The following is a 56,449-nucleotide window of genomic DNA, read 5'->3' on the forward strand; positions in this document are numbered from 1 at the left end:
CCGTTTTGTTATGGCTTCATATTGTATTTTTATGTGTTTCTAGCTAGTTGAGATCTGACTGAGAAAAGGGATAAAAGAGTAAAATGCTAAGGGCTTATTTCATTAAGTTTTATGGTATACATATAAGCAAACTTTGCAAATTTGGATGCAAACTTCAACATAATGAAAGCAATCTAGCTCTTTTTATGGAGATCAAACATGCCTTTTTATTGTGTTAAAAGATTCAAGCTTACGCAAAAAGTAGGCCTACTTTGCCTGTGGATAAAAATGTTAACGAAATTTTTTGTTAGTGCAAAAAATATACATATATGAGTTTTGTTTTAATCGGTGGGTAAAATATTGAAAGTAAGATTTCTAGCATAAAAGCTTAACGGTAAGTACTCACTTATAAGTGTTACTTGAGGGCTATAAAGAAACATTATAATTTTTAACGCTTAAGTTAGTGAGAATGAAAGCAAGTTCGTTTTCATTCTCACTAATTTAACTCTAGGATTGAAAAACAAAGAGTTAGGCTCTAATTAAGTCGGTAATGATAGGAAATAAAGTAGCGGCTAAGGTGTTATTTCCCTCAGTATCTAGATGAACACCGTCTTGAACACTAGGCTGTAGCAGGCCAGCCGCATTCACAAAAACACAGTCATTCTGCAATGCAACCTTCTGATAGGCTTGGTGGAAGCCACGAGACTTTTCTACTCCGCCTTTAAAGATATCAGCAGCTTCGCCTATTGGGGATAAAATGTTCGGCGGGGCAATTACTATGATATGTGGATTAGGAAATTGATGGTTATTTGGTTCTCTTACTTTCTTGATAATCTGCTCTACCCCTTTCGCCGCCTCATAGGCACTGGCATTGAAATAACGTTTTAGGTCATTCGTTCCTAACATTATGATGAGTAGATCAACAGGGCCAAAAATCTCCATAGCTGATTGTACAAAGCGAGCACCATTTCGACCTTCATTAAAGGGGTCATCCCAAATGGTTGTTCGACCAGGTAAACCAAAGTTAATAACTTTATGCTGAGAGCCTAATAATTCATTAAGCATCTCTGGCCAGCGGCAGTGAGTTGGAAAGCGTCCGCCATTAGGTGATGCTCCCCAAGTTAAAGAGTCGCCATAACACAGGATAGTTGCCATAGTTAACCTCCGAGAATCAATTTATCTAATTGTTCTATAGAGTGTAGCTAGCATTTTTATGAATAGAGAAGTTATAGCTGTTATTCCTGATAAGGAATATTTATATGAAATGTTGCAGCATACCTAATGGACCATTAGGTATGACATGCGACTTGGTTACGGCCAAGTAATTTAGCTTGATAGAGTGCCTTGTCTGATTGACGAATTAAGTGCTCTATCCCATTGGCGTTTACCTGATGATGAGCAACGCCAAAGCTTAAAGAAATACGGAAGCTATCTTGGTTAATTTCATACTCATTATTATGAATGTTTTCCCTTAATGTATCCGCTAAGGCACGAGCTTGATTAATCGAGCAATCAAATAAGGCGATAACAAACTCTTCCCCACCCCATCTTGCAACCAAGCTCTCTTTCGTGAAGTTAAGCTTGGTATGCTCTTTCAGCTCATGTGCTATTTGTTCCAGTATTTGATCACCATAACTATGGCCATGGTTGTCGTTAATGGTTTTGAAATAATCGATGTCGCAGGAAATAATCGCCACTTCTTGGTAACGACAAGACTTAGCTTGATAGAGCTCGAAAAAACCTCGTCGGTTTAAGAGACCAGTTAGTGAATCTTTCTTACTTAAGCTTCTCACCGCTTTATAGTGGTTAAAGCTAAACGCTGTCATTATGCCAATGTTATTAAGAATTAAGGATATGGTATGAGCTACCACCACTATGCCAAGGATCAGCATGGGTTCTATCGATTCAAGGAGCAAATAGCAACGCAATATTTCAATTAACAAGATAATGAAGTGGGCGCTCAAGGTAATGAAATGCCCAATGTTCTTTTCTTTTTTGAATTGTTTGTAATAGATAAACGCAAAGTAACTGTGAATGCAGCCCGAGACTAATGCTTGGCCATAACTGCGTAAGCTTATGTCATCACTGGCACCTGGTGACCAATAAATAATGCAGTAAGCTAAAAGTGTCGCGGCAATCAAATAATAATTGATTGCGTGTCTGAGAAAGCGGCTCGTTGCAATATAGTAGATAATAATAGCGGCGTAATAAAAGGCTGCGGCGAGAGAGATAGGGACATAAAAAAAGTCGAAGATTCGGCTGATATATAAAACCCAAGCAACGCCAAAAATCATAAAGGAGATGCAGAAAACTTTTAAGCTATCCTGTTCTTCACGATAGTAAGCCACTAGGTTCATTAGAATAATGTTGGCCAAAATAATAATGCCTGTGCCTAGGGTCATACCAATAGATATGAGATCTGAAAGCGACATTTAAGCTCCCGTTAGTATCCATAGCAAAGGACAATAATGCTCTATCGAATTGAAATACTTACCTATTTCAAGGAATCTAATAGGATTCACTCGGTTTTATTGCGCTATAACTTATTTGGATAATTTATTGTTGTATTATCCGTATAGGTTATGTGCTTTTTTGTATCTAAACAAGTAAAAATTCTATTAATTTTTACTTAAATTCACCAACTTTCAACGTTCAAAAAACTTTCATAATGTGGTGCTTTTTGAGCGTAAAAAAGCCGGACGAATCCGGCTTTTAAAACTCAATGTCTAGCCTGTTAGTGAGCTTGATCCCAAGTGTCACCAATACCTGCTTCGACTAATAGGGGTACATCGATACTGCTGGTGTTTTCCATTATGTCTAAGATCTTTTCTTGCGCGGCACTTAAGTCACTTTCTTTGACTTCAAAAATCAATTCATCGTGTACTTGAAGAATCATTTTGATATCAAGTTCTGTGTCTTTTAACCAAGCATGCATCTCAATCATAGCGCGCTTAATAATGTCAGCTGCTGTACCTTGCATAGGAGCATTAATCGCTGTTCTTTCAGCTGCTTGGCGCATCATGGCATTGCTGGCTTTAATATCTGGTAAATATAGACGACGACCAAATAAGGTTTCAACATAGCCTTTTTCACGTGCCATTTCACGTGTGTTTTCCATATAGGTTCTTACCCCTGGGTAACGCTCAAAGTATCTCTGTATGTACTTTTGAGCCTCAGGTCTACCTATACCTAATTGTTTAGCAAGACCAAAAGCAGACATGCCATAGATCAAACCAAAGTTGATGGCTTTGGCTCTACGTCTTTGTTCACCTGTTACCTCATCTAGAGCGACCTCAAAGACTTCAGCTGCTGTGGCTTTATGTACATCTTTGTTATTTGCAAAGGCTTCTAACAAACCAGGGTCTTGCGACAGGTGTGACATAATACGCAGCTCGATTTGAGAGTAATCGGCAGCGATTAGTTTATAGCCTTTTGGTGCAATAAAGGCTTGGCGAATACGACGCCCTTCAGCAGTACGAATAGGGATGTTCTGCAAGTTTGGATCCGTAGAGGATAAACGACCTGTAGCTGTTACCGCTTGATGATAGGAAGTATGGATACGGCCTGTTTTTTGGATCATTTCGGGCAGCTTGTCAGTATAAGTCGATTTCAGTTTAGACAGACTTCTGTGCTCCATGATCAAACGTGGTAGCTCATAGTCCAACGCCAACTCTTGTAAAATAGGTTCAGCGGTAGAAGGCTGCCCCTTAGGCGTTTTCTTTAGTACCGGCAGCTCTAACTTCACAAATAAAATTTCTTGTAACTGCTTTGGTGAGCTTAGATTAAATGCTTGTCCAGCTACTTCATGGGCTTTAATTTCTAACTCTTCAAGACGAGTGGCGATTTCACTGCTTTGCTCATGTAGCAGATCTGGGTCAATCAGTGCGCCAGTTTGCTCCATCTTAGCCAAAACGGGTACCAGTGGTAGCTCTATCTCTTTAAATACAGAAACTAGTTCTGGTGTTTTTTCTAACTTTGTCCAAATTGCCTGATGTAATCTAAAAGTAATATCGGCATCTTCAGCAGCGTAAAAAGCCGCCTCTTCTAGATCTATCTGGTTAAAGGTTTTTTGCTTGGCACCTTTACCTGCAATTTCTTCAAAGCTGACAGACTTATGGGAAAGGAACTTCTTCGCTAAGCTGTCCATATCATGACGATTTGCAGTTGAGTTAAAAATATAAGACTCAAGCATGGTATCGAACTCAATACCTTTAAGTTCAATGTCATAGTTAGCTAAAACATTGGCGTCATATTTGAGGTGCTGGCCCACTTTTAATTGAGACGCATCTTCTAAAAGCGGCTTAATTTGTGCCAATACCCAATCTCTATCAAGCTGCTCTGGCGCACCTTCATAATCATGGGCAACAGGAATATAGGCTGCCTTGCCTGCTTCAACGCTGACAGATAAGCCAACGAGTTCTGCAGCCATATAGTTAAGGCTGGTGGTTTCGGTATCTAAGGCGAAAAGAGGTGCTTGTTGGATTTTATCAAGCCAAATAGCGAAGTGTTCTTTATCTAGCACAGTCTCATAACTAATCTCGACCGCTTCAACTTTGGCCTCTTCTGCTTCGGCGCCGCCTTCTTCATCTGCTGTTGGTTTATCTAGCTCTTTTAACCAAGTTTTAAACTCAAGCTTGCTAAACCATTCTTTTAACTCTTCTTTATTTCGTGGAGAGTTACTTAAAGTGGTAGAATCAAAATCTAATTCAACATCACATTTAATGGTTGCCAGTTGATAAGACAAGAACGCCATATCCTTGTTATCTTCCATCTTCTTAGACAGTGTTTTTGCGCCGCGAAAGCTTAACCCTGCAATTTCATCAAGGCGAGAGTAGATGCTTTCTAGGCTACCTAGACCTTGCAGCAGGCCCAGTGCTGTTTTTTCGCCGACACCAGGCACACCAGGAATGTTATCTACCTTGTCTCCCATAAGTGCAAGGAAGTCGATAATGAGCTCTGGACCAATACCAAACTTATTTTTAACACCTTCAATATCCATCACTGTATCTGTCATGGTATTTACTAAGGTTACTTTATCTGTAACCAATTGAGCCATGTCTTTATCGCCAGTAGAAACGATTACTTCTCGACCTGTTTCACCAACAATTTTAGCAATGGTACCAATCACATCATCTGCTTCTACGCCGCCGATACTGATTAAAGGCAATCCCATTGCTTTTATGATGCTATGAATAGGCTCTATTTGTAGACGTAAATCATCAGGCATGGAAGGACGCTGAGCCTTATATTCAGGATACATGTCGTCTCGGAAGGTTTTACCTTTAGCATCAAAAATCACGACTATGGGCGAGTCCGCATAGGTCTTAATCAAGCTTTTAATCATGCTAGTCACACCACGAATGGCATTGGTTGGCTGGCCATCACTGGTACTTAAAGGTGGTATGGCATGAAATGCACGATATAAATAAGACGACCCATCCACAAGGATCATAGGGGCTGTTGCAGGTTTTGAGGCTTTGTCTTCGGCCGACATGGAAACTGTCTCCATCAGGGTGCTAGTCAAAAAGAAAATAATTTAAAAATACTGGGGCTTAGGTTAACACAGGATAGATGTATTAAATATCTAGCAAAAAATTAAATAAAAATGTTTATAACTATATAAAAACCTTTAAAAACAATATCTAAATCCATTTAACCTGTTCTTAATTGTTAATAAGTTTTGAAAGTTGTTAATAACTTGTTGATAATTTATCCTGTGTATAATTTTATTGGTATCAACGATAAGGATATTTTTTATGAAATACAGAATGGTTTATTTATTGTTAACTTTAATGCCTTTTTTGCATTTTCAACCTGTTATTCAGGTTAATTCACCAATTATTTCAGTAGAGGAAAATAATTTTTATTGAAGTATTGTGTCTCTAATTGACCTTTTAGTGTTAATTGTGGAGCATAGGCGACTTCTGGGCTTTCGTTCATTTTTTAGGGCGATAAATGCTTTTAACTTCGACACTAGAATAGGTAACAAATTGGCTGTTTACACTTCCCTCACGCAAGATGACATGTTGGCCTTAATGGCAGATTATGATTTAGGTGACCTAGTGTCATTTAAGGGCATTTCGGGAGGAGTCGAAAACACCAATTACTTTGTGAACACCTCGCAAGGTAAATATGTTTTAACGATTTTTGAAGAGTTTGAAGCAGAAGAAGTACCTTATTTTTTAGATGTGGTCGCACACTTTAAGCAAGGTGGATTTAATGTACCTGCTGCTATTTTCGATAAACAGGGTGAGCGCCTTAAAACACTTAAAAATAAGCCAGCAATTCTAGTGGATTGTTTTAATGGTGATGAACTTGCGAAAACCTCTACCGATGCGTGTCGTCAAATGGGTAAGCAACTGGGTTTGCTTCACCTTGCAGGTCAGTCTTTCCCAGACCAAAGACCGTCTCACCGTGGGGTTGAATGGTGGCAATCGACTAGCCAATCTTTAAGTGCTCAGTTGCCTGAAGATGAAGCTAAGCTGTTATCTGAACAAGTGGCCAGATTCGATGCCTTCCTGGAGAAAGCGAATAGCTTACCAATGGGTACTATTCATGGGGACCTGTTCTTTAATAACACCTTGTTTGAAGGCGAATCCTTATCTGCCATTATCGATTTCTACAATGCTTGCCACAGTTGGTTAATGTACGATCTTGCCATAGTGGTTAATGACTGGTGTACTGATAGAGCGACTGGTGAACTAGATATGGACAAGTATCAGGCGCTAATTACGGCTTATCGTGCTGAGCGTGAGCTATCTCAAGATGAAATTGATGCGTGGGACCATATGCTAAAAGTGGCAGCTATGCGCTTTTGGTTATCTCGTTTGGAAGCTTGGTATGGTGCGATCAATGACCCTGAGCGTCTTGCACAGCAACATGACCCAAAAGAGTTTAAGCGTATTTTACAAGCCAGATGTGACTTTTCACCTGCACTCTAATTTATTTTATTTTTGCTTTAGGTGCAGTTTTAGTTAAAAATAAATAAAGGATACAAATCTATGTTCCGATATTTTTTAACCACTGCACTCTTGCTCTCTTTTTCACTTATTCAGGCCCAACCCCTGATTACTTTGGGTACTGGACTCGATATCAGTGTGAATAAAGCGCAAATTAAGGCATTTGAAATAAGTTGGTACTTTAATAAGAGTGCGAGCACTAGCCTATTGATTGCCTACGACACTAACTCAGATGGCAGATTTAGCGGCAAAGAAAAAGTGGAATTAATTGCTATGTTGAAGCAATTTGAGCCCCAAGATTACTTTCTTCATCTCAAAGCCGAGACGTTAAAGATTAAGCCTGAATCCATTACAGCAATTCGGGTGAATGTATTCGATTCTCTCGTTTCTATGCAATTTGGTGTGTCCCTATCTGAGCCTGTTAATTTACAAACAACTGGGCTAAGCCTGGCATTTATTCCAAGTGAAAGAGTCGCAATTGATCAGTCCTCAATGAAGTTTCAAATTAATGGCATGCTGGCAAAGAATTGCAGTGTAAAAATACTCGAAAATCCGCCTTTAGACAGTCATAATTGGCAGCAGGTTTTTTGTAGTCGATAAGCGCAGTGATTTACTGCAAGTTTAAAGAGAAATGCTTATGTTAGAACAATTCCAATGGTTACCTTTTTTAGCGGCAATCACCCTACTGACCATGAGTCCTGGTGTCGATACGATTATCGTTATGCGTAACTCTGCTGTTGCGGGTTATAAAAAAGGATTATTAACCAGCTTAGGGATTTGTTTGGGTTTATTTGGCCATGCTGCAGTTTCTGCTTTAGGATTGTCGGTTATTTTATTGGGTTCAGCTAGCATGTTTACTGCATTGAAACTTGCTGGTGCGGCGTATCTCATTTATTTGGGTTATCAAAGCTTAAAAAGTGCGGCACGACCGACAGGCTTAATTGTGTCTCAAGAAGGTACGTCTGCTTTGAGCCATTTCGCAGCCTTTAGACAAGGTTTGCTGTCTAACGTATTGAACCCTAAGCCAATTATTTTTTATATGGCATTTTTACCTCAGTTTATTAACCCTGAATATTCTGCCTTACAACAGTCTTTGTTTATGGCGTTTATGCACTTCTCTATTGCTATGATTTGGCAGGGTGTGTTGGCGCTATTGGTCCATAGAGCGAAAACTTGGTTAGCAAAACCTCAAGTCTCTCGTGTAATTGATGGTTTGAGCGGTACCTTGTTATTAGGCTTTGGTACACGTTTAGCGTTACAAGAGTCTTAAGAGTTTAATTCTTAGTGGTTATCACTACTAAGAATTATATGACAGGCTCTATTATCCATAGAGTCTGATTTCATGGATGAAATAGTGTCAGATATTTAGCCATAAGCTAGGTATGTATTTTATGAAATTCGATATGAGTTGTACTAATGAGTTTGCTATTCGCTACTTGGATTAAGTTCTTTTTCCTGTTTGCTCCCTTTTTTGTGTTATCCATGTTCTTAGCCTTAACCCGAGGCGAAACCACTAAATCAAGAAGACAAGTTGCTAATAAGGCGATTATTGCTGCAGCGGCAATTTCAGTTGTCTTAATCTTTTTTGGCGGCAGCTTATTCGCTGTGTTAGGCATTACCTTGGATTCCTTCCGTATTGGCTCTGGTATATTGCTCTTTATGTCTGCTCTAAGCCTCGTAAAAGATGGTACTCGTAACCACGCTACTGGCATGCCTAACGAGCAAAGAGAAGATATCTCTGTCGTGCCTCTGGCAGTTCCGACAATTATTGGGCCTGCCACCATAGGTACTATCTTGGTTTATGGTGCAGACTTTCAAGGCTGGGATTTACTCATAGGTTTGATGGGATTATTTTTAGCCCTTTTATCTCTCGGTATTATCCTCTACTCCGGCTCTTTGATAGAAAAACTATTAGGGCCAACAGGATTAAATATCTTGAGTAAAATTACCGGCTTAATCCTATCTGCCATGGCGGCACAAATTTTTATGAGCGGGGTAATGGGTTTTTTAACGCCTTTGGTTCAAGGCTAGAGAACCTGCGATTAAACCGCTTTATCGCGTTTGATTAAAGCCAGTGAGATAAGGCATCTCACTGGCTTTTTCTTGTGGCACTATTTGTTATCTTATAACATAGAAGTAATATATTTTTACCGCCTGCCCGCAAAGAGCGATGGGCTTGGAGATGCTTAATGACAGAAACCCATAGCCATGATCATAACCATGGTGACTGTATTGAATCGGCGCTAGTAACGGCTGAATCCATTTGCAAAAGTCAGGGGCAAAAGCTGACTAAAGTGAGACGTCGATCACTAGAGTTAATTTGGCAAAGTCATAGACCTTTAGGTGCTTATCAATTATTAGCAAAGTTAGCCGAAGAAGGTTTTAACTCTGCGCCGCCGACTGTCTACAGAGCGCTCGACTTCTTATTGTCAGCAGGCTTGATTCATAAAGTTGAATCTATGAATGCTTATCTGGGTTGTGCCCATGCGGATAAAGCCCATAAAGGCTACTTTCTGATTTGTGACGCTTGTCATAATGTGATGGAGTTAGAGTATCAAGACATTCATAACGCATTGTTAGCAAAAGCAAAACAGCATGGTTTTGAAATTAGAGCCAATACCATAGAGCTAACAGGCTTATGCGGATCTTGTTTAAGCCAAGAGTCAACCCCAGAGAAGCTTGATAAGGCAGGACACTAATGTCAGAAGGTGCAAATAATGCCTTGGTTAGCTTTGATAATATCGGCATAGCGTTTGATGGTCGTACTTTATTGAGTGATATCAATATGACCATACATAAGGGTGAGATAGTTACCCTTATCGGCCCTAATGGCAGTGGTAAAAGTACGCTTATTAGAACCTTGCTTGGGTTACAACAAGCCACCTCTGGGCGTATTCAGCGCCACGCTCAATTACGTATTGGCTACATGCCTCAAAAACTGCACATAGATCCAACTTTGCCATTAAGTGTGAACCACTTTTTAGGTTTGGTTAAAGGCGTTAAGAAGCAGGATATTCCTGCTGTACTGACACGTTTAGGGATAAATAAGCTGGCAAATAAACAGGTACACTTCTTATCTGGTGGTGAAACTCAAAGGGTGCTGTTAGCGAGAGCGCTGCTTAATCGTCCTAGCTTGTTAGTGCTGGACGAACCAGTACAAGGGGTGGATGTGAATGGCCAGATTGAGCTATATAACCTTATTGCCTCTATTCGAGATGAGCTAGGTTGTGGGGTGCTTATGATTTCTCACGATTTGCATCTAGTTATGGCGAAAACAGATACAGTGGTATGTATTAACCAACATGTATGCTGCTCAGGTTCTCCTCAACATGTTAAAGAGCACCCAGAATACCAAGCTTTGTTCGGTGTACCTGGTGCTGAAGACTCTATCGCCATCTATTCACACCATCATGATCACACTCATGATGAGCATGGCAAGGTGATGCCGAATGACTCGCACTCTCACTGCAATCACTAAGTAACCGACTTATATTTGGAATAACTTGTTATGTTTGATCTATTGTTCAGAGCCTTAATAGGCGGTTTAGGGGTGGCTGCAGTAGCTGGCCCTTTAGGTGCTTTTGTGGTGTGGCGACGTATGGCCTATTTTGGTGACACCTTGGCTCATTCGGCATTATTAGGTGTGGCTCTGGGCCTTCTGCTTGATATCAACCTCAACCTTGCTGTTATCGTACTTTGCGTGGGTTTAGCCTTGGTATTAGTGACGTTGCAAAAGAAACATATTATCGCTACGGATACCTTGTTAGGTATTCTTGCCCATTCTTCCTTGTCCTTAGGTTTAGTGGCTGTCAGCTTTTTAGATAATATCCGTATTGATTTAATGGCCTATTTGTTTGGTGATTTACTTGCCATTAGTCAGCAGGATTTGTTTTGGATTTATGGTGGTGGTTTTCTTGTATTAGCCTTATTAGTTGCTTTCTGGAAGCCTTTGTTAGCAGTAACAGTGAATGAAGAGTTGGCTAAAGTTGAGGGTTACCCTGTCGAAGCTATCCGCCTTTTGCTAATGCTCTTGGTGGCGCTTGTTATTGCTGTAGCGATGAAAATAGTGGGCGTCTTACTGATTACCTCTTTGATGATTATTCCCGCTGCTACCGCACGTAAGCTGTCGCGTTCACCGATACAAATGGCTTCAGTTGCCAGCCTTATTGGTTGTTTAGCGGTTTCGAGTGGCTTGTATGTGTCTTATCAGTGGGATACGCCAGCAGGACCAAGTGTGGTTGTGTGTGCAGCTGTTTTATTTTTACTTGCTTACAGCCTGCCTCTTGGAGGCAAGCGCAGAAATTAATCCTGTAAACTTTAAAAAACCTATTGATTCAAGCGCTTATCGAGAGCTTGCCAATGTTTTAAGTCATAAGGGGCAACTATGCTTCCGGCAAATTGCCCTGACTTATTGACCATCAAGATACGATCAAAGTGGTTAGCATAACCTTCGGATCTAATTAAAGACCAGTAATCACTGTATCCTTTCATATCTTTCGTAATAATCTGTATTGCTAGGCCTGCTTGAGTTTGCTCTTTTGCTTCTTCAGAACTGCTTGCCTCTAATTTGATTTGCTCTAGTTGCGCTAAAGTACGTACGCATAAAGTATCGCACTGACTTGGCTGAACATAAAAGCTAGCCCACTTTTCTGCCACTAAACCTTCAATAGGCATCATATTACGCGGAAACTCTAACAAGGAGATGCCAAGTTCGGCTTGTTCTTCAACACTGATGTTGATGCTATTAAAGTGCTTTTGGTAAGCCTTATTAATGACCCAAGCCCCAAGTACCACTAATGCAACAAAAAAGAATAAAAAACGGCCCCGTGAGACGATTTTGTAAGTATCTATCATGACTTGTCTGCTGCTTGCTCTGCTAGGTATTCGTCTTTCAACTTCACATAATTAAGGCCAGCATATTGGAAATAGGTAATTTCAGATTCTTTTAATGCTCTTACCTTTTTAACGGGTGACCCAAGATACATAAAACCAGATTCGAGACGCTTCCCTGGAGGCACTAATGAGCCTGCACCTATGATGACTTCGTCTTCAACGACTGCACCGTCAAGAATTGTTGTGCCCATACCAACAAGGACTTTATTACCAATTTTACAACCGTGCAGCATAGCCATATGACCTACGGTTACGTCATCGCCTATTTCTAGCGGATGGCCGTCTGGCTTATAACTGCTGGCATGTGTGATGTGCAGGCAAGAGTTATCTTGAATACTAGTGCGTTCGCCAATACGAATACGGTGCATGTCGCCACGAATTGCTACGAGTGGCCAAACTGAGCTGTCTTTGCCTATTTCAACATCGCCAATAAGAACGGCAGATTCATCCACCCAGACTCTTTCTGCAAGCTTGGGGGTATTACCACGAAAGGACTTCATCACCATGTTAATTGTCTCTCTAATAAAGGGTTCTAGCGCTTTCTGTCTCAATATAAAGAGCAGATTGGCATTCTTGACTATGATTTTAAATCACACTAGCCGTTGAAAATAGAAAATTATCACCAATCTATCTTAGATAATGAATTTTTACATATTGCTTTAATGCGATAAAGCCAAACAAATAAGGATACCTGTTTATGTCTGTATCAGTATGGGACGCAACAAAACTACCTGAGTTCTCCAGCATTAAATTGGCTGAAGTAGAACAAGGGCTAGATGCTATTCTGGCTGCAAACCGAGATAAAATAGAAGCTTTGACTAAGCGTGAACTGAACGAAATTAGCTGGGCAAACTTTGCAGCCCCGATGGAAACCCTAAGTGATGAACTAAACCAATACTGGTCACCAGTAAGTCATTTAAATATGGTGCAAAACACGCCTGAATTAAGAGATGTGTATAACGCTTGCCTACCTAAGCTGACTCAGTACTTTACTGACCTTGGGCAAAATAAAGCCTTATACCAAGCTTATAAAACGTTAGCTGAGCAAGGCACCGATTTAGATACCGCTCAAAAAGAAGCACTGCGTCAAAATATTCGTTCTTTTGAATTATCTGGCGTGGCGTTAGAAGGCGATAAAAAACAAAGGTACGGCGAAATCAGTACTCGTTTATCAGAGCTAAGCAGTAAGTTTGGTGAGAATGTTTTAGATGCCACTCGCGCTTGGACTAAGCTGATCACAGATGAGGCGGAGTTAGCGGGTTTACCTGAGTCTGCTCTGGCACAAGCTAAACAAATGGCTCAAGCAAAAGAGTTAGACGGTTGGTTGTTTACCTTGGATGCTCCATCTTTCATGCCAGTAATGAGCTACGCGGATAATCGAGAGTTAAGATTTGAAATGTATCAAGCCTTCTCTACTCGTGCCTCTAACCAAGGGCCAAATGCTAACGAATTTGATAATGCACCTCTTATTGATGAAATGTTGGTGCTTAAGAAAGAAAAGGCAGGCATTTTAGGCTTTGATAATTACGCCGAGTTATCGGTCGCGACTAAGATGGCGGATAACGGTCAGCAAGTTATCGATTTCCTTGAAGATCTAGCGATTAAATCTAAACCCGCTGCAGCGCAAGATTTAGCTGAGTTGAGTGATTACGTGAAGAATGAGTTTGCAGTTACCGAGTTAGAAGCTTGGGATGTAGGCTACTACTCAGAGAAACTTCGTGAGCATAAATACGCCATTTCTCAAGAAGTGTTAAGACCTTATTTCCCAATTGATAAGGCGTTAGCTGGTCTCTTTAAAGTGGCTAATAGCCTATTTGATGTGGAAATACGTGAAGAAGCTGAATTTGATACTTACCATGAAGACGTGAAGCTCTTCACTGTCAGTAAATCTGGTGTGGATGTGGCGCGTTTCTACCTTGACCCTTTTGCCCGAGAAGGCAAACGTGGTGGCGCTTGGATGGATGACTGTCGTTGCCGTTATCGCATGGAAGACGGTCGCTTACAGCTGCCTGTTGCTTACCTTGTCTGTAACTTTACCGCTCCAATTGATGGCAAACCGTCGCTTTTGACTCACAATGAACTGACGACCTTATTCCATGAGTTTGGCCATGGCCTGCACCATATGCTGACACAAGTGGAAGTATTAGATGTATCTGGTATTTCAGGTGTGGCTTGGGATGCTGTCGAGTTACCAAGTCAGTTTATGGAAAATTGGTGTTGGCAAGAAGAGGCATTAGCCTTCATTGCTTGCCATCATGAAACCGGTGAAACCTTACCTGCCGAACTACTTGAAAAAATGCTGGCAGCGAAAAACTTCCATGCAGCCATGCAAATGGTACGACAGTTAGAGTTTTCACTCTTCGACTTCAGACTACATAGAGAGTATCAAGAGGGTACAGATGTTCAGGGATTACTAGATGAGGTACGCTCAAATGTAGCTGTTGTTAAAGCGCCTGCATTTAATCGCTTTCAGACGGCATTTTCTCATATCTTTGCGGGTGGTTACTCGGCTGGCTATTACAGCTATAAATGGGCTGAAGTGCTATCTGCCGATGCTTTCTCTAAGTTTGAAGAAGAGGGTATTTTTAACGCTGAAACAGGTCTAGCTTTTAGAAGTACAGTGCTAGAAAATGGTGGCTCACGCCCAGCTGCGGAGCTTTTCTCTGCTTTTAGAGGCCGCGAACCTAGCATAGACGCCTTACTTCGCCACAACGGCATAGCGGCTTAAACCAAACGCTTTATAACGTGCTTTACCAAGGGCTAATTTATCCATTAGCCCTTTTTTGTACCCAGCTTAGAGGTGGGATATGTTAATATGTTGCTTGAATTTGTTTTGCGCTTGAGAAAATAGCTATGACTGTTAAACGTTTTATCGCGGGTGCTGTGTGCCCACGCTGTAGTGAGATGGATAAGTTGCGCGCTTGGCGTGATGATGAGTTAGAAGTTCAATATCGTGAATGTGTGTCTTGTGGCTACACTGACGAGCAATCCACCGTGATTCAAGCTCAACCAACCGAATTAACAACGCGTGTTAATCAGCCTCATGTGAGTGAGCCTGAAACGGAAGCGAGTGTTATTCAATTTGTACCTAACCCAAGTACAACTAAGCACTAAAAGTGCCTCAAAGAGGATCTAAGCGTGATCAAACCGTAAAGCGCTTAGATCTGATTACAATCTCTCCCGCTCCACTCCTTATTTCCCCATTACCTCCTGTTGATTTAGGTAACTCGAGTTTTTTAACTTACTGAGTTTATGCAAATAGTTTGCTTATTAGCTGCAAGCTACTCTTGTTTAATCAAACGCTTAATCAATATTTTAGAATGCTAATTTATTGAAATATAAAACAATTGAGCTATTTTATGTGTCGTTAGTCAGCTTAGGCCTAATTTTGTATAAAAAACGGTCGATAACTGAAAGATAAGAGTAAGCTTCTGTGTACTTACTCGTTGAAAGGGAGTACTGGGTATCTAGAGGGGCAATGTGTGATGTTTGTTTCTGCTGTATTGCGTTTTATTTGTTTGAGTGTGTTGTTGGTGCCTTTGGCATCCTGTGTGGCCGTGCCTGATTTTGAGGCCATGTTTGGCCCTTATAAAAGCGCCAAACTGGAAGGTCAAAATATCAAAATTATGGCTGAAGATAAGTCATTTGAAATCGTACCGGGTGAATTTGAACCTCCTTTTCAAACAACGCCTATGTCCCCCATTATTTGGACGTCTATTTACAGCGAAACCCTCCCCGACGGTTCTATATATGACACCAGTCTCGCTGACTCTGCCAGCCATGCATTAACTTATGGCGCTAAGAAAGTGAGGCTTTATCACCCTGTTGTCGATCAACCTTTGTACGGGGTGTTACTTTTTAATCAGAAACCTGTCACTGCTGTCGGTTCAGCCGCTAATTTTTATTCGATCCAAATACCAGAAGCTAAAATAGCTAAGGTGAAACAGGGTTCGGTGCAAGTCTTATATGAATCGGTCGATCGTACCGATTACAGTATCAATATGTATGCTTGGGTGCTTTGGGTATCCGATCAGCCTTTCGAGTAAAAACTGCTTTTTTCTTTTACGGGTTAATTTAAGTCTTTTGTCGAACAAAGCATATCTCTTCGTTTCTTTAGAGCGTATAGTGCAAAAAACTAGTCTTATATAAGACTGATTCTGTACTTAAGAGCTATTTAGGGAAGAAGCATGGTATTCGATTTAAACATCTTGTTTTTGCTGGTGGTATTCGCCATAGGTAGCTATGTACAAGCGAGTACTGGCTTTGCGTTTGGCTTGATTGTTATCAGTAGTATATCGGCCTTGGGCTTAGCGCCAATTGAAGTAACAGCCTTTGTGGTGAGCTTGCTAAGCTTGATGAATTCCATGATAGGTCTGCAAGGTGGACAATGGCGCAAAGCAAACTTTAAAGCCATCCTATACTTTTCTATCCCTTGTTTACCGGCAACCTTTGTTGGCATTTGGCTATTAGCTTTTTTAGGTGAAAATCAGCTAAATATACTTAAGATTATTTTAGGTGTAACGATTGTGGGCAGTAGTTTAGTCATGATGTTACAGACGAATTTAGCAAAGAAAGGCTCTTCGATTCCTGTTTTTTTATTAGGTGGACTCTCATCAGGCTTGATTGGTGGTCTGTTTTCTACTTTTGGTCCACCCTTAACCTATATTATGTATCGACAGCCAGATACTTTAAGAACCATTAGAACCACACTCTTATTGGTGTTCGCTATTACCTCAATTATGCGCTTATCCTTTGTTATGGCGACGCAAGAGGTAAGCATGCAAACTTACTTACTCAGCGCTATTGGCTTTCCTGCTGTCGTGTTAGCGGCGTTAGCTGCCCGCTATTACCCTATTCCTATTTCTGTCGATACCATGCGCCGTTGTGCTTATGGCATATTACTGGCGTCTGGGATAAGTCTGATCATACAAGGTTGGTAGTTCACTATAAGAGTGCTAATTAAGGTCCACTAGATAGTGAAGTTGCTCGCTATCTACGCGGCTAATTCGGTACTCAACTAAGCGGCCGTCTAATGCCTTGGCTTGGCGCGAGACTTCCAATAAAGGCATGCCTGGGGTAACACCAATCAATTCATAGTCAGTGTCATCCGCTATGACAGCACGTATTTTATCTGCTGCTTTATTTATGGTGATGTTAAAGCTTTCTTGATAGTAATGATAAAGGGAGTTTGGTAAATCCCCTGCTATGTCTAACTGAGTAAAAAAGCATTGAGGTAAGTATATTTGCTCAGCAATACAGGGCGTTTTAGCTAGTTTTCGGATACGTATTATCTTAATAACAGAATCCCCTTGGGCAATTTCTAGCTGACAGGCTAGCTCTGCATTCGCATCAATGAGCTTGATATCGATGAGCTCAGCACAGGGTAAGCCTTTCTCTTCGCCATCATTGGCCTTGTAATGAAAGAAATGGAAGAGCATGTCTTTTAGCGTGTTTTCAGATACAAAGGTGCCAACCCCTTGGCGGCGAAAAACAATGTTACTTTCCCCTAGGGAGTTTAACGCTTTACGAACGGTACCTTGGCTCACATTAAGTGAATCCGCTAACTGAAACTCGCTAGGAAGCATTTCACCTGGTTTCCACTCCCCCGCAATTATCTTATTGGTAATTACTTGCTCTATTTTTTGATAGAGAGGCTTAAACTCACCACTACTTTGTTCTTTAAGGCTCATGTTACTTAGCAATCTCTGGTTAAAATCAGGCAACAAAACAAAGTATAAATAAGTTTTGGCGCTTTAAATACCGTCGATATTTTCACCTTTTGGTTTATGGCTTGATAACGTACTAAATTAAGGGCAATAAAAAAGCCCTTCAATACTCAGTATTAAAGGACTTTTGTTTACCAACTTAATGGCAATTAAGCCAGATCAATCAGCTTAGATTACACCTAGCTCAACAAGACGCTCATGTAGGTAACTGCCAGCGGTATGACGTTCTGATAGTACAACCTCAGAATGAGGATGTAAGAACAAAGGCAAAGAAATGCGAGACTTAGTCTTATCTGCCCCTTCTGGGTTAATCACACGATGTGAAGTCGATGGGAAATATCCATCAGATGCTTCTTGTAGCATGTCACCAATGTTGATGATAAGCGTACCAAAGTCACAAGGTACATCCATCCAGCTGCCATCTTGCTTCTGAACTTGTAAACCAGGCTCATTAGCAGAGGGTAAAACAGTCAGAAGGTTAATATCCTCGTGTGCACCTGCTCGAATCGCCCCTAGCTCTTCATCGCCTTTAAGTGGTGGGTAGTGCAAAACACGTAACAGTGTCTGTTCGCTATCTTCTACCATGCTAGATAGGTTTTGAGAGTAGTTTTTTGCCACATCTTTTGGTGTGTGTGCTTCAACCCAGCTTAGTAATTCTGAAGCGAGTTTATTGGCTTCTTTATAATATTGTGCAAGCTGCTCTTTTAGCTCTGCTGGGCATTGGCCCCAAGGGTAGTAATGAAAGTATTCTTTGATATCTTTTTTACTATGGCCCTTAGCCGTTTCTGATACATCTGGTGGGAAGTAACCATCTTGGGTTCCCACGTTATAGCGGTAGTCATTCTTTTCTTGGCTATCAAAAAATGTTTGCCAAGCTTGGTAAATATTGCTCACAAGTTCTTGTTGTATAGGGTGATTTTTTAAAACACCAAAACCTGTTTCGTGTAGGGATTTAACAAAATCTTGTTGTGCTGTAGCACTTGTATAGTCAACGGCTTCTAATTTCATGGGTAGATCCTAAATTTTCAAAACGAGTTATTGCACGTCGTACCAAATGGAGACGTGGAGAGTTAATGTAACTGTAGTTGAAAGAGTGGCTTAAGATGACCAACCGCTGTGAAAGAACATCCGCATATCGATGGCTTCAGCGAAGTAATGACGTTGCCAACTTGCCAAATCCACCGTATCTAAGCGTAGATTAGACATGAATGCCTTACCTTGCTCTGATGATGGGATGAAGTCTGCGATTTGCATTACGGAATTCCTAAAAAAGGGGAAATAAAGAGGTTAAATTGAATTAACTACTAGCAAGTGTACCTTTAGGTAAGCTAGTTTTAAAGCGCTAGTTAACGAAAAAAATTATTTCAAGTCTGGGGAATTGACAGACTTGGCCTATACTGCAAAAGTTAATAGCGAGAGTTCACTCAGGCTTTTAGCAGTGATTGTTTGCTAACTTAAGCCTGATTCAGTTTGATTTTTTATTTTAAAAAATAAGAGGGTCGTATTATGAAAAATGCATTTGAGTCCCTGAAAAATCACTTTTTAATCTCCATGCCCCAGCTGAATGATCCTAATTTTCAGCAAACGGTTACCTACATTTGCGAACACACTGCAGAAGGTGCCATGGGGATTATTATTAATCGTCCATCAAAAATTGACTTTACTGAATTAGCGAATCACCTAGGAATACAAATCAACACTCCCCACCTGGCGAATGAGCCGATTTATAATGGTGGTCCGGTCGAGTCTGAACGGGGTTTTATCCTTCACACCAGTGATAAAACTTGGGTTAATACATTACCTGTTACTGAGGAGGTTGCTCTATCTGCTGCACTGGAAACACTGGAAAACATCGCCCATGGTGAAGGGCCTGAATCCTTTTTAATTAGTTTAGGTTGCGCTGGTTGGACGGCAGGGCAATTGGAAGATGAAATAAGTAATAATGTTTGGCTAGTATGTGAAGCTGATTTGGACGTATTATTTAATACACCAAGTGATCTTCAGTTCTCAGCAGCGACCAAGGTGTTAGGGATTGATATGAACTATCTCTCATCGGATGTAGGACACTGTTAAATATGAATATAACGTCGATTTCTGACGTCAATAAAAACTCCGCTCGAACCCTGTTAGGGTTCGATTTTGGAACAACTCGAATTGGCATTGCCGTAGGTCAAGAAATTACGGCAACCGCCACACCTCTAAACCCAATTAAAGCGCGTGATGGTATTCCAAACTGGGATACTATTGCTGCCGTTGTAAAAGAATGGCAACCGGATGGCTTTGTTGTGGGTTTACCTCTCAATATGGACGGCAGTGAAAACGAAATGTGTCAAAGAGCAAAGAAGTTTGCTAATCGTTTGCACGGGCGTTACAACAAGCCAAGCTACATGATGGATGAGAGATTGTCCTCCTATGAAGCTAAAGGCCAAGTCATTAAAGAAGGCGGCAACCGTAATTTTAAAGCAAACTCTGTTGACGGTTTGGCAGCGCAAATGATTTTAGAATCTTGGTTTTTAGAAAACCAAGGATAGTATTTCCATCATGATGCAAACGTATCATAGCGAGCAAATAGAGATTAATGCATGAACCTGGATATTGAAGCAACGTTGGAGCAAATGTCAGATGCTCTTTTATCTTATTGTCAGGATAAGAAAATTGAAAACCCAGTAATGGTGGGGATTCACTCAGGAGGTGTTTGGGTTGCAGAGCGCCTCTTTAAAAAACTAGTGACGGATGTTCCTTTAGCGACCTTAGACATTACTTTTTATCGCGATGATTTTACGCGTGCAGGATTACATCCAAAAATTAAGCAGACTTCATTGCCAAGTGTGGAAGATAAACACATCATTTTAGTTGATGATGTTTTGATGTCTGGCAGAACCATTCGTGCTGCTATGAATGAGATTTTTGACTACGGCAGACCTGCGAGTATTAGTTTGGCAATTCTTTATGATCTTGATCAAGGTGAGCTGCCAATTAAAGCCGATGTGGTTGGGCAGGTGTTAAACTTAAATCCTGACCAAAGGGTTAAGCTATCTGGGCCCGATCCGATAAAAGTTTCCTTAATTGAGACATAAACTTAGGCTTTCTCGCTTTCTTTTTGTAGCAACAAGTACGACAATTAGTACATGGCGTTATCTTATTTGGCGCAAAATAATTTAGTCATTTATAACTCTGAATAAGAGGTATAAAAAGATGCAAATTAGACATTATCATTAAAGAGTTCACGTCAAATTGTCATGCCCAGGGTAGCTTCTGCACTGGGCATTTTCCTATCATTTTAGCGAGATGATTAGAATAAGGCGGGATCGTCTTCCAGTTGAGGACATTAAGCATGATGCGCTCCGAATCTCGGGCACTACAATTAAACGATCAGGGTCAACTTAAGCACTTTCTAACGCTTGATGGATTAGATAAATCCATATTGACCGAAATACTAGATCGCGCCGACTCATTTTTAAGCATGGGTGAGCAATCGGTTAAAAAAGTACCGCTACTACGCGGTAAAACAGTTGTTAATCTCTTCTTCGAAAACTCCACTCGTACTCGTACCACTTTTGAACTAGCAGCAAAGCGTTTGTCTGCTGATGTCATCAATCTCAATATCGAAACATCAGCGACTTCGAAAGGTGAATCTCTACTAGATACCTTACAAAACCTTGAAGCTATGCAAAGCGATATGTTTATCGTGCGTCATGCGGATAGCGGTGCGCCACACTTCATTGCTGAGCACTGTACGCCTAATGTTGCCATCATAAACGCTGGAGATGGCCGTCACGCTCATCCTACGCAAGCTATGTTGGATATGTTGACTATCCGTCGCCATAAAGAAAAATTTGAAGGTCTTAAAGTCGCCATTGTGGGTGATATTTTACACTCACGTGTTGCCCGCTCTCAGATCCATGCATTGAATACTTTAGGGGTTGATGAAGTAAGGCTGATAGGCCCTAAAACCTTGGTACCAGAGCACTTTAAAGAAATGGGAGCAGAAGTCTTCCATGAATTAGAGCCCGGTCTTGAAGATGTTGATGTCATCATAATGCTGCGTTTGCAAAAAGAGCGAATGCAAGGTGCTTTGCTACCAAGTGAAAGTGAATTCTATCGTCTTTATGGTTTGACCGAAGCTTCGCTGGCGTGGGCGAAACCTGACGCGATAGTCATGCACCCAGGCCCGATTAACCGTGGGGTAGAAATTTCCTCTGAGGTTGCTGATGGTGAGCATTCAGTGATTTTGAATCAGGTAACAAACGGCATTGCTGTGCGTATGGCTGTCTTGTCCATGGCTATGAGCGGCCAGCTACAGGAAAAAGAGCAACAGGCGTCATCCACAGGAGAAACGGTTTAATATGAAAACGTGTATTAAGAATGGTCGTATTATTGACCCTAGCCAAGAACTGGATGCGGAATTAGACCTTTATATTGAAGATGAAAAAATCGTCGCTTTAGGGGATGCTCCTGCAGGCTTTGTTGCTGATGAAACGATAGATGCCAGTGGCCAGTGGGTATTGCCTGGTTTAATTGATCTTGCCGTGTCTCTGCGTGAACCTGGTTATACTCAAAAAGGTAACATAGCATCCGAAACTTTAGCCGCAGCGTCTGGTGGTGTAACCACACTGGTTTGCCAACCAGATACTAAACCTATCGTTGATACTCCTGCAGTTGCGGCTCTAATCCAAGATAAAGCCTTTGAGTCAGGACGCGCTAATGTCCTGCCTATTGGGGCGTTAACCCAAGGTCTTGAAGGTAAAAAGTTAAGTAACATGGTTGCTTTGACTGAAGCTGGCTGTGTGGCTGTCTCCAACCATAGACATCCTATGGTGAATACTAAGGTGCTATCTCGTGCTTTAGAATATGCCTCAACTCATGATTTATTAGTCATTTTTCACCCTGATGAAACTAGTCTGTCAGACGGCGGTTGTGCTCACGAAGGTGTTGTCTCAACTATGCATGGTTTATCCGGTATTCCTGAAACAGCTGAGACAATTGCACTTGCTCGTGATCTGATGCTGATTGAAAAAACTAAGGTGAAAGCTCACTTTGCTCGCTTAAGTTCAGCTAAAGCTGTAGAGATGGTTGCCGATGCAAAGGCATCTGGCTTAGATGTGACGGCAGATGTGGCATTACATAACCTTTTACTCACTGATAACGTGTTAAGTGAGTTCGATGGCCACTATCATGTATTGCCTCCATTAAGGTCTGAGGACGATAGATTAACTCTGATCGAAGGGATAAAAGCTGGCGTCATTTCGGCGATTTGTTCTGACCATCAGCCCCATGAAAAGATGGCTAAGATAGCACCGTTTTCTGCCACAGAGCCTGGTATGGCAAATTTAGAAATACTCTTGCCACTCGCTATGACTCTGATGGATGAAGGGGATTTAGACTTTAATTTACTACTGACTTGCTTAACCCAAGGGCCTGCATCTTGCTTAGGAATTGAGGCTGGTTCACTTTCTGTTGGTAGCTATGCTGACCTTGTGCTGTTTGATAGTACACAAAGATGGGAATGGTCTGGATCTAACCGTAAAACCAAGGGTCAAAACTCACCTTGGATTGGAGAAAACCTGATAGGTAAAGTGGTCTCTACCTACCTTTCAGGGCAAAAAGTTTTTCCTATCAATTAGTTAAGTCAGTATGACTGTTAACAAATTGTAATTGAAATGAAAAAAAGCTTACGCTTGATAGCTTTACTTTTAGTTGTGTAGAGTTAATCTAGTTTAAGGGTAATAGATTCAACCTAATGGCCAGGATTACATGACAAACCAATTATCAGAGCATGACATGCAAGTTAAAATAGCCCAGCTGGAACAACAGTTGGAACAGGTCCGTAATGAACGCGATGCTATGTCGCTGATTTACGACTCAAGCTACCAGATTCTTCACTACATTGCAGAAGGTGCCCCAACGGCGACCATCTTCGATGGCATGATGGATCAAATAGAGCGTTATTTTCCAAGCTATCAAGCCTGTTTAATGTTGGTCGACGAAACTGGCTCTCAATGGCGAGTAGAAGCAGGTACTGGTATAGAACATGATTTGGCGACGCCTTCTGGTGTGATCGAAGACTTTCCTATGCAGTACTTTACTAACCACCTTGAGCAATCAAAAGAGTGTCTGTTATTTGTGCCAAACCTAACTCAAAACCCAGCATGGCGTGAGTGGAATAAGGTATTAAATCAATACGACGTTGATGTGTGTATTGCTCAGCCTTTCAACTTCGAAGATGAAGGCTTTTTAGGTTACATGGTGGTATTTGCCCCTAGCTCCGAATCTCAAAACATTAATGTCTTTAAGCGTCTACTTGATTGCCTTATGCACATGTTGCATCTGTCTAGCCTAAGACAGAATGCGCAGACACGTTTACTTAACTCTGCCAACCACGACCCTTCCACTGGCTTAGCTAACCGCTATAACTTTAATACTAACTTCTCAATGATGTTGAAAGACGCAAAGCGTCATTTCCAACGTTTATCAGTGATAGTGATAGAAGCTCATCAGTCTAAAGACTTTAGCGCACCCGCAGCAGAAGACATTAAAGACAGCATCATGAAGGTAGTTGCTAAGCGCCTACAAAAAAGTGTGCGCGATAATGATTTATTAGCGCGTTTTAGTGATGCTGAATTTGTAATGGCCTTAAGAGTTAAGCATTTGGAAGACTCTGAAATCATTGCCAATAAGATTTTACAAAGCATGGAAGAAGCGATTGTTATCGAAGGCCAAAGTTATAACATCACGCTTTCGTTAGGGATTAGCTACTATCCTGAGCACTCAAGCTTCTCTGAGCTTTATTCGGCGGCGACTCATGCCAAGAATAATGCCACAGAAGAACAAAAGTATTGCATTGAATACCATGGCCGTTTCTGTAAAAGCAGTGCAGATTTATATGACTTTTAATAAATAGTGATATGATGCCTAACTTATTGCGAGTGTGAGTACTGGTGTCGGGTTAACCCATGACACCAATGATTTACATTGGGTTAGGCATATTATTCAATTCGTTCAGTTGCGATCTAATCAGGTTATTAGATAGCGTCATTAGACAAGATGGTTTTTGTATACTGAACAAAGCAGAAATAACCTAGTCTTTTTGAATTACCGACATCTTGGTAAAGATAAAAAATTACCCACACCCGCCTAAATTATTTCATCAATTTTCTGTTAGGAGTGACGATTCTCCATGGCTATTGCCGAAAATATTTCTCAGACGAAACAGCAAATAGCAAAGCTCGAACAAAAGTATCAAAGAGCTGAGCACAGTGTTGCCCTACTTGCTGTAAGCAAAACTAAGCCCACCTCAGCGATTGAAGACGCATATGCACAAGGGCAGAGGATGTTTGGCGAAAACTATGTGCAAGAAGCGGCGGATAAAAGCCAACAACTGGCTCATCTAACGGATATTGAATGGCATTTTATTGGACCGATACAATCAAATAAAAGCCGTATTGTTGCCCAGTCAATGCATTGGGTTCACACCATAGACAGAGAAAAAATCGCTACACGTTTAAGTGAGCAGAGGCCAGCAGACTTACCGCCTTTGAATGTATGTATTCAGGTAAATATTAGTGGAGAAGCCTCTAAATCCGGTATTTTACTCACCGAATTAGATTCACTTGTTGAAATAGTGAACAATCAGCCCAATCTTATCCTTCGAGGCTTGATGGCAATACCTGCACCACAAACCTCATTAGACGATCAGCTCACAACTTATAAGCCTTTGTATCAGGCTTATCAGGCACTGGCTGATAAATACGACACAATTGACACCCTATCCATAGGTATGTCGGGTGATATGGAAGCGGCGATTGCCAGTGGTAGTAGCATGGTACGTATAGGTACCGCTATATTTGGCGCCAGAGATTACACTTAGATTTATTTGAATTTAGATTATCATTAGGGCAAACCTGATGATTGAGATTAGGAACTAACATGCAAGCAAGCATCGCTTTTATCGGCGTAGGCAATATGGCAGGCGCGATCATACGTGGCCTGATTCAAAATGGTTATCCAGCAGACTTAATTACTGGCACAGCAAGGGGTGAGGAAAAGCGTCAGGCCTTTACCCAAGAGCTTGGCATCAATATGACTGATGACAATAATGCCGCAGTCGCTGAAGCGGATGTGGTGGTTTTGTGTGTAAAACCAGCGCAAATGGCTGATGTTATCGCTGGTTTTAAGTCCGTCATTAGCCCAGACCAAGTGTATTTATCTGTTGCAGCTGGTTTAGGTTTAGAGAGCTTAAGCGATTGGCTAGGCGATGTCGCTATTGTACGTAGCATGCCAAATACACCAGCACAGTTAGGTTCTGGTATGACAGGCTTAATTGCTAATGACAAAGTAACAGATGCTCATAAAGATTGGGTGACTGAGTTATTTGCGAGTGTCGGAGACTCTTTGTGGGTGGAAGACGAAAAGCAGATGCACACGGTAACAGCTCTTTCTGGCAGTGCTCCCGCTTATTTCTTTCGCTTTTTAGAAGCCATGATCAAAAGTGGTCAAACACAAGGTTTAGACGAAGCATCTTGTCGTAAATTGGCATCTTATACTATGTTAGGTGCTGCTAGGATGGTGACAGAAACCAGTGAAGATATAAGTCAACTACGCAAAAATATTACTTCCCCGAATGGGACAACAGAACAAGCGCTTAACTCGTTTGAAGCGAGTGATATTGACCTGATAGTGGATCAGGCAATGCAGGCTTGTATTAATCGATCGAATGAAATGGCGACTTTATTTGCCTCAACGACAGAGAATAAGGACTCATAAAATGACGTCAGATCCTATTATTTTTCTAATTAAAACATTAGCAAACCTGTATTTGTTTGTGGTTTTACTAAGGTTGCTACTGCAACTAACCAGAGCTGATTTTTACAACCCGATCAGTCAGGGAATAGTAAAAGCCACTAACCCACTTGTGTTACCTTTACGTAAGTTTGTGCCCTCTGTAGCACGAGTAGATTCTGCTTCTGTTGTACTCGCATTATTAGTGCAATTGGCTACGGTTGCCGTGGTATTTCTCTGGGTTGGTTATAAAGCCGATGTCTCCCAATATTTTATTTATACCTTTGTTGGTGTGATCTACCATTTATTGGATTTATATTTCTGGGCTATGCTAATTTCGGTAATTTTAAGCTGGGTTGCCCCGACGGCAAGCCATCCTGGTGCGCTTTTAGTACAACAAATAACCGAGCCACTATACCGCTTTGTGAGAGGTTTTGTGCCTAATCTAGGTGGCTTAGACATCTCTCCGATTTTTATTTTCTTAGGAATTACCTTTGCTAAACAGATGCTAGCAGGCTTCGGTGTGATATAAGGTTTTCTATGATTATAGCCCTGAGTTAATGTCAGGTATCTAATCAGGTGAATTGAGTACAAGGGCGTTATTCGATATGATGCGCGCCTTTGATGGAAAATATGTGTAGAAACAAAGTGTGTTATTCACTGTTTCCTCCTTTAAAATATAAGTTCGGATGAGTGCTATGAGTGCAATTGCGGTTTACCCTGGAACATTTGACCCTATTACCAATGGCCATGCCGACTTGGTTGAGAGAGCTGCACGTTTATTTAGCAAAGTGGTTGTTGCAGTGGCAGCTAGCCCTAAAAAACGCCCAGTGCTAGATCATGATGTACGTATTGCCTTAGCGCGCAAAGTATTAGGCCATTTACCAAATGTTGAAGTGGTTGGTTTTGATAACCTGCTAACTGAATTTACTCGTTCAGTAAATGGGCAAGTGGTTGTGCGTGGACTACGTGCGGTTTCTGACTTTGAATACGAATTCCAACTAGCGAATATGAACCGAGTGATAGCACCAGATGTTGAAAGTTTATTTTTAACACCTTCTGAAAAACACTCTTATATCTCATCTACACTAGTGAGAGAGATTGCTTCTCTAGGTGGCGACTTTGGTTTGTTTGTTCATCCTGAAGTGGAATCTGTATTGCAAGCACGCTATCTAAGCTTAAAAGCTGAATCCGAAGCCAAATAGGCTGAATAGATAGTCGTTAGCGTTAGGAAATTATTATGTCTCTAAAAATTACTGACGAATGCATCAACTGTGATGTGTGTGAACCTGAATGTCCTAATGAGGCCATTTACCCAGGTGAGCTAATCTATGAAATAGAGCCAGCTAAATGCACCGAATGTGTGGGGCATTATGATGAGCCACAATGTCAGATAGTCTGCCCAGTAGACTGTATTCCTCTTGATCCTAATCATAAGGAAACAGAAGAACAGCTAATGGAAAAATACCTGACCCTGACAGGCCAGCTGTAGCAAATAGTTTGCATAAAAAAGCCAGTACTGGAATCCAGTGCTGGCTTTTTTTATGCGGTTTTATTTAGTGAGTAAACAGTGCCTGCAAACTCTGCTTATCTGGCAAAGCATTATCATCATCTACCATTACGATCAGAGAGTTCGCTTGGATCTCTAACTTAGCTTTTGGCTGAGTCACTATCTCACCTTGAGTGTTTTCATAACCCAAAGCCGTACCAATTCCTGCTTTCATCAAAGTAATTACGACATCGGCCCAACTCGTATCACGAATAGTGACTTGCAAACGCACCGTGTGATCCCCTTGGTGACGGAATAAGTCTTCGAGTACTTGCTCTGTGCCAGGTGCGATAAGAGAACGTACCAGCATCTCAGGATAAGCCCTGACAGGACGAATAACCGCATTAGCGCCCGCTTCTTTAAATCTAGCTCTATTATGGTCATTAACTGCCTCAGCTAAGATATAGGCTGAGCTATTAAGTGCTTTGATACGATGAAGAATATCGAAGACGAGACTATCACTGTGAGCATTTTGGCTATCAGGGCTCAGTACCACAATAAACTTGGCTTTTTCAGCACTACAGGCTTCTAACGCACCTTCATTAGTGGCTTCACCTGTCTGGTGAACCGCACCAAAGCTTCGTAAGCTAAGTGGCAAGCCTTCCGGAAAGTCAGGCGTTAAAAACTGAATAGGCGTATTTTCAAGATCAGGAGTGTTACATACCTGATCAACCAAACGCTCTAAATAGGATTCAGTGTATAAAGTCGGGGTATTGATAATTAACAAATGGTCATGCATGTTTTCCCACTCCAATTGGCCTTTAATGCCCATCTCTTTCTTTTGAATTCTAAGCTCAATGTAATCACTGGCAATCTGTGCAAGTAAGGCTATGCCTAATCCGTAAATCAGCACTATGGTGGTGGCTTGCCCCCAAAAGCTGGCTGCAGAAATATCACCATAACCCGTGGTACTTGCCGACGTCATGGTAAGCCAGAATGCTTGCCACCAATCCATCTCTTCGAATAACACCATAGCGATGCTATGGGCCGCTAATACCAAGGCTAATAATAGAAATCGGGTTTTTAAATCTCGAGCAGCATGCATAAAGACACGCTTACGAAAATCACCGCGCTTTCTTTTCTTCCTGAAACTTGACCAAAATGAATGCATCTTAGTGAATCACCCCTCTTACTTAATCCTATTCGCTAGTCGTTAACTCGCCTCTAGTCTAATTCTGCTGGCATAGCATAATCCAGCTGACGCCAAGACTCATACACCATGATGGCAACCGTATTAGACAGGTTCAAACTACGGCTATTAGGCTGCATAGGCAGTCTTAGTCTCTGCTCTTCTGGTAAGGCTTCGATAAACTCAATGGGTAAACCACGGGTTTCTGGACCAAATACCAAGACATCATTTTCTTCAAACTTAACTTCACTCGGAATCTTGCAGCCTTTGGTCGTTAACGCATAAACATTGCCTAACTCTTCTTGAGAGTCGACAAAAGCTTGCCAGTCTTTGTGGCGTTTTACACGGGCTACTTCATGATAATCCAAGCCTGCACGACGTACTTTTTTCTCGTCTAAATCAAAACCTAAAGGTTCGATCAAATGTAGCCTATAGCCAGTATTGGCACATAAGCGAATGACATTACCTGTATTAGGTGGAATTTCCGGTTGGTACAAAACAATATTAAGCATAAATTGGGCCTCTTTAGATAGGCTGCATATTATCAGAAATTCAAGGATAGCTAAGTCATTGTTAAAAAAATCAAAATTATTTAAAAAAGTGGTTGACGACTAAGCCGTCTCATATATAATACGCCGCACTTGCCCTGATAGCTCAGTCGGTAGAGCAGAGGATTGAAAATCCTCGTGTCCGTGGTTCGATTCCGCGTCAGGGCACCATTATTTCCGAAAAAGGCCAGCTTTCAAGCTGGCCTTTTTTCGTTCAGACTTTCGCAAATAGAGCAATTTGCAAAAGCAAAAAGCCCCATAGGCCTTGGTCTGTGGGGCTTTTTTATGACCTAAATTTTATAGTTTTATGCTTTTAGGGCACGCCCTTCGGGCCTTTCAGCCTACGTTGTCTCTTCGTGAAAGGGACCTAGATTAAGTCAAAGAGACGTCTTGATAGATACTTTTCTCTATATGCTTTAAAAGAGCAGACTGAAAATAGGAGGCTTAACCGCAACTTCCCTAGACTACGCCATTCAAATTACAGAGCGCTTATCGCATAATAAGAAAGGCAGGCTTTAAGGATAGAGGCCAAGACTGGTCTTATTTAGGTCTAAAGAATAATCAAAACTAAGGAAAGGTATGGACGCCATCGAAAAAAGAGATACAAGTATCGCCAATCAGCTAGGAAGCAATGAATTACCTGAGTTTGATGCCATAGGCGTTGAGCAACTCGAAGCCATGTTACGTTTAAGGATGGCCGACTTTCTCGTTAACCAGCAAGAAGTGGACGGCCAAATGTGTAAAGGCAGCCTCAATCTACTGTCCGAAATGTCAGATGTCCCCTCCTCTTACCTACACCAGTTCTTTCAAGAGAAATCTATCTGTATTACCAACATGAACAAGTTGGCCAACCATTTCAACGTGAAGTACGTAGTGATGAATTTTCCAGTGTGATATGACACGCTATTTTTACAAATAGCCTTACAAACCTCTGAAATAAAAGGATGATTTTAAGTCTGTTAACTTTAGTCATTCTTTTTTAGCTAATAAGCACACTAATGATTTGCTTGAAAGCGAGATAGTCTTACTACTTTCTGTAAGACTATCTTTAAAATTTCCTTTGACCTGTCTATTGGTTACACCTTGAAAATACCTATCCAGTTGAATAAGGTGAATCAATTATGCTCAGTCTCATGAAACAATATCAATTACCCAAACCCTTGCAGGGCGTGGCTCTCGCTCTGGTCTCTACGTGTCTGTTTGTGTGTGTGGGTGCCCTAGTGCGTATTCTCAGCGAGCAAATAGATCTGTTTCAAATTCTCCTTGTGCGCCAGCTCGTGTTTATTCTGGTACTGATGCCAGCTATCTGGGTGTCGTTAGATGTATTGCTCAAACCTGCCAAAGTAAAACTGCATCTGTTACGTATTTTAGGTGCCTTTTTAGCTTTGTACCTAGGCTTTGTCACTGTTAGTAATTTGCCTTTGGCAGATGCGACTGCCCTTGGTTTTACTCAAGTGTTATTTGTCGCCATCATTTCCAAAATCTTTTTATCCGAATCTGTCGGTGTGAACCGGGTTGTGACTGTCTTAGTAGGCTTTGTGGGTGTCATGCTGGTGGTGCAACCCAGTTTTGAAGCAGTTTCTTTATTGTATACCTTGGCGGGTTTAGGTGGGGCTTTAGGGGCTGCGATTGCTGTGGTCTGTGTGCGTCAGATGTCGAAAACAGAATCTCGTACTGTCTTGCTGACTTATCAAGCCGTGTTTGTTGGTTTGATTGCGCTCATTCCTAGTTTGTTTGTCTGGCAATCGCCCACAGCGACCCAGTGGCTCTTACTCGTGCTCGTGGGTGTTATCTCATCTATCGCTCAGTGGGTTGGTGTTAGTGCTTACAAACTTGCTGAAGCTAATATTGTGGCTAATGTTGAATATGCCAAAATGATCTACTCATTGATATTGGGCTACTTTCTCTTTAGTGAATTACCTAATGAGTTAGCTGTAGTGGGTGTGCTTATCATTATTGGCAGCGCGTTTCTGCCTTTCATGGATAAAGTGTTTAAGAAACGAACCTCTTTTTAAAGCTTAAAAAGGGTTAACTGCTGAGTGTTAATTGAGCACTTTATTTTGTAATGAGAAGTGACGCTAAGATACTGAAAAATAAGGTCGCGATTTCGTAAAACATCCTATATAATGCTGCGCGATTGCCCTGATAGCTCAGTCGGTAGAGCAGAGGATTGAAAATCCTCGTGTCCGTGGTTCGATTCCGCGTCAGGGCACCATCATTCAAAAAGGCCAGCTTTTAAAGCTGGCCTTTTTTGGTTTAAATTGCCACTTTTCTATTCTTTTCTTTCTTTTTAAGGTTTTCATTACCTGTTTTTTCTCAGGAAGCATTTTTCTAAATACGCTATTCGTTAAAGGCTTTCATCCAAGCGCTCAGATGTTGTAATAGCTGATGAGGACCTGCTGATAATTGACGACCAAGCCGTGTGATCATGTGCGCTTCCCCTTGGGCAAGAAGCTGATTATCTATGGGAATTGCCACAAGCTGCTTATCTTCAATTTCCCTTGAGACGACAAAGGCTGGCATAAAGGTAAAGCCCATTTCTGAGCGCACAAACTGCTTTAATACAGCGATAGAGTCTGTGGTTAAAACAGGTTTAAAGCGTATCTTCTCTTGGAATTCAGCCATGGCTAGCAGTTGTCGCATACCAAATTGCGGCTCTTGCAAGGCGACGGGATAGTCTAATAATTGGGTTAGGCTCAGTGGCCTTTCTAGCTGAGTAATTGGGTGGTCAGGAGAGACTATGGCGCAAATGGGCTGGCAGCTAATGGCTTGAGAGCGAATATTAGGCTGGCTGGTTGGATGAAATAACAAACCCATGTGGGCTTCGTCTTCTTCTACTTGGCGAATCACTTCGTTAGAGCCGCCCATATTGATAGAAAGCGTTAAAGCTGGGTAGCGTTTATTAAATTCAGGTAAAGGGCCAGACATGAGATCACTGACAAAGCCTTCTCCCACTGCGAGCTTGATATGGCCTCTTTCTAAGCCTTCTAACGCTTGTAACTTGGCTAAGCAGGTTTCTTCGCTAGATAAGGATTGTCGATAATAGCTGAGTAGTATTTCCCCAGCTTCTGTTGCAGTTACACCTTTTCGGTGTCTTTCTATTAGGGTACAGGCGAGTTCTTCTTCTAGTAAGGCAATTTGTCGACTGACCGCAGATGGGGCTAAATTGAGCTTGTCAGCAGCGGCTCTTACCGTACCTAGGCTAACAGCCTCATAGAGGTAAGCAAGGCGCTGTTCTTTTATCTCTTTCATTGCTTCTCCCTATAAGGCTGTGTTGATTAGTTAGCGGCTAGCGCTCTTTATTAATGGCGAGCTTATGTTGTACCAACTTCACCCAAAAGTTTGCGCCTAAGGCCAGTACCTTGTCATTAAAATCATAGTAGGGGTTATGTAACCCACGACCACCTTCCGCGCTACCATTGCCTATCCAGATGTAAGCCCCAGGTTTTTGCTCTAGCATAAAGGCAAAGTCTTCTGCCCCCATACTTGGGTCTAGGTTGCGCTCTACTTTTTCGCTACCAACGAGTGAATTAGCCACTAAAGCGCAGGTTTCACTATGCTCTTTATCATTAATGGTACTGGGATAAACACGGCGATAGTCTAGCTCTCCCACGGCCCCATAAGCTTGGCACAGGTTTTCGACTTGCTGGCGCATATTGGCTTCAAGCAAATCCTGAGTTTGTTTAGAGAAGGCACGACAGGTACCAGATAAGGTGGCACTGTCAGGTACTACGTTATAGGCATCGCCTCCTTGCATCTTGGTAATACTGATGACACCCGATTCAAGCGGGTTTAATACTCTTGAGACGATGCTTTGTAGCGAAGTGATTAACTGCCCTGCTATCACAACAGGGTCGACGCCCATATGTGGCATGCCTGCGTGGCAGCCTTTGCCTGTGATCTTAATATCAAACACATCCATAGAGGCCATAACAGGGCCATCATGGACGGCAAAATGCCCTTCTTCTAACCCTGGCCAGTTATGCATACCGTAAACCGCATCTATGTTAAAACGCTCAAACAAGCCTTCTTCACACATACGCTTAGCGCCGGCTTCACCTTCTTCCGCGGGTTGGAAGATAAAAACTAAACTGCCTGCGAAATCTCTATGTTCCGCAAGGTATTTAGCAGCGCCTAACAACATAGCCGTATGGCCATCATGGCCACAACCATGCATTTTTCCCTTGTGTTTAGAGCAATGGTCGAAGGCGTTAAGCTCTTCTAGGTGAAGTGCATCCATGTCGGCTCTTAGGGCGATAGTATTAGGGCCTTCTTGCTTGCCCTTAAGCGTGGCCACTACCCCAGTTTCGGCTATGCCTGTGGTGACGTCTAAGCCAAAACTCGTTAGTAGGTCGGCCACTTTGGCCGCCGTTCTGTGTTCTTCAAAGGCGGTTTCGGGATGAGCGTGGAGATCTCTGCGCCACTGGCGCATAGTCTGGTGTAATTCCCCTTCGGTTGGGATGAATGACATGCTTAGTCCTCAGCTTTTTCTGGGTATATTTCAATAATGGTATTGCCCGCATAGCTTGCCGGGATGCGCAAGCCACCTTCTTCTGTGGTGTGGTAGCTTACCTGATTTTTGTCCAAATGGGCCTTCGCCTTAGTAATAGAGTGGGTTGTGACGCGAATCGCGACACCACTCGGTTGTTGTTCAGGGGTAATAGGCACCTCTACACCTGCAAATCTTATTTGAGCCTGTGCTGGTGTGAATATTTCAAAATCGCCTCTATCTGTACTTACTTCTAACATGTCTTCTGTCAGTGTTACCGCCTCTTCGCCATAGATACCGACAAACCTTGGATAAAGGGTTTCTGGTGAGTCTGCCACATAACTGACTTTGGTAATGGCATTTGCACCATTGGCATGTGTCATCCAGTCTTTAACCCAGACTAGATGGGGCTTGTGCTGGTGGCAAAAGAAATGAGAAATAGCCGGAAACTCAGTATTAATCAGCATAACAAGGGAGACAACGGCTTCTTCCTCGCTACCATCTGGTCTGTGGGCGATACGACGAAAATCCACTAAACCTTGATTTTCGACTAGCCTATCCTGCATTAATTGATGATCTTGCCTAGCATCTTCACTGTGCAGTGCGACTAGAGCTAAGCCTTCTTTGCGCGCTAAGGAATCACTGATAAAGCGGCCGAAGGCAAAGCCTTTCTCATTTTTCTGATCCAGCTTAGAGGCGTCATAAATACTGATCACTTCGATAAAGTTTTCAGGAAACATAAGCAAGTGGTTGTCTGTTCCCCAAGGGTGATGGTGTCTTGGGTTAATAAAGAAGCCTAAGCGAGCAAAGTCTTCACAGGCCTTGTCCATATCCTTGACTGCAACCAGAGGGTGATCTATTCCAAGATGATTTTTAGTCATGCCTAATCCTTATGCTTTTTTATGTTTGAACTGAGCGTATTAGATGCAAGCGGCTGAGCAACTTTACCAACCACTGTAGTATTAGCCGCAACGGCTTTTACCACCACAGTGCCCCCTGCAACCTTGGCGTTTTCGCCAATTTCGATATTGCCAAATACCTGAGTGCCCGCGCCGATAAAAGCGCCCTTACGGACTTTAGGGTGTCTATCACCCTCACCTTTTCCTGTGCCACCTAGGGTGACACTTTGGAACAAAGTCACATCATCTTCAATAACCGCCGTTTCGCCTATCACGATACCCACCGCGTGATCCATAAAGATGCCTGCACCTATTTTCGCTCCTGGGTGTATATCGACCCCAAAGAGAGAGACCATGCGGCCCTGAATATACAAGGCGAGTGCCTCTTGATTATGGTGCCAAAAATAGTGAGAAAACCTATGACACTCAAGGGCTTGATAGCCACCAAAGTACAATAAGGGAGTGTAATGATCCTTGATAGAGGCATTCGTTTGTAATTGACACAAAAGGTCTGCCAAGGCGGCTTGGTATATCTTAGGCTCAGCTAACATGGTGACTTCTAATGTGTCTTGCCATCTTGCTACTTGCTCTGGAGAGTCGCTTAGCTTCTCGGCAAGTACATAAGCAAGCGCTGCCTGATAACTAGGATGTTGAAGGATGTTTCTTTGATAAAAGCGGCTTAGTAGCTCAAACTCATTTGCTATCGCTTGCGCTTCCTCAAGAATCCTTTGCCAAAGATTTTCTGTGTCTACTTCGCGTTTAAAATCGGCCATCTTACCTCCGAATAAAAAGCAGCGCCCCTTAAATTAGTTAAAACAAGTACTAGTTAAAACAAGCAAAACAAGGCGCTGAAAAAGTGCGCTTCTGTCATATCCTGTGAACCAGAGATAGCAGAAACGCTAGGGTCTCATCGTGAACAGATGAGGTGCACTTACTCTATTGAATACCCAAATTGAATCGCCGCATCTCTGGCGGTTTCGACCCAAACACTCTTGGTTTGAGTGTATTCCAACAAGCCTTCATAGCCACTTGAGCGGCCATAGCCGCTCTCGCCAAACCCACCAAAAGGCGACATAACATTGATGGCCTTATAGCTATTCACCCAAAAAGTGCCGGCATTCACTTGAGCTGCCATTCTATGGGCTCTACCTACGTCCGCTGTCCACGCTGCTCCCGCTAGGCCAAAGCGACTTGCATTAGCAATGGCAACAGCCTCATCCTCATCATCAAAAGGAATCACAGACACCACAGGGCCAAAGATCTCCTCTTGTGCCACGGCCATGGCATTATCAACCTCAGCTAATACGGTGGGACGATAGAAGTAGCCTTCTTCACCGCCACGGATATCAGCTCGACAGCCTCCGCTAGCAACTACAGCGCCTTCAGCAACCCCTTGATTAACCAAACTATTGATATGCTGGTATTGGGTTAAGTTATTAATTGGGCCTACCATGGTGTCGTCTAGCCAAGGCAAACCAACTGGAATTTTGCTGGTTGCAGAAGCAAGCCTCTCGACCATTTCTGCGTAAACCCCTCTTTGTACTAATAAGCGTGAACCCGAGACACAGCTTTGTCCCGCCGCTGCAAAAACGGCTGCTTGTGCGCCGACGACGGCTCTGTCTAAATCTCCATCATTAAAGACGATATTGGCAGACTTGCCACCTAGCTCAAGTACACAAGGAATCACTCTTTGGGCGGATGCTGCCGCTATGATGCCGCCTGTTTTAGGTGAACCAACAAAAACGACTTTTTTCGTTGCTGGGTTCGCAATAGCAGCGGCACCCGTGGTGTGGCCTAAGCCATTAATGACATTGACTAAACCTTTGGGTACACCTGCCTCCTCTATCAATTTAACCAGTACAGTTGTGCTTAAAGGGGTTAATTCAGAGGGTTTTAATAACACGGCATTACCGGCACAAATGGCCGGCGCTATTTGCCAACCACCCGTGAAGACAGGAGCATTCCATGGGGTAATTTGAGTGACCACACCATAAGGTTCGTGACGTGTGTAGTTCAGATGGCTAGTGGGAACAGGGATAACCTGACCTGTCATCTTGTCACACCAGCCACCATAGTATTCAAACATATCAGCGACTTTAGCGACCTCTACTCGACAATCTCGAATGGGCTTACCGGCTGAAATAGACTCTAGCTGGGCAACTTCTTCTGCGACTTGGCGTATTTTAGCGCCACAAGCCCACATAATCTGGCCTCTGGCGGTTGCTGTTTTCGCCCACCAACGCTTTTGAGCAGCCATGGCTGCATCCGCAGCGGTTTGTACAATGGCTTCGCCTGCATCCTGGTAACTCATAAAGTGCTGGCCTGTGGCAGGGTTAGTCAGATGAATTGTTTCGCCTTTACCTAAAGCCATTTCACCCGCTACCCAACTGCCAAAGCGACTATCACCTAAAAGTGTGATTAGAAGTTGCTCGACTTCTTGCTCTCCGTTTTTTTGGATATTAAGGCTCATGACTCTTCTCCTTTTGGGTGTTCATTGATCTGGTCTATATTTTTGATGATGCAGTTAAAGTCGTCCTGATCGGCGATATTGTCTGCACTTGCATGCCAAATTGACGAAGTTTGCTCTGCCATTGGCAAGCTTAACCCCATGTCTTCTATCAACTGCTTAGCAAGACGCACATCTTTACGCATAAGTTGCATGGTAAAACCTGAGTTAAATTCCTCATTTAAAATCCAGCGAGGAAAGTTCACTTCACTCACCGCACTTCGGCCTGAACCCGCATTTAAACCTGCAATTAACGCCTCTGGATCAAGCCCAGCTTTTTTACCAAGAGAAATGGCTTCGGCGGTGGTCACAAGGTGGGCAGCGCATAGCAGGTTATTGATTAACTTCGCCACATGGCCATTGCCAGATTCACCTAGGTGCACCACCTTGCTGCTTAGCGCATCTAAGAAAGGTTTTGCTCTTTGTAAGGCTGCAATTTCACCTCCAACTACCATCACCATGGTGCCAGCCGCTGCGCCTGCTGGACCGCCACTGACTGGGCTGTCTAAAAGCTGGTGGCCATGACTCGCTAACTCAGCTGCTAGAGCGCGTGTTACCTCAGGTTCAGAGGTAGACGTATCCATAATCAAGCTATTGGCTTGCGCGTTTTCTATAATGCCGCCCTCACCCTTGATAACCGCTTGCACATGTTTAGCCATAGGCAGAGACAGAATAATCACTTGGCAGCTTTGGCAAAGTGCTTTTGTATCTGCTGCTATGGTGACGCCCAAAGCTTGGGCTGCTCGCTTTTGTTCTTCGCCAAGATCTGTCCCTATGACATGAAAGCCCTCTCGTAGCAGGGTTTTAGCCATGCCATAGCCCATGCTACCTAAACCGATAATGCCGACGGTTGTGCCTGTCACTTTTTTACTCGTATTCACTTCTGTCATAGCTACCTCTGAATTCTTTACTTAGCTTTCATGCCATTCTTACTAATCTCTCTGTTATGAATAAGTAGTTGAAAATGAATTTATTGTTCTAATTTTCGCAACACAAAATAAAGTATGAGTTTTGGCGCAGCGCAATAACGTTCAATCTTTTCAAATGAGGCTGATTTAAACTGCAAGCATTCATATCGTGTGAGAACCTTTTGAGGATGCTGAAATGTTTGCTGTCGTTATTTCTATGATGCTATTTGCCTTGATAGGCGCGATTTCCCCAGGACCTGTGAATATTATTGCCACAGGAACCGCAGCCAGTTTCGGTTTTAAACGTACCCTTCCCCATGTGATTGGCGCGACGTTGGCGTATACCTTGATTGTATTTTTAGCAGGTATTGGTTTAAGCCAACTGCTTTTTGCCTTTCCTAGCTTGAGCCAAGTGCTACAAGTGTGTGGCTCTGCCTTTCTGCTTTATATGGCGTATAAAATCGGCTCAGCACCTGTGCAATCCATGGAAGACGATAGCCAGAAGCAATCACCTCCTAGCCTATTACAGGGCGCTTTAAGTCAATGGCTCAACCCAAAAGCTTGGTTAGTGTCTATGTCTGGGGTGGCAGTATTTGTGAATGTGAATAACCCTTACTATCTGTACCTCTTGGCTTTTTGTCTTGTCTCATTCTTTATGTGTTTTATTGGGATTGGTTCTTGGGCCTTGATGGGAGACGTCATTCGTCGCTTTTTATCTAACGCTAAGCAGCAGGTGTTATTTAATCGACTTATGGCGATCTTGTTAGTAATCTTAGTTGTCTTAATGACGGTTAGTTTTTAACCAAAGCAAGGAGGTAGTAAATGGCTCAAGACGATACGGTATTTTTCAAGAAAAGCCCCTTATTGCCCTATGCTGAATTACGTCAAGCCAATGGTTCAAGCGCCTGTTACCAGACTCACAGCCATGATGAGTTCTCCTTTGGAGTGATAGATAAAGGCCGAGCTAACTATCAAAACCTGCATAAGCACAATGACATCATCCAAGGGGATACGGTTACCATAAACCCCGGAGATGCGCATTCTTGTAACCCTGCCGATGGTGAATGGTCCTATCGTATGCTCTTCTTAGATGCGAATTATGTGGGTCAGCAACAACACGAGATTTTCAAAGGAGATGCTTGGGATTTCTTGCCTTTTGATGACAATTACCAGAGAGATGCGAGAAGTTACCAACTTTTTGAGCAGCTTTTTAATAGCTTGTTATCACAAAATGACCTACTGGCTGCCGAGTGCTTGTTACTGGACTATATACAACATGCCTTTGAAGCCAAATATGCTAAACACCCAGACCTGATTCGTCCTGATATTAATCGAGTTAGCCGTGTTAAAGACATGATAATGGATGCCCTAGAGCAAAATATCGCCTTGGATGATTTCTCCCAAGAAGTGGGTTTGAGCCGTTATCACCTAGTACGTAGTTTTAAACAGGCATATGGTCAATCCCCCCACGCTTTTCAGCTAGATCAGCGTATCAAGAAAGCCAAACTGCTACTGCAAGATGGTCGAAGCCTGATTGATACCGCAAGTGATTTAGGCTTTGCAGATCAAAGCCACTTTCAACGACATTTCAAAAAACGCATGGCTATCACCCCAAGACACTATCAGTCTTTTTTTGTGTGAAATCAATGTATTGATTAAAACTCTCTGTTAACAGCCTAGTTTTATGTCTTTTTGAAACAGCTCCTTTTATCTTTTAAATCATAACCTTTGCGTTGCTAATATTTAGCTAGTTGAAGTAGAAGCTTCTCTTATAAAAAGGAATTTCCCGAAACGGGAAAAATATATTGACGGAATATTAAGTATTTCCCATAATGGGAAAAGGAAGTGTATGCGAATTATATCGAGAGCAAGTTTGCGTGATTTTTGGCTACAAGCAAGTTATCGAGATGCTGAACAGCCGCTCAAATCCTGGTATGACGAAGTTAAAAAGGCTAACTGGAAAACGCCACAAGATATAAAAGCGTTATACCGAAGTGCTAGTTTTGTTGGTAATAACCGAGTTGTATTTAATATTCATGGGAATAAATACCGTTTAATTGTCGCGGTTAATTATGCTTTTGCCATGGTTTATGTGCGTTTTGTTGGTACTCATGCCCAGTATGACAAAGTGAATGCCGCAACTATCTAGCTGTAACAAGATGAGTCAGAGTAAAAAAACCAAGATGTAAAAGACCAAGGGGAAAATAGAAAATGCAAATTAAGCCAATTAAAACAGCCCAAGATCATAAAGCTGCCCTTGCTCGAATCGAAGAGCTTTGGGAGGCCGAGCTTAATACGCCAGAGGGTGATGAGCTTGAAATTCTTGGCACTTTAGTCAATGTGTTTGAAGAAACACATTTCCCTATAGATCCACCTAACCCTATCGAAGCCATTCGATTTCGTATGGAACAACAAGGCCTTGAAGATAAAGATCTAGTGCCCCTTTTGGGAACCCGCAGCCGAGTGACAGAGATTTTAAAATTTCAGCGTCGTTTATCTTTGAATATGATACGTAAATTGCATAAAGGGCTGAACATTCCTCTGGATATTCTCATTAAGGATTATTAATCAATGATGATAATCCTTTGCTAAAACATTCCACAGAAAACAAAACTCATACTAGATTCATCTATTCACCATCAAAACTCACGCCTCAAATACCGTCTTCAAACTAACAAGCTAAACTTTATCATTCACTATTATAAAATTTATTCTTGTACATTTTTGGTTTATGTACAAGAATAAACTTATACAAAATATTTAATTGTATAGATAGCTATCTGTTTTTGTACAACTTGATGGGTCTAGTGGAGAGGGCTATGTCTTTTGAAAGTGAAATACCTGTTAAAAAAGAAGAAGCTGCGAGTCGTGAAACATCCGCTGAGTGTATTGATGTTGCGATTATCGGAGCAGGGACATCAGGGTGTTTGATGGCGAACTTGTTGCAGGAAGCAGATATTAATTGTGTTTTGATTGAAAAAAGCCGTGGTCTAGGAGGGCGTTGTAGTCGCAGGCGTGTAACGGTTTCTGCGCCTTTATCGGCTTCTCCAAATAGGCTGTCTAACAAGGGCACGAATAACGAACATCAAGTAAGCCTTGATATGGGGGCCGCGTCATTTTCGCCAGAATCTATTAAGTATAAGGCCCTTGAAGATCGCATTCATACTTGGCAAGAAGCCGGGGTTTTGACCTCTTGGCGCTATCAGACTTGTCACTTTGGGTTCGAAGCCTTTGAGCACCTTGAAGAGCCAGCCTTCGAGCTGACTGCGTTTCCTTCTATGAACACTTGGCACAAACATATGGCAACTGGGGTCAGGCAAATTACCTCTTGTCGGGTCAGCCAAATTAATCAAATGAGTTCGGTATGGTACTTATACGATGAGGAGGGGGAGCTTATTGTGATGGCCAATAAGGTCGTTATCACCAGCCCTGCTGAGCAAGCCTTAGACTTGTTAACTGCCTCAGAATTAGTTGAAAAATCAGCAGAATATCAAAGCGTTAAGACGGCTTCTGAGATGAGTTTGGGGCAGTATGTTTGTGCTATAGAAACCAATACTTTTTTTGATCACAGGGTTGGTGTGTATCAAGGAGGGCATGGCATTTTAGCGAAAGCGACTCGTTTATCTTATAAAAGCATTTTGCATGAGGCGGTCAATCATGCCACCGATAAAGATATCTGGATGCTAGAAAGCTGTCCTAAATGGGCCAAGGCACAAGAACAAGAGGGTGTTTCTCACGAAGAAGCTGCTTTAGAGATGGCCCAAGCCTTCTGTTTACAGTTTGCCATTCATGATCCAGTGCGTATTTTAACGTCCCATTACTGGCGTTTAGCTCGGCATAGGGTGGGTTCAGATGAAAGCCTCTCTTATATTTTAGATACAGAATCCAATCTAGGGATTTGTGGAGACTGGTTAGATTCTGGTGACGTTGCAGGAGCGCTTAACAGTGCTCAAAGTCTTTTTAATGCTATGAATCAAGAACTTATAAATTCTGATCTAAATCAGCAAGAGGAGAGGATATGAGCACTTTCGAAGAGACTCTTAAAGCTGCCAATATTAAAAAAGTTGTCATCCTTGGCTGCTCTGGTGCCATAGGTAATGCCCTCGTTGAGACGCTTATTAGCCGCTTTCCTGAGGCGAGTGTTTATGGTTTTTCTCGCACTTCTCATTCTCACTCCTTTAGTGAAAAATTAGATAGATATCAAGAAGCTAGGATTGATTATGAGGATGAAGAGTCAATCGCGAAATGTGCTGCTTTGGCGGCAGAAACGGGCCCGCTTGATTTAGTCATAGTGGCGACTGGCATATTGCATCAAGGAGGGCTAATGCCAGAGAAATCATTGAGAGACTTATCGGCTGAAAAAATGATGGCGCTTTATCAAGCCAACTGCATTACGCCCACTCTTTTGGCCAAACATTTTATTCCGCAACTAAGTAAAAAGTCAGCCTCGGTTTTTGCCGCCTTATCAGCCAGAGTGGGCAGTATCTCTGATAATGCTTTAGGTGGCTGGTATGCTTATCGTGCTTCTAAATCTGCCCTTAATATGGTGATTAAAAATGCGGGCATTGAAACCGCAAGACGTAACAAGAGCGCCATCATAGTGGGCTTGCATCCAGGCACAGTAGACAGTGATTTATCTAAGCCATTTCAGGCCAATGTCCCTGCAGGTAAGCTCTTTCGACCTCTTGATTCAGCAAATTATTTATTGGAAACCCTATTAGAGTTAACTCCCAGTCAAACGGGTAAATGCTTTGCTTGGGATGGTCAGGAGATAGCCCCATGAATAGACCTTTAGTGATTCATTGGTTTCGCCAAGACCTACGTTTATCTGATAACCCTGCATTAATGGCAGCGGTTAACCAAGGAAACGTTCTGCCTATTTATATTCTTGATGATAAGAATGCTAACGAATGGGCGATGGGAGGAGCCAGCCGCTGGTGGTTACATCATTCTTTAAATGCGCTAGATACCACACTCGCTGGACGTTTAAACTTGTATAAGGGTGAGCCGCTTCAGGTGCTGTTAGCGCTTATTGAGAGGCTTGGTGTGACGCATGTGGTTTGGAATCGTTGTTATGAGCCTTGGCGCATGCGACGAGATGAGAAGATTAAGCTGGCACTGAAAGAGAAGGGTATTCAAGTCGAAAGCTATAATGGGTCGCTTCTATGGGAGCCTTGGCAGATTAAAAAGCCGGACGGCACAGCATATAAAGTTTTCACACCTTTTTATCGTAAAGGTTGTTTAAAAGCCGAAATGCCAAGGGAACCTTTGCCCAGACCTGACAATAATGATGTTTATCTTGTTGATGATAACTGTCAGACCTTAGAGCGTTTAAATCTCTTGCCAAAAGTGGCTTGGGATGAGGCATTTAAAGGCCTGTGGCAGATAGGGGAAGACAAGGCGCAAAGTCAGTTTTTTCAGTTCCTAAAAGAAGGCTTAGCTAATTATAAAGAAGGTCGTAATATCCCTTCAAAGTCTTTTGTGACACGCCTTTCTCCTCATATTCATTTTGGTGAGATCTCGCCAAATCAGCTCTGGTATGGGGCGCAAAGAGAAGCAGATAATGAGCACGTCGATCATTTTTGTAGTGAGCTTGGTTGGCGTGAATTCTCCTATAGCCAATTGTTTTTGAATCCAGACTTACCTACTCAAAACCTTCAACCTAAGTTTGATGACTTCCCTTGGTTGGCAGACGATGGAACCCATGAAGGCGCGCTACTCAGGGCTTGGCAACAAGGAAAAACAGGCATTCCCATGGTTGATGCTGGTATGCGAGAGCTATGGCAAACAGGTTATATGCATAACAGGGTACGCATGATTGTTGCTTCCTTTTTGGTTAAAAATTTGCGTATTCACTGGCATCACGGTGAGCGCTGGTTTTGGGATACTTTATTGGATGCGGATCTTGCTAACAACAGTGCCAGTTGGCAGTGGGTTGCAGGTTCTGGTGCAGATGCCGCCCCATACTTCAGGATATTTAACCCTGTAGTACAGGGGCAGAAATTTGATGGGGAAGGAGAGTATATTAAAAAGTTTGTACCCGAAATTTCTTTGTTACCGAAAAAGTACCTATTCTCCCCTTGGGAGGCTCCTGAACTCGTGCTGCAAGAGGCTGGCGTTAAATTGGGAGAGACTTACCCTAACCCTATCATTGATTTAAAAGCCTCCCGCGAAGCCGCATTAGAGGCATTTAAATCACTTAAATAAGCACTTTTTTGCTCGGTTTTAGCTACCCAGTATCTTCATAGGAAGTGAGAGGGCTTCGTTATCGCCTTGGCCTAGCACATAAATAATGCTGGCTAGGGTAATCATGGTGCCCAGATACCAAACGATAGAGAAAATTTGCCCATACCTATCTAGCGGTAATAGCTGATTATGCTTGCGCATTTTCCATTCCATCATGATTTCACTACTACCGATCGCAAGCATAAGAGCAAGCAAGGCTAGGCCAAAGTAGTAACTCGTTAGTACACCTAATGCCGCCCCAAGAATACATAATACCAAGCCCACCACAGAGTGCATGGAGAAGGTAATACTCTTCATAATATGACCCCCATCTAATGGCAAAATAGGTAATAAATTGAAGAGATTAAGTAGGGCATTATAAACCGCGAGCCCAGCAAACATTTCTATGCCAGTGAACCAGTAAATAACTAAGCTGGCTAAGGATAAGAGCAGACCGAAGAAAGGCCCCATTATGGCAATCACTACTTCTTGCCAGCGGGTGTTTATTTTATTTTCTGAGAGTGCCAAACCGCCCACAAAGGGGATTAGATAAATGCCTTTGGTTTTCATACCAAAGTATTTCATGGCTCTAATATGGCCATATTCATGTACCACAAGGCAGAGGATTAAACCCAAAGCAAAAGGCAGTGAAAACAACCAAGAGTAAGCTGCTAAACTGCCCGCAACTAGCAAGGCTTTGATGACCTTAACGCTTTTAAATAATTTAAAGGCTAAAGACATTAAGCCAAACGCGCTGACCTTTTCTTTTGGCCCTTGTCTTTCTTCTGGAATACGTTTTTCGATATCGGACTGTTGCACGCGATTAGAGCTAACCATTTCTTGGTTGATCTTGAGTTCATACTCTAAACTAAAGGGTTGCCAATCTAGCTGACAATTGAGCTCGCATAGGATTTCGGTTTCGCCATTTTGCAGGCTAAAACTATGATTCGACATTGGGTCCGGATCTGCACTGGCACTTTTTTCTGAGACTAACTGATTATCCCAAAATAATGCCTGCCAACCAGATAAAGTGCCTTCTAATCTTAGCTCTTTGCCCAAACAATCTATACTGAGTAATTGCACTGCAATTGTCCTACATTTGTGTGATGAGGGCTCATTATCATCAAAAAATGCCGTGTGACAAGTTAGGGTATAAAACATTTGTTTCACAATTGTGGATTTATGTGAATTTACACATATTCGAGTGTTCAGTTTTTTATGCGCTTGTTACTATGATTGAGTGAAATGGACTCAACACAAACAATAAAAACTAAAGCCAGTTATGAATGACCCTTTTAGTAAATTAAAAACAGCCGTCTGGGTTTACGATATAGATAACTTCTGTATCTCTTGGGCGAATGAAAAAGCATTGGAGCTTTGGGAAGCGGACAGTCCCGAAGAGCTACGCACACGAGATTTCAAAGTTGGTTCTTCGGATGCGGTAAGGTCTAGTTTATTAGACTACCAGCAGGCTTTTCGAAGAGGCGAAACACGAGGCGAATTTTGGACTTTTACGCCTAAGGATATCGTCAAAAAAGCCTTATTAATCATGAGCGGGCATGTGCTCAAAGATGGTCGTATGGCCATGCTGTGTGAAGCTCTTACCTTAGATCTGATTCCAGATATGGAGTTAGTTGGCTCGACTGTGATGATGTCGAGCTATCAGCTAGATGGCACCTTTATCAGTGCCAACCCACCTTTCAAAGAAGACATAGGTTCAGAAGACATTAGGTTGGATGAGTTGATTGTCATGGGCAGTAAACTGGCTCAGATTTATACCAGCTTAGAGTCCAGCGGCCAATTTAAAGGTGATGTTCTATGTCGCCGTCAAGGGATGGAAGTCTGGTACCACCTAGATGCTACCTTGTCCTCTCAAGATGGTATGAAAAAAATTCTAATCCACCAATACAATATTCATAATCGTAAGTTACAAGAAAGAGCCTTCGAAAAAGATTCTCACACAGACCTGTTGACTGGTTTATTAAACCGCAGAGGCTTATTTGATCGCCTACAAAGTTATCGTGATGAAAAGAAACATTTCGCCATTTTTTACCTCGATCTAGATGGTTTTAAGATGATCAATGATTCATTTGGTCATGCTTGTGGTGATCAGGTGCTTAAATCGGTTTCTGCTCGATTGTCTGCAACCCTATTTTCTAAAGGGCACGCTTGTCGTTTTGGTGGTGATGAGTTTATTTGGACCTGTGGTTTGGATGAGTTGCCATTGCCTATCGATGTGTTGAGCGATAAGTTATTAAACGCCGTTTCCCATACCTTTTATGGTGAGTTTGGTGTGCCTATGGATGTGGCTGCCAGTGTCGGTTCGGCAATTTACCCTCAAGACGGTATTACTACCCAAGAGATTATCAGTTGCGCCGATGCTGCCATGTATATGGCAAAACGAACGGGTAAGCGCCGTGCTGTTTGTTATCGTCCTGGTATGGAGAAAGAGAACAAGCGACTGGGGATTCTGGCGCAGAACCTTTCTCAAGCTATTAAAAACCGTGAACTGAGTTTGCATTACCAGCCTATTTATCATGTTGGCACCAATAAAATCGATTCTTATGAAGCGCTTATTCGATGGCAGTGTGAGTCGCTAGGTTATATTTCAGCTGATGAGACAATACGTATTGCGGAATCCACCGGTCTGATACATAGCATAGAAAACTGGGTTATCAGGCAGGCCTTGCAAGATCTTAAAGAGTTCCGTGAGGGCTCAGATGACAGTATTCGCATGTCGATAAATATTTCTGGCTTGCACCTGGCCCAAGCGGATTTCGTTAGTAGCTTGGAAGAGAAGATCATTCAAGCTGGGCTTAAACCACAAGATGTGATTGTTGAGCTAACAGAAACGGCTTTGCTAGATGGCATAGATGATGAAGACAGTAATGTTAATCAACTACATAAATTAGGTGTGGGCATTAGCATTGATGACTTTGGTACTGGCTACTCATCTTTAGCTTATCTACATAAGATTCCCGCCGATGTGGTAAAAATTGATAAGTCTTTTGTCGAGCAAGTGGGGAAAGACAGCCGCACCATAGATTATATCCATCGACTTATTTCATCCCTTGGTAAAACCACCTTGGTGGAGGGAGTTGAAACCCAAGAGCAAAAAGAAATTGTTCAGGCTTTAGGTATTAATCTGCATCAAGGTTATTGGTTCTCTCGACCTCAGTCCCTTATGTTCTTTAAGAGCCAGCCCATTTCTCCAAGAGTGATAGAAATCGGCTAGCTGAGTGTCCTAGTCTGTTCCAGCTTTATCGCGGTGGCTTCTAGTTAAAGCCATCGCGTTTGATAATGGGGTAGGCTGTCGCGACTAGTAAAGAACAAATCCGCTGTAAATCTCGCAATATATCCACATGAATTTGAGACGACTCTAAACTTGCTGAAATCTGTTCCCTTAGCCTTTGGGTATGTTGCTCTCGACACAAAATAATCTTATTACGATACACATGTTTAGCATCGACTAACTCATTGGCAAGCCCTGGGTTTTGCGATACATAAACCGCTTGGGATAAACGGAATATCTCAAATAGCTCTTCGAATAGGGCGTCCAGCTCCTGTTGCCCACTTTCGGAAAATGCTATGCCTGCCTTGTGTTTCTTTCGGGCTAAGACCATTAGGCTGGCATCGACAATATCTCCCACATGCTCAAGGTTAGTGGCGAAATTAAAGGCATCTTGCCAGTTATTTTGAGCTTCCTTGGTGGACTTTAAATTCTCGATCGAAGACAAGTAATAGGTTACTTCGCGGTGAATATGGTCGATATCATCATCTAGGTTTTTCACCTTAGAGATACCCTTAGCATTGTTAAAGGCCTCTGGAATACCTTCTAACATCTGAAAGGCAATATCAGCAATTCTCAGTGTTTCATTACGTACATTGGCCATGGCTCTAACTGGGTGGCCAATATCATCTTGTGATAAATAAACGGCGCTGACGGACTTAGTTTCTGTACTTGCCTCAGGTGCTGGGAAATAGCTTTCTAATGTACGGGCTAATAATGGCAAGCTGGCGAGGAAAAGTATGCCATTTAACATATTGATAGATAAGTGGAACACCATAGGTGAGCTTAACCCCATCGCTTCTAATGAAATGAGTTGACTAATTTCTAAGAAGTAAACGGCTAAGCCAATACACACCACACCAATGCGAATCACAAGGTTGCCGATAATAATTAAGCGGCCTTTTTGATTTAAGCTCCAGCCTGAACTGAGTGCTGGCAGCGCACCACCCACATTGGCACCCAGTACCATCATGATGGACATATCCAGTGGGATAGCGCCAGAGCTTGCCAAGCTTGCCACAATCAAGATGACCGCTAAGCTGGAATGGACTATCCAAGTAAAAAGAGCGACCAGAAAGAGGGTTAGCGCGGCATCATGGCCCAGAATACTCAATAAGATATCCATGCCATTACCACTACGCATGCCCGCCGTTGCTTGTGACACTAGGCTCAAAGCAAGTAATAACAGGCCAAGGCCCATACAAATACGGCCCCAGTATTTGAATCGCCTTTTACTGGCGCGTTGGAAACTGATGTAGCCAATTAATAATAAAAAGGGAGAGAAGAGTGATAAGTCATAACTTAGGATAAGCGCCATCAGGCTAGAGCCAATTTCGGCACCGACAACTAAGGAAAGAGCAGGAATAATACCGAGTGCGCTTGAGGCAACAAAACCTGCGGCAAGGAGTACAACTGCTGTTCCAGATTGCAGTGCGGCAGCTGATACAACACCTAACATCATGGCTTGAGGCCGGTTGCGTGTCATCAGACGTATCGCGTTTTCTAAGCGTCGTCCATAAGCACGTTCAAAGCCTGTCTTAACCATGCGTATTGCCCAAAGTAACAGTGCAATAGCGCCCGCTAGGTGTATTAGTTCATTCATTTATATCTTCCAGTTGTGAAAAAGTCTCCGAATAGCCACACATTAATCTTAAGTCGTGAGGGCGAAAATCCCCAAGTTTTAGCAAAAAAACAAGGTAAATCAGATAGTTTAGTTTCAAATTTATGCTTTTTAAGGTTTTCATTGTTTCGAACGAAAATCAATCTTAAATGTTACAAAATTGTTAAATTTACAAAAACCTGCCTTTAAAACGAAAATTAATTGTAACTAAACGAAAATAAATTTGATTTCATATGAGCTTTTTGGCGATGATAATTGCAACTTAAACAAAAAATGTTCGTTCGAAAGTAAATTATAGCTTTCATTTGAAACTAAAGTTAGGTAAAACATAAAACGGAATTAATTATTGCTTCTTTTTTGATCGATTTAGACCTTCTTGGTTAAACAGAAGTGTCATATTTGATTGTTAAATTTCGCCTCGAATTACAAAAATAAGCTCATACGAGGAGCCTTGTTATGCAAAAACGTAAATTATCTGCCCTGTTGTTAGGTGCATCTATTGCTAGTTCTGGTTTTGCTGCGACTGAAATTGAGTGGTGGCATGCCATGGGTGGCGCGCTTGGAGAAAAAGTTAACGAAATCGTTGCTGATTACAATGCCTCACAGGATGCTTTCAAAGTGAAAGCAACTTATAAAGGTAATTACTCTGAAACAATGACCTCAGCCATTGCGGCGTTTCGTGCTAAGCAACAGCCTGAATTGGTGCAGGTTTTCGAGGTAGGTACAGCAAGTATGATGGCGGCTGAAGGCGCTATTTACCCTGTACATAAGTTAATGCGTGATTCAGGACAAGCCTTTGACGGTTCCAAATACCTAAGTGCCGTGACAGGTTATTACACAGACAATGACGGTAATATGCTGTCTATGCCATTCAACAGTTCTACTCCTGTGCTTTATTACAACAAGGCTATGTTTGCTAAAGCCGGTGTTACACCGCCAAAGACTTGGGAAGAAATGCAAAGCGTAGGTGAGAAACTACTAGCATCTGGCGCTAAATGTGGTTTCACCACAGCATGGCAATCTTGGGTTCATTTAGAAAACATGAGTTCACGTCATAACCAACCTTTTGCAACCAAAGCAAACGGTTTTGGCGGCATGGACACTCGTCTAGCCTTTAACAGCCCTCTGCAAGTGAAACACGTGAGCAAGATGGGTGAATGGCAGCAAAATGGCATCTTCAGCTACTCTGGTCGTCGTAACGATGGTGCAGCTAAGTTCTACAGCCAAGATTGTGCCATGTACACCGAGTCTTCAGCGGGTTATGCGGGTATTAAGAAAAATGCCAAGTTCGACTTTGGTGTTGTTGAGTTGCCTTACTGGGCAAGTGAAGTGAAACAACCTTCTAACACCATTATCGGTGGCGCATCTTTATGGGTACTTAAAGGTCATAAGTCAGAAGAGTACAAGGGTGTTGCCTCTTTCCTAAACTACCTCTCATCTGCTGATGTACAAGCAGATTGGCACCAGTTTAGTGGTTACTTGCCTATCACGACAGCGGCTTACAATCTGACTAAGGGTGAAGGCTTTTATGCTAAAAACCTAGGTACAGAAGTTGCGGTACAACAAATGACAGTTGGCACGCCAACTGAAAATACCAAAGGTTTACGTCTAGGTAACTTTATCCAAATCCGTGGTCTGATTGATGAAGCTCTAGAATCCGTTTGGAATGGTGAAGCCGATGCTCAATCTGCACTGGATAATGCAGTGAAACGCGGCAACATGATGTTGACTAAGTTTGAAAAAGCGAACAAATAATCAAGCTGAAAACGAGTTGTTTCGTTTGAATACCTGATTGTTATCGTAACAGCTCTCATCCTATTGTTTTAAAAGAATAGGATGAGAGCCACCGCTAAACCCGATTTCTGGAAACACCATGACTGTAACTTTCCCCCACAAAACCCTGCCTTGGCTTTTGGTCGCACCACAACTCTTGGTGACCTTAGTCTTCTTTTTATGGCCAGCAGGACAAGCCATAGAGCAAGCTTTCTATCAGGAAGATGCATTTGGCCTTAGTCGTGAATTTGTTGCGTTTGAAAACTTTATCGAGCTGCTACAAGACCCTTATTACTACAACTCCATTGGCGTAACACTTGTTTTTAGTATGGCTGTTGCCGTCAGTGGCTTATCGATTGCCTTAGTCTTAGCCACCATGGCTGATCGCATTATTCGTGGGCAAATGGTGTACCAAACCTTATTGATTTGGCCATATGCGGTAGCGCCTGCTTTGGCGGGTGTACTTTGGTGGATCCTCTTTGACCCAGCCCAAGGGCCGATTGCCCTTTGGCTTGAATATATGGGCATAGAGTGGGACCACTTTGTTAATGGTGGCGATGCCATGGTCTTGGTTGTCATTGCCGCTACTTGGAAGCAAATCAGCTATAACTTCTTGTTTTTCCTTGCTGGATTACAAGCTATTCCACGTTCTTTAATTGAAGCTGCTGCGATAGACGGTGCCGGTCCTGTAAGACGCTTCTGGGATATTGTTTTTCCTCTGTTATCGCCAACCGCTTTTTTCTTGCTGGTGATGAATATTGTGTATGCCTTCTTTGAAACCTTCGGTGTCATCGATGCCACCACAGCAGGTGGTCCAGGTCAGAGTACTAAGATATTGGTTTATAAGGTTTATGAAGACGGTTTTGTGGGTCTTGATTTAGGCGGCTCCGCTGCTCAGTCAGTCATTTTGATGATGATAGTTGGCCTAATGACAGTGGTTCAATTCCGCTTTATTGAACGAAGGGTACAGTATTAATGAAACAGTTTAAATTGATAACAGAAATGATGGGAAGCAAGCTAAGGAGACCAGTATGATAGAGAATCGCCCTTGGTTAACCTTTATTAGTCATAGCGTTTTGATTTTAGGCATTATTGCCGTCGCACTGCCTATTTGGGTTGCGATTGTTGCTTCGACTCACCCTGCAGAAGCTTTTGGTCAAGGTAGTGTGCCACTTTGGTTTGGTAACTATGCTACGGAAACTTGGCAAACTGTGCTCTTTAGCGCGGCAGGTAATGGGGTAGATGTCCCTGTTTGGAAAATGATGTTTAACTCGCTGGTCATGGCGATAGCAATCGCATTTGGTAAGATTGCTATCTCTTTGATATCGGCTTATGCCATTGTTTTCTTTCGCTTTCCGTTCAGGTCTTTATGTTTCTGGCTCATCTTTATGACCCTGATGCTACCTGTTGAAGTACGTATTCTGCCAACTTATGAAGTGGTTGCTAAGCTTAACTTGCTTAACTCTTACACGGGTTTAGCCTTACCTCTTATTGCCAGTGCAACGGCGACCTTCTTATTCAGACAAGCCTTTATGGCCATGCCTGGTGAATTGGTCGAAGCGGCTCGTATGGATGGAGCAGGCCCTGTTCGTTTTTTCTTTGACATCCTATTGCCACTGACTCGCACCAATATTGCGGCCTTGTTTGTCATCTTGTTTATCTATGGTTGGAACCAATACCTTTGGCCCTTGTTGATCACCACAGATGATGCTTATTACACCTTGGTGATGAGTATTAAACGTATGGTGTCGGTTGCAGATGGCGCAATCGAATGGAATAGCATTATGGCCACCACAATTTTAGCCATGTTACCCCCGGTTGCAGTCGTTATCGGCATGCAAAAAATGTTTGTTAAAGGTTTAGTTGATTCGGAGAAGTAAGCACCATGGCTGCAGTTGTTTTAAGTAAAGTGGGCAAAAAGTACCCAAATGGTTTTCATGCGATTCCAGCGGTCGACCTGGATATCAAAGATGGTGAATTTATTGTTTTAGTTGGGCCATCTGGTTGTGGTAAATCGACACTATTACGCATGGTTGCGGGGCTTGAAACCATTACTAATGGTGAGTTGAGCATCAATGGCACTCGTATGAATGATAGAGAGCCTGCTGATCGTGATATTGCCATGGTATTTCAAAGTTATGCGCTTTATCCCCATATGACAGTGGCTGGCAATATGGGTTACGGCCTTAAAAACCGTGGCGTGGATAAAGAAAGCATAGAGAAAAAAGTAAATGAAGTTGCCAAGATGCTGGACTTGACTCATTTATTGGAACGTAAACCTAAGCAGCTGTCTGGTGGCCAAAGACAAAGGGTTGCTATGGGACGTGCCATGGTGCGAGATCCACAGGTTTTCTTATTTGATGAGCCATTATCTAACTTAGATGCCAAACTTAGAGTGCAGATGCGAGTCGAGATTCGCCAATTGCAACGTAAGTTAGGCACAACGACCTTGTATGTGACCCATGATCAGGTTGAGGCTATGACCTTAGCAGATAGGCTGGTGGTACTGAATCAAGGCCATGCTGAGCAAATCGGTTCACCGCTTGAGTTGTATGAGCGTCCTGCAACCCCTTTTGTGGCGGCTTTTATTGGGTCTCCTGCGATGAACCTGTTTTCGGCGACGTTAGACTCAAATAACTTGATATTAGGCGAAAATGAAAGCGTTTTATTGAAAACTCAGCATGAATTCAATGGCCCAGTGACTTGGGGAATCCGTCCTGAGCATCTTGTTGTTTGCGAACAGGATGCGGATTTCAAAATGCGCGTAAAAGCAGTTGAATCTTTAGGGGCAGAAACCCTAATATATGGCGCCATTGATGGGGTGAACCAGGATCTAGTTTTGCGTTTGTCTGGCCCGCATCAACCTGAGATTAATAGTGAAATTGGCTTGAAAGCGCCACAGGATAAATGGCACTTGTTTGATGCGAATACTCAACAAAGACTCCCATAATTAGGTCGAGTTAGGCTTACTTTATAGGTCTGAATTTTATTTAGGAAAAAGAATAATGACATTTGAAACAAAAGTGATGGGACACAGAGGGGCAGCTAAGATTGCACCAGAGAATACCTTAGCAGCAATCAGCGCGGCAGCGAAAGCTGGTACCCAATGGGTTGAGATAGATGTCACTTTAGCGGCCGATGGTTTGGTTATCTATCATGATGACACCTTAGATCGCTGTTCAAACGGCACTGGCCTAGTAAAAGAAAAGACGTTAGCTGAGTTAAAAACCTTAGATACAGGTCGTTGGTTTGATGAAGCCTTTGCCAATGAAAGAATTCCTACCTTGGTTGAAGCCTTGGAACATATCCAAGCATTAGGTTTGTCTTTGAATCTTGAAATCAAGTATGAGCAAGAAGATGTAGACAGTATAGTGCCTGCTGTTATGGCGACTTTGGCTGAGCACTGGAAAGATAAGTCTAAACTATGTATTTCAAGCTTCAATGAAGCGGTATTAGTGCGAGTACGCAGCTTAGATGCGGATTTACGACTAGGACAGCTGTACGAAGACATTCCGGCGAACTGGTCTGAGACATTGGCTAATATCCAAGCCTTTAGTCTTAACTGTGACCATTCTTTACTTAAAAAAGACACTGCATTAGCGATTAAAGAAGCGGGTTACCTACTCTTCTGCTACACAGCTAATGACCCAGAACTAGTGATTGATCACTGGTCATGGGGTATGGATGCTGTCATTACCGATGATCCAAGCATCTTTTTTAATACTGGCATTAAATAACCTGCTGGTTTACAGACATAAAGCGGAAAAATCTAATGAGTTTAAGTGAGCGTCAAAACCAAATTCTTAACTGGGTACAACAAGTTGATTATTTGTCGATTGAGACCCTAGTGGAACGTTTTGACGTTTCTTCTCAGACTATACGTAAGGATGTGAACCATCTGGCCGAATTACATCTAATTCGCCGTCAGCATGGGGGCATAACCTTGATGTCGACCGCTGAGAACCTGCCTTTTGATAACCGCCAATATTTAAATGGCAATGCAAAGCAGAAAATTGCCAACACGTTAGTTGCTCAAATTCCTGATGGGGCCTCCTTAGTACTTGGAGTTGGAACCACAGTGGAATATGTGGCTAAAGCGTTGGCGAATCATAAGGACTTGCAAGTATTCACCAATAACCTAACAGTTGCAGGCATCTTGTGCGCTTTTCCTAATATTCAGGTCAGAGTAGCTGGTGGCAAGATGCGTCATTCTCATCGGGATTTAGTTGGTGTAGAGACAATTGAGTTTCTACGTGAGTTCTATTTTGATTTCGGCATCATAGGTTGTGGTGGCCTTGACGAAGAAATGGGTGTGCTTGATTTTGACCCAGAAGAAGCGGCTATTAGTCGTGTCATCATAGAGCAAAGTCGACATAATGTGCTGGTCTGCGACAAACACAAATGGGGGCGTAAGGCGATGGCGAGAGTTCAGCCTTTTAGTCATATAAATCAATTCTTTACTGACTCAGTGAGTGCTGAACAAGCCGCTCTGTTAGCTCGTCATAATGTAGATTTAAACCTGATAGATTAGATAACTCATGCCTGATAAAAAGATAGTAAACCTTGAGCAATTAAGTAACACTCAGCTGGCTCCGATCAAATATATATTGACGGATGTAGACGACACCCTCACTTGGGAGTCCGACTTACCCACAGCAACTTATCAAGCGATGAGTGACCTAATTCAAGCAGGTTATGTCTTGATTCCAGTGACGGGTGGTTGTGCTGGCTGGTCTGATCTAATGGCGAGGATATGGCCTGTTTCAGGAGTGATAACAGAAGGCGGTGCTTGTTTTTTACAGAAACAGATTTCAGGAAAATTAGATTATCATTACTGGCATACTGCTGAAGAAATGCAGGCGAAAAAGCTGGCGCTACTCTCTGAAGTAGAAGCCTTATTGCCTGAATTCGCGCCTTTAAAGCTGGCGCAAGATCAAGCTTATCGCTTAACCGATGTGGCGGTTGATTACGCACAAGATCAGAATCCACCTTTACCAGAGCTTAGAGATGCCTTGCTTGCAAAGCTCCATGATCAAAGTATACAGGCTAAAGCGAGCTCGATTCATATAAATATCTGGCACGGTGATTATGATAAATTTGCTATGGCCGAAAGAGTGCTAAAGCAGCACTATGGATTGAGTCATAAAGAGATGCTAGAGCAAGTTATCTATGTGGGTG

Annotated in this window: 57 protein-coding genes and 2 tRNA genes (1 of these 59 running past the window's edge); 41 read left to right on the forward strand and 18 right to left on the reverse strand. The window is 42.4% G+C overall.

Going from position 1 to position 56,449, the window contains the following annotated elements; genetic code table 11:
• Positions 1-507: 507 nt before the first annotated feature.
• From OA91_RS16445 to polA, 3 genes are all read right to left on the reverse strand, one after another.
• Positions 508-1,134, reverse strand: a complete 627-nt coding sequence (locus OA91_RS16445; RefSeq protein WP_063339134.1) for an SGNH/GDSL hydrolase family protein — start codon at positions 1,132-1,134, stop codon at positions 508-510.
• A gap of 134 nt (positions 1,135-1,268) precedes the next feature.
• A complete protein-coding gene (locus tag OA91_RS16450) occupies positions 1,269-2,411 on the reverse strand; it encodes a GGDEF domain-containing protein (RefSeq protein ID WP_063339135.1) in 1,143 nt (380 codons plus the stop codon).
• A 302-nt stretch (positions 2,412-2,713) separates the two neighbouring features.
• A complete protein-coding gene (gene polA, locus OA91_RS16455; RefSeq protein ID WP_231870391.1) occupies positions 2,714-5,473 on the reverse strand; it encodes a DNA polymerase I in 2,760 nt (919 codons plus the stop codon).
• Positions 5,474-5,969: 496 nt separating this feature from the next.
• Between polA and OA91_RS16460 the strand changes: the two genes are divergently transcribed.
• The 7 genes from OA91_RS16460 to znuB all read left to right on the forward strand — a co-directional run bounded on the left by OA91_RS16460 (position 5,970) and on the right by znuB (position 11,244).
• Entirely contained in the window at positions 5,970-6,920 is a 951-nt protein-coding gene (locus OA91_RS16460; RefSeq protein WP_063339222.1) for a homoserine kinase, read from the forward strand.
• A gap of 60 nt (positions 6,921-6,980) precedes the next feature.
• Positions 6,981-7,538, forward strand: a complete 558-nt coding sequence (locus OA91_RS16465) for a DUF1007 family protein (RefSeq protein WP_063339137.1) — start codon at positions 6,981-6,983, stop codon at positions 7,536-7,538.
• 37 nt (positions 7,539-7,575) lie between these two features.
• Complete coding sequence (locus OA91_RS16470; protein WP_063339138.1) at positions 7,576-8,208, forward strand: LysE family translocator; 633 nt, start codon at positions 7,576-7,578, stop codon at positions 8,206-8,208.
• Between the two features lie 146 nt (positions 8,209-8,354).
• The gene (locus OA91_RS16475) at positions 8,355-8,969 is read left to right on the forward strand and encodes a MarC family protein (protein ID WP_063339139.1); all 615 of its coding nucleotides are present in this window, start codon (positions 8,355-8,357) and stop codon (positions 8,967-8,969) included.
• A 158-nt stretch (positions 8,970-9,127) separates the two neighbouring features.
• Positions 9,128-9,637 carry a Fur family transcriptional regulator gene (locus tag OA91_RS16480; protein WP_063339140.1) on the forward strand — a complete coding sequence of 170 codons (510 nt, stop codon included), beginning with the start codon at positions 9,128-9,130 and terminating at the stop codon, positions 9,635-9,637.
• Positions 9,637-10,416: a zinc ABC transporter ATP-binding protein ZnuC gene (gene znuC / locus OA91_RS16485; protein ID WP_063339141.1), complete on the forward strand. Its 780-nt coding sequence runs from the start codon at positions 9,637-9,639 to the stop codon at positions 10,414-10,416. Before OA91_RS16480 ends, znuC begins: the two co-directional genes overlap by 1 nt.
• 30 nt (positions 10,417-10,446) lie before the next feature.
• Positions 10,447-11,244 carry a zinc ABC transporter permease subunit ZnuB gene (znuB, locus tag OA91_RS16490; RefSeq protein ID WP_063339142.1) on the forward strand — a complete coding sequence of 266 codons (798 nt, stop codon included), beginning with the start codon at positions 10,447-10,449 and terminating at the stop codon, positions 11,242-11,244.
• Between the two features lie 20 nt (positions 11,245-11,264).
• On the opposite strand, the gene OA91_RS16495 is transcribed toward znuB, so the two are convergent.
• The gene (locus tag OA91_RS16495) at positions 11,265-11,792 is read right to left on the reverse strand and encodes a hypothetical protein (protein ID WP_063339143.1); all 528 of its coding nucleotides are present in this window, start codon (positions 11,790-11,792) and stop codon (positions 11,265-11,267) included.
• Positions 11,789-12,337, reverse strand: a complete 549-nt coding sequence (locus OA91_RS16500) for a gamma carbonic anhydrase family protein (protein WP_046015490.1) — start codon at positions 12,335-12,337, stop codon at positions 11,789-11,791. The genes OA91_RS16495 and OA91_RS16500 overlap by 4 nt, the downstream gene beginning before the upstream one ends.
• A gap of 191 nt (positions 12,338-12,528) precedes the next feature.
• Here OA91_RS16500 and prlC point away from each other — a divergent pair, with 191 nt between their 5' ends.
• The 4 genes from prlC (at position 12,529) to OA91_RS16520 (ending at position 16,771) form a co-directional block, all read left to right on the forward strand.
• A complete protein-coding gene (gene prlC / locus OA91_RS16505) occupies positions 12,529-14,559 on the forward strand; it encodes an oligopeptidase A (RefSeq protein ID WP_063339144.1) in 2,031 nt (676 codons plus the stop codon).
• A 125-nt stretch (positions 14,560-14,684) separates the two neighbouring features.
• Complete coding sequence (locus OA91_RS16510; RefSeq protein ID WP_046015492.1) at positions 14,685-14,945, forward strand: YheV family putative zinc ribbon protein; 261 nt, start codon at positions 14,685-14,687, stop codon at positions 14,943-14,945.
• A gap of 368 nt (positions 14,946-15,313) precedes the next feature.
• Positions 15,314-15,877 carry a hypothetical protein gene (locus OA91_RS16515; protein WP_157203856.1) on the forward strand — a complete coding sequence of 188 codons (564 nt, stop codon included), beginning with the start codon at positions 15,314-15,316 and terminating at the stop codon, positions 15,875-15,877.
• Between the two features lie 141 nt (positions 15,878-16,018).
• Complete coding sequence (locus tag OA91_RS16520; RefSeq protein WP_063339146.1) at positions 16,019-16,771, forward strand: TSUP family transporter; 753 nt, start codon at positions 16,019-16,021, stop codon at positions 16,769-16,771.
• A gap of 15 nt (positions 16,772-16,786) precedes the next feature.
• Here the strand turns inward: OA91_RS16520 and OA91_RS16525 are convergent, their stop codons facing one another.
• From OA91_RS16525 to OA91_RS24325, 3 genes are all read right to left on the reverse strand, one after another.
• Positions 16,787-17,521, reverse strand: a complete 735-nt coding sequence (locus OA91_RS16525; RefSeq protein WP_063339147.1) for a GntR family transcriptional regulator — start codon at positions 17,519-17,521, stop codon at positions 16,787-16,789.
• Positions 17,522-17,725: 204 nt separating this feature from the next.
• The gene (locus tag OA91_RS16530) at positions 17,726-18,565 is read right to left on the reverse strand and encodes an isopenicillin N synthase family dioxygenase (protein ID WP_046015497.1); all 840 of its coding nucleotides are present in this window, start codon (positions 18,563-18,565) and stop codon (positions 17,726-17,728) included.
• A 90-nt stretch (positions 18,566-18,655) separates the two neighbouring features.
• Positions 18,656-18,811 (reverse strand): hypothetical protein, encoded by a 156-nt coding sequence (locus tag OA91_RS24325; protein ID WP_157203857.1) that lies wholly within the window; start codon positions 18,809-18,811, stop codon positions 18,656-18,658.
• Positions 18,812-19,063: 252 nt separating this feature from the next.
• Here OA91_RS24325 and OA91_RS16535 point away from each other — a divergent pair, with 252 nt between their 5' ends.
• The 11 genes from OA91_RS16535 to OA91_RS16585 all read left to right on the forward strand — a co-directional run bounded on the left by OA91_RS16535 (position 19,064) and on the right by OA91_RS16585 (position 27,827).
• The gene (locus OA91_RS16535) at positions 19,064-19,630 is read left to right on the forward strand and encodes a YqgE/AlgH family protein (RefSeq protein WP_046015498.1); all 567 of its coding nucleotides are present in this window, start codon (positions 19,064-19,066) and stop codon (positions 19,628-19,630) included.
• Between the two features lie 2 nt (positions 19,631-19,632).
• A complete protein-coding gene (gene ruvX / locus OA91_RS16540) occupies positions 19,633-20,088 on the forward strand; it encodes a Holliday junction resolvase RuvX (RefSeq protein ID WP_046015499.1) in 456 nt (151 codons plus the stop codon).
• Between the two features lie 51 nt (positions 20,089-20,139).
• Positions 20,140-20,634, forward strand: a complete 495-nt coding sequence (gene pyrR / locus OA91_RS16545) for a bifunctional pyr operon transcriptional regulator/uracil phosphoribosyltransferase PyrR (protein ID WP_046015500.1) — start codon at positions 20,140-20,142, stop codon at positions 20,632-20,634.
• Positions 20,635-20,891: 257 nt separating this feature from the next.
• Positions 20,892-21,902 (forward strand): aspartate carbamoyltransferase catalytic subunit, encoded by a 1,011-nt coding sequence (locus OA91_RS16550; RefSeq protein WP_046015501.1) that lies wholly within the window; start codon positions 20,892-20,894, stop codon positions 21,900-21,902.
• Position 21,903: 1 nt separating this feature from the next.
• Positions 21,904-23,181: a dihydroorotase gene (locus OA91_RS16555; protein WP_063339148.1), complete on the forward strand. Its 1,278-nt coding sequence runs from the start codon at positions 21,904-21,906 to the stop codon at positions 23,179-23,181.
• Positions 23,182-23,311: 130 nt separating this feature from the next.
• Positions 23,312-24,451 carry a GGDEF domain-containing protein gene (locus tag OA91_RS16560; protein WP_063339149.1) on the forward strand — a complete coding sequence of 380 codons (1,140 nt, stop codon included), beginning with the start codon at positions 23,312-23,314 and terminating at the stop codon, positions 24,449-24,451.
• Between the two features lie 283 nt (positions 24,452-24,734).
• Positions 24,735-25,424 (forward strand): YggS family pyridoxal phosphate-dependent enzyme, encoded by a 690-nt coding sequence (locus tag OA91_RS16565; protein WP_063339150.1) that lies wholly within the window; start codon positions 24,735-24,737, stop codon positions 25,422-25,424.
• 59 nt (positions 25,425-25,483) lie between these two features.
• On the forward strand, positions 25,484-26,320 hold the full coding sequence (gene proC, locus OA91_RS16570; RefSeq protein WP_063339151.1) for a pyrroline-5-carboxylate reductase: 837 nt from the start codon (positions 25,484-25,486) through the stop codon (positions 26,318-26,320).
• Between the two features lies 1 nt (position 26,321).
• On the forward strand, positions 26,322-26,867 hold the full coding sequence (locus tag OA91_RS16575; RefSeq protein WP_046015506.1) for a YggT family protein: 546 nt from the start codon (positions 26,322-26,324) through the stop codon (positions 26,865-26,867).
• Between the two features lie 166 nt (positions 26,868-27,033).
• Positions 27,034-27,540 carry a pantetheine-phosphate adenylyltransferase gene (gene coaD, locus OA91_RS16580; RefSeq protein ID WP_046015507.1) on the forward strand — a complete coding sequence of 169 codons (507 nt, stop codon included), beginning with the start codon at positions 27,034-27,036 and terminating at the stop codon, positions 27,538-27,540.
• A gap of 35 nt (positions 27,541-27,575) precedes the next feature.
• Positions 27,576-27,827 (forward strand): YfhL family 4Fe-4S dicluster ferredoxin, encoded by a 252-nt coding sequence (locus tag OA91_RS16585; RefSeq protein ID WP_009834292.1) that lies wholly within the window; start codon positions 27,576-27,578, stop codon positions 27,825-27,827.
• Positions 27,828-27,891: 64 nt separating this feature from the next.
• Here the strand turns inward: OA91_RS16585 and OA91_RS16590 are convergent, their stop codons facing one another.
• Together OA91_RS16590 and trmL are read right to left on the reverse strand one after the other, a co-directional pair.
• A complete protein-coding gene (locus OA91_RS16590; RefSeq protein WP_063339152.1) occupies positions 27,892-28,995 on the reverse strand; it encodes a potassium channel protein in 1,104 nt (367 codons plus the stop codon).
• A 53-nt stretch (positions 28,996-29,048) separates the two neighbouring features.
• Entirely contained in the window at positions 29,049-29,525 is a 477-nt protein-coding gene (trmL, locus tag OA91_RS16595; RefSeq protein ID WP_046015509.1) for a tRNA (uridine(34)/cytosine(34)/5-carboxymethylaminomethyluridine(34)-2'-O)-methyltransferase TrmL, read from the reverse strand.
• A gap of 131 nt (positions 29,526-29,656) precedes the next feature.
• Here trmL and OA91_RS16600 point away from each other — a divergent pair.
• From OA91_RS16600 to OA91_RS16615, 4 genes are all read left to right on the forward strand, one after another.
• Positions 29,657-29,732: transfer RNA gene (locus tag OA91_RS16600), tRNA-Phe, on the forward strand.
• A 408-nt stretch (positions 29,733-30,140) separates the two neighbouring features.
• Positions 30,141-30,455, forward strand: a complete 315-nt coding sequence (locus OA91_RS16605) for a hypothetical protein (protein ID WP_063339153.1) — start codon at positions 30,141-30,143, stop codon at positions 30,453-30,455.
• Positions 30,456-30,682: 227 nt separating this feature from the next.
• Positions 30,683-31,576 (forward strand): DMT family transporter, encoded by an 894-nt coding sequence (locus OA91_RS16610; protein ID WP_063339154.1) that lies wholly within the window; start codon positions 30,683-30,685, stop codon positions 31,574-31,576.
• Between the two features lie 124 nt (positions 31,577-31,700).
• Positions 31,701-31,776: transfer RNA gene (locus OA91_RS16615), tRNA-Phe, on the forward strand.
• Between the two features lie 125 nt (positions 31,777-31,901).
• On the opposite strand, the gene OA91_RS16620 is transcribed toward OA91_RS16615, so the two are convergent.
• The 6 genes from OA91_RS16620 to OA91_RS16645 form a co-directional block, all read right to left on the reverse strand.
• The gene (locus OA91_RS16620; RefSeq protein ID WP_063339155.1) at positions 31,902-32,813 is read right to left on the reverse strand and encodes a LysR family transcriptional regulator; all 912 of its coding nucleotides are present in this window, start codon (positions 32,811-32,813) and stop codon (positions 31,902-31,904) included.
• A gap of 37 nt (positions 32,814-32,850) precedes the next feature.
• Positions 32,851-34,032, reverse strand: coding sequence for a M20 aminoacylase family protein (locus OA91_RS16625; RefSeq protein WP_063339156.1), 1,182 nt, complete (start codon positions 34,030-34,032; stop codon positions 32,851-32,853).
• Between the two features lie 2 nt (positions 34,033-34,034).
• Positions 34,035-34,931, reverse strand: coding sequence for a VOC family protein (locus OA91_RS16630; RefSeq protein ID WP_063339157.1), 897 nt, complete (start codon positions 34,929-34,931; stop codon positions 34,035-34,037).
• Positions 34,932-34,933: 2 nt separating this feature from the next.
• Complete coding sequence (gene epsC, locus OA91_RS16635) at positions 34,934-35,722, reverse strand: serine O-acetyltransferase EpsC (protein WP_063339158.1); 789 nt, start codon at positions 35,720-35,722, stop codon at positions 34,934-34,936.
• Positions 35,723-35,880: 158 nt separating this feature from the next.
• On the reverse strand, positions 35,881-37,419 hold the full coding sequence (locus OA91_RS16640) for an aldehyde dehydrogenase family protein (RefSeq protein ID WP_063339159.1): 1,539 nt from the start codon (positions 37,417-37,419) through the stop codon (positions 35,881-35,883).
• Entirely contained in the window at positions 37,416-38,345 is a 930-nt protein-coding gene (locus OA91_RS16645; protein ID WP_063339160.1) for an NAD(P)-dependent oxidoreductase, read from the reverse strand. Before OA91_RS16645 ends, OA91_RS16640 begins: the two co-directional genes overlap by 4 nt.
• Before the next feature lie 214 nt (positions 38,346-38,559).
• Here OA91_RS16645 and OA91_RS16650 point away from each other — a divergent pair, with 214 nt between their 5' ends.
• The 7 genes from OA91_RS16650 (at position 38,560) to OA91_RS16680 (ending at position 44,570) form a co-directional block, all read left to right on the forward strand.
• Complete coding sequence (locus OA91_RS16650; RefSeq protein ID WP_063339161.1) at positions 38,560-39,165, forward strand: LysE family translocator; 606 nt, start codon at positions 38,560-38,562, stop codon at positions 39,163-39,165.
• A gap of 20 nt (positions 39,166-39,185) precedes the next feature.
• Complete coding sequence (locus OA91_RS16655; protein ID WP_063339162.1) at positions 39,186-40,004, forward strand: helix-turn-helix transcriptional regulator; 819 nt, start codon at positions 39,186-39,188, stop codon at positions 40,002-40,004.
• Positions 40,005-40,212: 208 nt separating this feature from the next.
• Positions 40,213-40,512 (forward strand): type II toxin-antitoxin system HigB family toxin, encoded by a 300-nt coding sequence (locus OA91_RS16660; RefSeq protein ID WP_063339163.1) that lies wholly within the window; start codon positions 40,213-40,215, stop codon positions 40,510-40,512.
• A gap of 62 nt (positions 40,513-40,574) precedes the next feature.
• Positions 40,575-40,931 carry a helix-turn-helix domain-containing protein gene (locus OA91_RS16665; protein ID WP_063339164.1) on the forward strand — a complete coding sequence of 119 codons (357 nt, stop codon included), beginning with the start codon at positions 40,575-40,577 and terminating at the stop codon, positions 40,929-40,931.
• Positions 40,932-41,182: 251 nt separating this feature from the next.
• Positions 41,183-42,385, forward strand: coding sequence for an NAD(P)-binding protein (locus OA91_RS16670; RefSeq protein WP_063339165.1), 1,203 nt, complete (start codon positions 41,183-41,185; stop codon positions 42,383-42,385).
• The gene (locus OA91_RS16675; RefSeq protein ID WP_063339166.1) at positions 42,382-43,146 is read left to right on the forward strand and encodes an SDR family NAD(P)-dependent oxidoreductase; all 765 of its coding nucleotides are present in this window, start codon (positions 42,382-42,384) and stop codon (positions 43,144-43,146) included. The genes OA91_RS16670 and OA91_RS16675 overlap by 4 nt, the downstream gene beginning before the upstream one ends.
• Positions 43,143-44,570 carry a cryptochrome/photolyase family protein gene (locus tag OA91_RS16680; protein ID WP_063339167.1) on the forward strand — a complete coding sequence of 476 codons (1,428 nt, stop codon included), beginning with the start codon at positions 43,143-43,145 and terminating at the stop codon, positions 44,568-44,570. The genes OA91_RS16675 and OA91_RS16680 overlap by 4 nt, the downstream gene beginning before the upstream one ends.
• An 18-nt stretch (positions 44,571-44,588) precedes the next feature.
• On the opposite strand, the gene OA91_RS16685 is transcribed toward OA91_RS16680, so the two are convergent.
• Entirely contained in the window at positions 44,589-45,671 is a 1,083-nt protein-coding gene (locus OA91_RS16685; RefSeq protein WP_063339168.1) for a site-2 protease family protein, read from the reverse strand.
• A 199-nt stretch (positions 45,672-45,870) separates the two neighbouring features.
• On the opposite strand from OA91_RS16685, the gene OA91_RS16690 reads away from it, so the two are divergent.
• Positions 45,871-47,823 carry a putative bifunctional diguanylate cyclase/phosphodiesterase gene (locus OA91_RS16690; RefSeq protein ID WP_063339169.1) on the forward strand — a complete coding sequence of 651 codons (1,953 nt, stop codon included), beginning with the start codon at positions 45,871-45,873 and terminating at the stop codon, positions 47,821-47,823.
• Between the two features lie 40 nt (positions 47,824-47,863).
• Here OA91_RS16690 and OA91_RS16695 read toward each other — a convergent pair whose 3' ends face one another.
• The gene (locus OA91_RS16695; protein WP_063339170.1) at positions 47,864-49,480 is read right to left on the reverse strand and encodes a Na/Pi cotransporter family protein; all 1,617 of its coding nucleotides are present in this window, start codon (positions 49,478-49,480) and stop codon (positions 47,864-47,866) included.
• Positions 49,481-49,954: 474 nt separating this feature from the next.
• Here OA91_RS16695 and ugpB point away from each other — a divergent pair, with 474 nt between their 5' ends.
• From ugpB to OA91_RS16730, 7 genes are all read left to right on the forward strand, one after another.
• Positions 49,955-51,253, forward strand: a complete 1,299-nt coding sequence (gene ugpB, locus OA91_RS16700; RefSeq protein WP_046015526.1) for a sn-glycerol-3-phosphate ABC transporter substrate-binding protein UgpB — start codon at positions 49,955-49,957, stop codon at positions 51,251-51,253.
• Positions 51,254-51,371: 118 nt separating this feature from the next.
• Positions 51,372-52,247 (forward strand): sn-glycerol-3-phosphate ABC transporter permease UgpA, encoded by an 876-nt coding sequence (gene ugpA / locus OA91_RS16705; protein ID WP_063339171.1) that lies wholly within the window; start codon positions 51,372-51,374, stop codon positions 52,245-52,247.
• A 55-nt stretch (positions 52,248-52,302) separates the two neighbouring features.
• Entirely contained in the window at positions 52,303-53,151 is an 849-nt protein-coding gene (gene ugpE, locus OA91_RS16710; protein ID WP_046015528.1) for a sn-glycerol-3-phosphate ABC transporter permease UgpE, read from the forward strand.
• Between the two features lie 5 nt (positions 53,152-53,156).
• Positions 53,157-54,221 carry a sn-glycerol-3-phosphate import ATP-binding protein UgpC gene (locus tag OA91_RS16715; protein ID WP_063339172.1) on the forward strand — a complete coding sequence of 355 codons (1,065 nt, stop codon included), beginning with the start codon at positions 53,157-53,159 and terminating at the stop codon, positions 54,219-54,221.
• 55 nt (positions 54,222-54,276) lie between these two features.
• On the forward strand, positions 54,277-55,008 hold the full coding sequence (locus tag OA91_RS16720; protein ID WP_063339173.1) for a glycerophosphoryl diester phosphodiesterase: 732 nt from the start codon (positions 54,277-54,279) through the stop codon (positions 55,006-55,008).
• 35 nt (positions 55,009-55,043) lie between these two features.
• Positions 55,044-55,802 carry a DeoR/GlpR family DNA-binding transcription regulator gene (locus OA91_RS16725; protein ID WP_063339174.1) on the forward strand — a complete coding sequence of 253 codons (759 nt, stop codon included), beginning with the start codon at positions 55,044-55,046 and terminating at the stop codon, positions 55,800-55,802.
• A gap of 7 nt (positions 55,803-55,809) precedes the next feature.
• Positions 55,810-56,449, forward strand: the 5' portion of a protein-coding gene (locus OA91_RS16730; protein WP_063339175.1) for an HAD hydrolase family protein. The gene runs 164 nt beyond the window's last position; the window shows 640 of its 804 coding nt (coding positions 1-640); it begins with the start codon at positions 55,810-55,812; its stop codon lies off the right edge, out of view.

It is taken from the genome of Marinomonas sp. SBI8L (assembly GCF_001624705.1).
In the GTDB taxonomy this organism is placed as follows: Bacteria; Pseudomonadota; Gammaproteobacteria; order Pseudomonadales; family Marinomonadaceae; genus Marinomonas.

What these genes read in the sequence shown, in the direction of transcription:
- OA91_RS16690 (WP_063339169.1), top strand. Translation starts at nt 45,871, where the DNA reads ATGAATGACCCTTTTAGTAAATTAAAAACAGCCGTCTGGGTTTACGAT.
- OA91_RS16535 (WP_046015498.1), top strand. Translation starts at nt 19,064, where the DNA reads ATGAAAAATGCATTTGAGTCCCTGAAAAATCACTTTTTAATCTCCATG.
- OA91_RS16555 (WP_063339148.1), top strand. Translation starts at nt 21,904, where the DNA reads ATGAAAACGTGTATTAAGAATGGTCGTATTATTGACCCTAGCCAAGAA.
- OA91_RS16670 (WP_063339165.1), top strand. Translation starts at nt 41,183, where the DNA reads ATGTCTTTTGAAAGTGAAATACCTGTTAAAAAAGAAGAAGCTGCGAGT.
- OA91_RS16675 (WP_063339166.1), top strand. Translation starts at nt 42,382, where the DNA reads ATGAGCACTTTCGAAGAGACTCTTAAAGCTGCCAATATTAAAAAAGTT.
- OA91_RS16655 (WP_063339162.1), top strand. Translation starts at nt 39,186, where the DNA reads ATGGCTCAAGACGATACGGTATTTTTCAAGAAAAGCCCCTTATTGCCC.
- OA91_RS16480 (WP_063339140.1), top strand. Translation starts at nt 9,128, where the DNA reads ATGACAGAAACCCATAGCCATGATCATAACCATGGTGACTGTATTGAA.
- OA91_RS16625 (WP_063339156.1), bottom strand. Translation starts at nt 34,032, where the DNA reads ATGTCATTCATCCCAACCGAAGGGGAATTACACCAGACTATGCGCCAG.
- OA91_RS16510 (WP_046015492.1), top strand. Translation starts at nt 14,685, where the DNA reads ATGACTGTTAAACGTTTTATCGCGGGTGCTGTGTGCCCACGCTGTAGT.
- coaD (WP_046015507.1), top strand. Translation starts at nt 27,034, where the DNA reads ATGAGTGCAATTGCGGTTTACCCTGGAACATTTGACCCTATTACCAAT.
- OA91_RS16525 (WP_063339147.1), bottom strand. Translation starts at nt 17,521, where the DNA reads ATGAGCCTTAAAGAACAAAGTAGTGGTGAGTTTAAGCCTCTCTATCAA.
- OA91_RS16500 (WP_046015490.1), bottom strand. Translation starts at nt 12,337, where the DNA reads ATGGTGATGAAGTCCTTTCGTGGTAATACCCCCAAGCTTGCAGAAAGA.
- OA91_RS16660 (WP_063339163.1), top strand. Translation starts at nt 40,213, where the DNA reads ATGCGAATTATATCGAGAGCAAGTTTGCGTGATTTTTGGCTACAAGCA.
- OA91_RS16565 (WP_063339150.1), top strand. Translation starts at nt 24,735, where the DNA reads ATGGCTATTGCCGAAAATATTTCTCAGACGAAACAGCAAATAGCAAAG.
- OA91_RS16630 (WP_063339157.1), bottom strand. Translation starts at nt 34,931, where the DNA reads ATGACTAAAAATCATCTTGGAATAGATCACCCTCTGGTTGCAGTCAAG.
- ugpE (WP_046015528.1), top strand. Translation starts at nt 52,303, where the DNA reads ATGATAGAGAATCGCCCTTGGTTAACCTTTATTAGTCATAGCGTTTTG.
- OA91_RS16495 (WP_063339143.1), bottom strand. Translation starts at nt 11,792, where the DNA reads ATGATAGATACTTACAAAATCGTCTCACGGGGCCGTTTTTTATTCTTT.
- trmL (WP_046015509.1), bottom strand. Translation starts at nt 29,525, where the DNA reads ATGCTTAATATTGTTTTGTACCAACCGGAAATTCCACCTAATACAGGT.
- OA91_RS24325 (WP_157203857.1), bottom strand. Translation starts at nt 18,811, where the DNA reads ATGCAAATCGCAGACTTCATCCCATCATCAGAGCAAGGTAAGGCATTC.
- epsC (WP_063339158.1), bottom strand. Translation starts at nt 35,722, where the DNA reads ATGGCCGATTTTAAACGCGAAGTAGACACAGAAAATCTTTGGCAAAGG.
- OA91_RS16645 (WP_063339160.1), bottom strand. Translation starts at nt 38,345, where the DNA reads ATGACAGAAGTGAATACGAGTAAAAAAGTGACAGGCACAACCGTCGGC.
- OA91_RS16575 (WP_046015506.1), top strand. Translation starts at nt 26,322, where the DNA reads ATGACGTCAGATCCTATTATTTTTCTAATTAAAACATTAGCAAACCTG.
- polA (WP_231870391.1), bottom strand. Translation starts at nt 5,473, where the DNA reads ATGTCGGCCGAAGACAAAGCCTCAAAACCTGCAACAGCCCCTATGATC.
- OA91_RS16560 (WP_063339149.1), top strand. Translation starts at nt 23,312, where the DNA reads ATGACAAACCAATTATCAGAGCATGACATGCAAGTTAAAATAGCCCAG.
- znuC (WP_063339141.1), top strand. Translation starts at nt 9,637, where the DNA reads ATGTCAGAAGGTGCAAATAATGCCTTGGTTAGCTTTGATAATATCGGC.
- OA91_RS16590 (WP_063339152.1), bottom strand. Translation starts at nt 28,995, where the DNA reads ATGCATTCATTTTGGTCAAGTTTCAGGAAGAAAAGAAAGCGCGGTGAT.
- OA91_RS16475 (WP_063339139.1), top strand. Translation starts at nt 8,355, where the DNA reads ATGAGTTTGCTATTCGCTACTTGGATTAAGTTCTTTTTCCTGTTTGCT.
- OA91_RS16725 (WP_063339174.1), top strand. Translation starts at nt 55,044, where the DNA reads ATGAGTTTAAGTGAGCGTCAAAACCAAATTCTTAACTGGGTACAACAA.
- pyrR (WP_046015500.1), top strand. Translation starts at nt 20,140, where the DNA reads ATGAACCTGGATATTGAAGCAACGTTGGAGCAAATGTCAGATGCTCTT.
- OA91_RS16610 (WP_063339154.1), top strand. Translation starts at nt 30,683, where the DNA reads ATGCTCAGTCTCATGAAACAATATCAATTACCCAAACCCTTGCAGGGC.
- OA91_RS16470 (WP_063339138.1), top strand. Translation starts at nt 7,576, where the DNA reads ATGTTAGAACAATTCCAATGGTTACCTTTTTTAGCGGCAATCACCCTA.
- OA91_RS16445 (WP_063339134.1), bottom strand. Translation starts at nt 1,134, where the DNA reads ATGGCAACTATCCTGTGTTATGGCGACTCTTTAACTTGGGGAGCATCA.
- OA91_RS16620 (WP_063339155.1), bottom strand. Translation starts at nt 32,813, where the DNA reads ATGAAAGAGATAAAAGAACAGCGCCTTGCTTACCTCTATGAGGCTGTT.
- OA91_RS16465 (WP_063339137.1), top strand. Translation starts at nt 6,981, where the DNA reads ATGTTCCGATATTTTTTAACCACTGCACTCTTGCTCTCTTTTTCACTT.
- OA91_RS16650 (WP_063339161.1), top strand. Translation starts at nt 38,560, where the DNA reads ATGTTTGCTGTCGTTATTTCTATGATGCTATTTGCCTTGATAGGCGCG.
- prlC (WP_063339144.1), top strand. Translation starts at nt 12,529, where the DNA reads ATGTCTGTATCAGTATGGGACGCAACAAAACTACCTGAGTTCTCCAGC.
- OA91_RS16640 (WP_063339159.1), bottom strand. Translation starts at nt 37,419, where the DNA reads ATGAGCCTTAATATCCAAAAAAACGGAGAGCAAGAAGTCGAGCAACTT.
- OA91_RS16605 (WP_063339153.1), top strand. Translation starts at nt 30,141, where the DNA reads ATGGACGCCATCGAAAAAAGAGATACAAGTATCGCCAATCAGCTAGGA.
- znuB (WP_063339142.1), top strand. Translation starts at nt 10,447, where the DNA reads ATGTTTGATCTATTGTTCAGAGCCTTAATAGGCGGTTTAGGGGTGGCT.
- OA91_RS16520 (WP_063339146.1), top strand. Translation starts at nt 16,019, where the DNA reads ATGGTATTCGATTTAAACATCTTGTTTTTGCTGGTGGTATTCGCCATA.
- OA91_RS16680 (WP_063339167.1), top strand. Translation starts at nt 43,143, where the DNA reads ATGAATAGACCTTTAGTGATTCATTGGTTTCGCCAAGACCTACGTTTA.
- OA91_RS16665 (WP_063339164.1), top strand. Translation starts at nt 40,575, where the DNA reads ATGCAAATTAAGCCAATTAAAACAGCCCAAGATCATAAAGCTGCCCTT.
- OA91_RS16550 (WP_046015501.1), top strand. Translation starts at nt 20,892, where the DNA reads ATGATGCGCTCCGAATCTCGGGCACTACAATTAAACGATCAGGGTCAA.
- ugpA (WP_063339171.1), top strand. Translation starts at nt 51,372, where the DNA reads ATGACTGTAACTTTCCCCCACAAAACCCTGCCTTGGCTTTTGGTCGCA.
- ruvX (WP_046015499.1), top strand. Translation starts at nt 19,633, where the DNA reads ATGAATATAACGTCGATTTCTGACGTCAATAAAAACTCCGCTCGAACC.
- OA91_RS16585 (WP_009834292.1), top strand. Translation starts at nt 27,576, where the DNA reads ATGTCTCTAAAAATTACTGACGAATGCATCAACTGTGATGTGTGTGAA.
- OA91_RS16450 (WP_063339135.1), bottom strand. Translation starts at nt 2,411, where the DNA reads ATGTCGCTTTCAGATCTCATATCTATTGGTATGACCCTAGGCACAGGC.
- OA91_RS16715 (WP_063339172.1), top strand. Translation starts at nt 53,157, where the DNA reads ATGGCTGCAGTTGTTTTAAGTAAAGTGGGCAAAAAGTACCCAAATGGT.
- OA91_RS16530 (WP_046015497.1), bottom strand. Translation starts at nt 18,565, where the DNA reads ATGAAATTAGAAGCCGTTGACTATACAAGTGCTACAGCACAACAAGAT.
- OA91_RS16720 (WP_063339173.1), top strand. Translation starts at nt 54,277, where the DNA reads ATGACATTTGAAACAAAAGTGATGGGACACAGAGGGGCAGCTAAGATT.
- proC (WP_063339151.1), top strand. Translation starts at nt 25,484, where the DNA reads ATGCAAGCAAGCATCGCTTTTATCGGCGTAGGCAATATGGCAGGCGCG.
- ugpB (WP_046015526.1), top strand. Translation starts at nt 49,955, where the DNA reads ATGCAAAAACGTAAATTATCTGCCCTGTTGTTAGGTGCATCTATTGCT.
- OA91_RS16695 (WP_063339170.1), bottom strand. Translation starts at nt 49,480, where the DNA reads ATGAATGAACTAATACACCTAGCGGGCGCTATTGCACTGTTACTTTGG.